This is a genomic window from Kitasatospora sp. A2-31 (assembly GCF_022288725.1).
Classification (GTDB): Bacteria; Actinomycetota; Actinomycetes; order Streptomycetales; family Streptomycetaceae; genus Kitasatospora.
Window position 1 is genome coordinate 328,871 of record NZ_JAKNTA010000001.1, and the last position, 43,628, is coordinate 372,498.

General features: G+C 73.5%; 42 protein-coding genes (1 of these 42 cut by a window edge). 20 read left to right on the forward strand and 22 right to left on the reverse strand.

Annotation, left to right across the window (positions count from 1 at the left end; genetic code table 11):
- The 3 genes in view from MCM47_RS01470 to MCM47_RS01480 are tightly spaced (at most 10 nt apart) and all read left to right on the forward strand, a layout consistent with a single transcriptional unit that may run on beyond the window.
- Window positions 1-268, forward strand: partial view of an ABC transporter ATP-binding protein gene (locus MCM47_RS01470; RefSeq protein ID WP_238740125.1) — the 3' end only. The gene continues 536 nt to the left of window position 1, outside the view; 268 of the gene's 804 nt are visible here — the last part of the coding sequence; its start codon lies beyond the left edge, outside the window; the stop codon is at window positions 266-268.
- On the forward strand, window positions 255-1,163 hold the full coding sequence (locus tag MCM47_RS01475) for an ABC transporter permease (protein ID WP_238740127.1): 909 nt from the start codon (window positions 255-257) through the stop codon (window positions 1,161-1,163). Before MCM47_RS01470 ends, MCM47_RS01475 begins: the two co-directional genes overlap by 14 nt.
- 10 nt (window positions 1,164-1,173) lie before the next feature.
- Window positions 1,174-1,971 carry a sirohydrochlorin chelatase gene (locus MCM47_RS01480; protein WP_238740129.1) on the forward strand — a complete coding sequence of 266 codons (798 nt, stop codon included), beginning with the start codon at window positions 1,174-1,176 and terminating at the stop codon, window positions 1,969-1,971.
- 111 nt (window positions 1,972-2,082) lie between these two features.
- On the opposite strand, the gene MCM47_RS01485 is transcribed toward MCM47_RS01480, so the two are convergent.
- From MCM47_RS01485 to MCM47_RS01515, 7 genes are all read right to left on the reverse strand, one after another.
- On the reverse strand, window positions 2,083-2,850 hold the full coding sequence (locus tag MCM47_RS01485) for a ricin-type beta-trefoil lectin domain protein (protein WP_238741452.1): 768 nt from the start codon (window positions 2,848-2,850) through the stop codon (window positions 2,083-2,085).
- Window positions 2,851-2,903: 53 nt separating this feature from the next.
- Window positions 2,904-3,659 carry an RICIN domain-containing protein gene (locus tag MCM47_RS43115; RefSeq protein ID WP_238740132.1) on the reverse strand — a complete coding sequence of 252 codons (756 nt, stop codon included), beginning with the start codon at window positions 3,657-3,659 and terminating at the stop codon, window positions 2,904-2,906.
- 41 nt (window positions 3,660-3,700) lie between these two features.
- Window positions 3,701-4,465, reverse strand: coding sequence for a ricin-type beta-trefoil lectin domain protein (locus MCM47_RS41540; RefSeq protein WP_255751566.1), 765 nt, complete (start codon window positions 4,463-4,465; stop codon window positions 3,701-3,703).
- A gap of 79 nt (window positions 4,466-4,544) precedes the next feature.
- Window positions 4,545-5,270 carry a ricin-type beta-trefoil lectin domain protein gene (locus MCM47_RS01500; RefSeq protein WP_238740134.1) on the reverse strand — a complete coding sequence of 242 codons (726 nt, stop codon included), beginning with the start codon at window positions 5,268-5,270 and terminating at the stop codon, window positions 4,545-4,547.
- A gap of 285 nt (window positions 5,271-5,555) precedes the next feature.
- Window positions 5,556-7,289 (reverse strand): DEAD/DEAH box helicase, encoded by a 1,734-nt coding sequence (locus MCM47_RS01505; protein WP_374209044.1) that lies wholly within the window; start codon window positions 7,287-7,289, stop codon window positions 5,556-5,558.
- A 62-nt stretch (window positions 7,290-7,351) separates the two neighbouring features.
- Complete coding sequence (locus MCM47_RS01510; protein ID WP_238740138.1) at window positions 7,352-7,558, reverse strand: cold-shock protein; 207 nt, start codon at window positions 7,556-7,558, stop codon at window positions 7,352-7,354.
- A 295-nt stretch (window positions 7,559-7,853) separates the two neighbouring features.
- Entirely contained in the window at window positions 7,854-10,028 is a 2,175-nt protein-coding gene (locus MCM47_RS01515; protein WP_238740140.1) for an MMPL family transporter, read from the reverse strand.
- Between the two features lie 564 nt (window positions 10,029-10,592).
- Between MCM47_RS01515 and MCM47_RS01520 the strand changes: the two genes are divergently transcribed.
- The 3 genes from MCM47_RS01520 to MCM47_RS01530 all read left to right on the forward strand — a co-directional run bounded on the left by MCM47_RS01520 (window position 10,593) and on the right by MCM47_RS01530 (window position 15,144).
- Complete coding sequence (locus MCM47_RS01520) at window positions 10,593-12,839, forward strand: MMPL family transporter (protein WP_238741456.1); 2,247 nt, start codon at window positions 10,593-10,595, stop codon at window positions 12,837-12,839.
- A 132-nt stretch (window positions 12,840-12,971) separates the two neighbouring features.
- Window positions 12,972-13,865 (forward strand): phosphotransferase enzyme family protein, encoded by an 894-nt coding sequence (locus MCM47_RS01525; RefSeq protein WP_238740142.1) that lies wholly within the window; start codon window positions 12,972-12,974, stop codon window positions 13,863-13,865.
- A gap of 208 nt (window positions 13,866-14,073) precedes the next feature.
- Complete coding sequence (locus MCM47_RS01530; RefSeq protein WP_238740144.1) at window positions 14,074-15,144, forward strand: polysaccharide deacetylase family protein; 1,071 nt, start codon at window positions 14,074-14,076, stop codon at window positions 15,142-15,144.
- A gap of 165 nt (window positions 15,145-15,309) precedes the next feature.
- Here the strand turns inward: MCM47_RS01530 and MCM47_RS01535 are convergent, their stop codons facing one another.
- Both MCM47_RS01535 and MCM47_RS01540 read right to left on the reverse strand, forming a co-directional pair.
- Window positions 15,310-16,011 carry an exonuclease domain-containing protein gene (locus MCM47_RS01535; protein ID WP_238740146.1) on the reverse strand — a complete coding sequence of 234 codons (702 nt, stop codon included), beginning with the start codon at window positions 16,009-16,011 and terminating at the stop codon, window positions 15,310-15,312.
- 114 nt (window positions 16,012-16,125) lie between these two features.
- Entirely contained in the window at window positions 16,126-17,403 is a 1,278-nt protein-coding gene (locus tag MCM47_RS01540; RefSeq protein WP_238740148.1) for an SAV2148 family HEPN domain-containing protein, read from the reverse strand.
- Between the two features lie 471 nt (window positions 17,404-17,874).
- Here MCM47_RS01540 and glgX point away from each other — a divergent pair, with 471 nt between their 5' ends.
- The 3 genes from glgX (at window position 17,875) to treZ (ending at window position 24,304) form a co-directional block, all read left to right on the forward strand.
- Entirely contained in the window at window positions 17,875-20,007 is a 2,133-nt protein-coding gene (glgX, locus tag MCM47_RS01545) for a glycogen debranching protein GlgX (RefSeq protein WP_238740150.1), read from the forward strand.
- Window positions 20,008-20,078: 71 nt separating this feature from the next.
- The gene (gene treY / locus MCM47_RS01550) at window positions 20,079-22,517 is read left to right on the forward strand and encodes a malto-oligosyltrehalose synthase (RefSeq protein WP_238740152.1); all 2,439 of its coding nucleotides are present in this window, start codon (window positions 20,079-20,081) and stop codon (window positions 22,515-22,517) included.
- On the forward strand, window positions 22,514-24,304 hold the full coding sequence (treZ, locus tag MCM47_RS01555; protein WP_238740154.1) for a malto-oligosyltrehalose trehalohydrolase: 1,791 nt from the start codon (window positions 22,514-22,516) through the stop codon (window positions 24,302-24,304). The genes treY and treZ overlap by 4 nt, the downstream gene beginning before the upstream one ends.
- Window positions 24,305-24,414: 110 nt before the next feature.
- On the opposite strand, the gene MCM47_RS01560 is transcribed toward treZ, so the two are convergent.
- Both MCM47_RS01560 and MCM47_RS01565 read right to left on the reverse strand, forming a co-directional pair.
- Window positions 24,415-25,308 carry a transketolase family protein gene (locus MCM47_RS01560; protein WP_238740156.1) on the reverse strand — a complete coding sequence of 298 codons (894 nt, stop codon included), beginning with the start codon at window positions 25,306-25,308 and terminating at the stop codon, window positions 24,415-24,417.
- A gap of 96 nt (window positions 25,309-25,404) precedes the next feature.
- Window positions 25,405-26,106, reverse strand: a complete 702-nt coding sequence (locus MCM47_RS01565) for a transketolase (RefSeq protein ID WP_238740158.1) — start codon at window positions 26,104-26,106, stop codon at window positions 25,405-25,407.
- A gap of 56 nt (window positions 26,107-26,162) precedes the next feature.
- Here MCM47_RS01565 and soxR point away from each other — a divergent pair, with 56 nt between their 5' ends.
- The 3 genes from soxR (at window position 26,163) to MCM47_RS01580 (ending at window position 28,196) form a co-directional block, all read left to right on the forward strand.
- A complete protein-coding gene (gene soxR, locus MCM47_RS01570; protein ID WP_238740160.1) occupies window positions 26,163-26,690 on the forward strand; it encodes a redox-sensitive transcriptional activator SoxR in 528 nt (175 codons plus the stop codon).
- Between the two features lie 201 nt (window positions 26,691-26,891).
- Complete coding sequence (locus tag MCM47_RS01575) at window positions 26,892-27,596, forward strand: SDR family NAD(P)-dependent oxidoreductase (RefSeq protein ID WP_238740162.1); 705 nt, start codon at window positions 26,892-26,894, stop codon at window positions 27,594-27,596.
- 117 nt (window positions 27,597-27,713) lie between these two features.
- Window positions 27,714-28,196, forward strand: coding sequence for a cupredoxin domain-containing protein (locus MCM47_RS01580; RefSeq protein ID WP_238740164.1), 483 nt, complete (start codon window positions 27,714-27,716; stop codon window positions 28,194-28,196).
- Window positions 28,197-28,229: 33 nt separating this feature from the next.
- Here MCM47_RS01580 and MCM47_RS01585 read toward each other — a convergent pair whose 3' ends face one another.
- The 4 genes from MCM47_RS01585 to MCM47_RS01600 all read right to left on the reverse strand — a co-directional run bounded on the left by MCM47_RS01585 (window position 28,230) and on the right by MCM47_RS01600 (window position 29,532).
- Complete coding sequence (locus tag MCM47_RS01585) at window positions 28,230-28,754, reverse strand: GNAT family N-acetyltransferase (protein WP_255751567.1); 525 nt, start codon at window positions 28,752-28,754, stop codon at window positions 28,230-28,232.
- Window positions 28,755-28,835: 81 nt separating this feature from the next.
- Window positions 28,836-28,991 carry a hypothetical protein gene (locus MCM47_RS01590; protein WP_238740168.1) on the reverse strand — a complete coding sequence of 52 codons (156 nt, stop codon included), beginning with the start codon at window positions 28,989-28,991 and terminating at the stop codon, window positions 28,836-28,838.
- Window positions 28,988-29,275, reverse strand: a complete 288-nt coding sequence (locus tag MCM47_RS01595; protein WP_238740170.1) for a hypothetical protein — start codon at window positions 29,273-29,275, stop codon at window positions 28,988-28,990. The genes MCM47_RS01590 and MCM47_RS01595 overlap by 4 nt, the downstream gene beginning before the upstream one ends.
- Entirely contained in the window at window positions 29,272-29,532 is a 261-nt protein-coding gene (locus tag MCM47_RS01600; protein WP_238740172.1) for an ATP-binding protein, read from the reverse strand. Before MCM47_RS01600 ends, MCM47_RS01595 begins: the two co-directional genes overlap by 4 nt.
- Window positions 29,533-29,980: 448 nt before the next feature.
- Between MCM47_RS01600 and MCM47_RS01605 the strand changes: the two genes are divergently transcribed.
- From MCM47_RS01605 to MCM47_RS01615, 3 genes are all read left to right on the forward strand, one after another.
- The gene (locus MCM47_RS01605) at window positions 29,981-30,835 is read left to right on the forward strand and encodes a helix-turn-helix transcriptional regulator (protein WP_238740174.1); all 855 of its coding nucleotides are present in this window, start codon (window positions 29,981-29,983) and stop codon (window positions 30,833-30,835) included.
- The gene (locus tag MCM47_RS01610) at window positions 30,832-31,035 is read left to right on the forward strand and encodes a DUF397 domain-containing protein (protein ID WP_238740176.1); all 204 of its coding nucleotides are present in this window, start codon (window positions 30,832-30,834) and stop codon (window positions 31,033-31,035) included. Before MCM47_RS01605 ends, MCM47_RS01610 begins: the two co-directional genes overlap by 4 nt.
- Before the next feature lie 345 nt (window positions 31,036-31,380).
- Entirely contained in the window at window positions 31,381-32,118 is a 738-nt protein-coding gene (locus MCM47_RS01615) for a class I SAM-dependent methyltransferase (protein WP_238740177.1), read from the forward strand.
- Window positions 32,119-32,285: 167 nt separating this feature from the next.
- Here MCM47_RS01615 and MCM47_RS01620 read toward each other — a convergent pair whose 3' ends face one another.
- Window positions 32,286-32,849: a DinB family protein gene (locus MCM47_RS01620; protein ID WP_238740179.1), complete on the reverse strand. Its 564-nt coding sequence runs from the start codon at window positions 32,847-32,849 to the stop codon at window positions 32,286-32,288.
- A 270-nt stretch (window positions 32,850-33,119) separates the two neighbouring features.
- Here MCM47_RS01620 and MCM47_RS01625 point away from each other — a divergent pair, with 270 nt between their 5' ends.
- A complete protein-coding gene (locus MCM47_RS01625) occupies window positions 33,120-33,536 on the forward strand; it encodes a hypothetical protein (RefSeq protein WP_238740181.1) in 417 nt (138 codons plus the stop codon).
- Between the two features lie 31 nt (window positions 33,537-33,567).
- Here MCM47_RS01625 and MCM47_RS01630 read toward each other — a convergent pair whose 3' ends face one another.
- Complete coding sequence (locus MCM47_RS01630) at window positions 33,568-34,449, reverse strand: LysR family transcriptional regulator (RefSeq protein WP_238740183.1); 882 nt, start codon at window positions 34,447-34,449, stop codon at window positions 33,568-33,570.
- A gap of 76 nt (window positions 34,450-34,525) precedes the next feature.
- Between MCM47_RS01630 and MCM47_RS01635 the strand changes: the two genes are divergently transcribed.
- Together MCM47_RS01635 and MCM47_RS01640 are read left to right on the forward strand one after the other, a co-directional pair.
- The gene (locus tag MCM47_RS01635) at window positions 34,526-35,296 is read left to right on the forward strand and encodes a hypothetical protein (RefSeq protein ID WP_238740185.1); all 771 of its coding nucleotides are present in this window, start codon (window positions 34,526-34,528) and stop codon (window positions 35,294-35,296) included.
- On the forward strand, window positions 35,293-35,931 hold the full coding sequence (locus tag MCM47_RS01640) for an HD domain-containing protein (protein WP_238740187.1): 639 nt from the start codon (window positions 35,293-35,295) through the stop codon (window positions 35,929-35,931). The genes MCM47_RS01635 and MCM47_RS01640 overlap by 4 nt, the downstream gene beginning before the upstream one ends.
- A 93-nt stretch (window positions 35,932-36,024) precedes the next feature.
- Here MCM47_RS01640 and MCM47_RS01645 read toward each other — a convergent pair whose 3' ends face one another.
- From MCM47_RS01645 to MCM47_RS01655, 3 genes are all read right to left on the reverse strand, one after another.
- Complete coding sequence (locus MCM47_RS01645) at window positions 36,025-36,564, reverse strand: GNAT family N-acetyltransferase (protein ID WP_238740189.1); 540 nt, start codon at window positions 36,562-36,564, stop codon at window positions 36,025-36,027.
- Window positions 36,565-36,601: 37 nt separating this feature from the next.
- Window positions 36,602-37,198, reverse strand: a complete 597-nt coding sequence (gene coaE, locus MCM47_RS01650) for a dephospho-CoA kinase (protein WP_238740191.1) — start codon at window positions 37,196-37,198, stop codon at window positions 36,602-36,604.
- Window positions 37,199-37,317: 119 nt separating this feature from the next.
- A complete protein-coding gene (locus MCM47_RS01655; RefSeq protein WP_238740193.1) occupies window positions 37,318-37,959 on the reverse strand; it encodes an MBL fold metallo-hydrolase in 642 nt (213 codons plus the stop codon).
- A 62-nt stretch (window positions 37,960-38,021) separates the two neighbouring features.
- Between MCM47_RS01655 and MCM47_RS01660 the strand changes: the two genes are divergently transcribed.
- Window positions 38,022-38,462 (forward strand): MarR family winged helix-turn-helix transcriptional regulator, encoded by a 441-nt coding sequence (locus MCM47_RS01660; protein WP_238740195.1) that lies wholly within the window; start codon window positions 38,022-38,024, stop codon window positions 38,460-38,462.
- 84 nt (window positions 38,463-38,546) lie between these two features.
- Here MCM47_RS01660 and MCM47_RS01665 read toward each other — a convergent pair whose 3' ends face one another.
- Window positions 38,547-40,769, reverse strand: a complete 2,223-nt coding sequence (locus MCM47_RS01665; RefSeq protein WP_238740197.1) for an MMPL family transporter — start codon at window positions 40,767-40,769, stop codon at window positions 38,547-38,549.
- 251 nt (window positions 40,770-41,020) lie between these two features.
- Window positions 41,021-42,511, reverse strand: coding sequence for a 30S ribosomal protein S1 (rpsA, locus tag MCM47_RS01670; RefSeq protein WP_238740199.1), 1,491 nt, complete (start codon window positions 42,509-42,511; stop codon window positions 41,021-41,023).
- Between the two features lie 416 nt (window positions 42,512-42,927).
- Here rpsA and MCM47_RS01675 point away from each other — a divergent pair.
- On the forward strand, window positions 42,928-43,628 hold a 701-nt coding region (locus MCM47_RS01675; RefSeq protein WP_238740201.1), incomplete at its 3' end, for a class I SAM-dependent methyltransferase.

Sequence of the window (43,628 nt, forward strand, 5' to 3'; positions counted from 1 at the left end):
CATCACCCGGGACGTCCTGCACGACGAGATCACCCGGATCTGGGCCGAGCGCAAGCTCTCCGTCCTGTTCGTCACCCACAACGTGCGGGAGGCCGTCCGGCTCGCCCAGCGCGTGGTGCTGCTCTCCTCCCGCCCCGGCCGGGTCGCCAAGGAGTGGCGGATCGACCTGCCGCAGCCGCGCCGGATCGAGTCCGCCGGCGTCGCCGACCTGTCCATCGAGATCACCGAAGAACTGCGTGGGGAGATCCGCCGCCATGGCCAGCACTGACACCGCCCCCGCCGCGAGGACGTCGGCGGCCGTCGGCGCGGACACCGCCGACGTCGGCGCCGGCCTGGACGCGCTGGACGCCGTCTCCGCACCGCGCCGCTCGCTCGCCGAGGCGCTGCGGCAGAAGGCACTGCCGCCGCTGCTCGGCGCCGTCCTGGTGCTCGCCCTCTGGCAGGGCGCCTACAGCCTGCACCTGACCAGCGAGTACAAGCTGCCCAGCCCGCTCGACGTCTGGCACGCCGCCGAGGACCTCTGGAGCGCGGGCACGCTGTTCTCGATCATCTGGACCAGCGTCTGGCGCGGCCTGTCCGGCTTCCTGGTCGCGCTCGCCATCGGCACCCCGATCGGTCTGCTGGTGGCCCGGGTCCGTCCGGTCCGGGCCGCGCTCGGGCCGGTGCTCTCCGGCCTCCAGTCGTTGCCCTCGGTCGCCTGGGTACCGGCCGCCGTCATCTGGCTCGGCATCAATGACTCGATGATGTACGCCGTGATCCTGCTCGGCGCCGTCCCGTCCATCGCCAACGGCCTGGTGGCCGGCATCGACCAGGTGCCGCCGCTGTTCCTGCGCGCCGGCCGCACCATCGGCGCCACCGGCCTGAACGGCGCCCGGCACGTCCTGCTGCCGGCCGCGCTGCCCGGCTACCTGGCCGGCCTCAAGCAGGGCTGGGCCTTCTCCTGGCGCTCGCTGATGGCCGCCGAGCTGGTCGCCTCCTCCCCCGACCTGGGCCTCGGCCTCGGCCGCTACCTGGAGAACCAGCGCGAGTTCTCCGACATGGCGGGGGTGCTGCTCGGCATCCTGCTCATCCTCTTCGTCGGCATCGCCATCGAGCTGCTGGTGTTCACCCCGGTCGAGCGCCGGGTCCTGCGCAACCGCGGCCTGCTGGCCGCCGTCAAGTGAGGCGGCTGCCGTGTCCGAAGGCCGCCGGCTGACCGCCGCCCCCGCCACCCCCGTGGCGGCGGGCGGCCCCGCCCTGCTGCTGATCGCCCACGGCAGCCGCGACCCCCGGCACGCCGCGACGGTGGCCGCCCTGGTCGAGCGGGTCCGCGCGCTGCGCCCGGGGCTGGAGGTGGCCACCGCCTACCTCGACCACTGCGCCCCGCGGATCCCCCGGGTGGCGGCCCGGCTCGCGGAGGCCGGCGCCGCGGCCGTCGCCGTGCCGCTCCTGCTCAACCGGGCCTTCCACGCCAAGCACGACATCCCCGCCGCGCTGCGGGCCTGCGGTGCGGCCCTCCCCGTCGCCGACGTGCTCGGACCCTCGCCGCTGCTGCTCGCCGCGCTGGACCGGCGGCTCGCCGAGGCCGGGCTCGACCTCGGCTCCCCCGCCGTCCGGGCGCGCACCGGCGTCGTCCTCGCCGCGGCCGGCTCCTCCGACCCGGCCGCCGACGCCGCCACCCGCGCGGTCGCCGCCGAGTGGCGCCGCACCCGCGGCTGGGCCGCCGTCGAGGTCGCCTACGCCTCCGCCGCCGGCCCCCGCGTCCCGGACGCCGCCGCCGCCCTGCGCCGCGCCGGCGCCGCCGAGGTGGCCGTCTCCCCCTACCTGCTCGCCCCGGGCCGCCTCCCCGACCGCATCGCCGAGGCCGCCGCCGGCTCCGCCGACCTCCTCGCCGACGTCCTCGGTGCCGCCCCCGAGGTCGCCGCCCTCCTCCTCACCCGCTACGACCGGACCCGGCGGGTGGTGGCGGCGGCCCCCGCCCTCACCGCCTGACCGTCCGGCGGCTCGTCCGGCGAACCGCCGGACGCAGCGGGCCCGGTCCCCCCTCGGGCGAGGGGAGACCGGGCTTCGCCGTGCTCTCAGGCTCGTACCGTCAGGTCCGCATCAGACCGGCAGGTGCCAGAGCTGGTTCGCGGTGCCGTTGCAGTCCCAGATCTGCACGGTGTTGCCGTTGGTGGTGTCGTAGCCCCGGATGTCCAGGCAGCGGCCGGACTTCGTGTTGACGATCGCGCCGTCGCCGCGGACCCACCACTGCTGGGCGATGTTGCCGTTGCAGGGGCCGGTGTGCACCTGGGTGCCGTTACCGGTCCGGCCGTCCCAGATGTCCAGACAGACGCCGACGGCGCGGATGGTGCCGTCGGCGCCGATCTTCCACCGCTGGTTGACGTTGCCGAGGCAGTCCCAGATCTGGGTGGGCGTCTTGTTGGCCATGCTGCCGCCGCGCACGTCCAGGCACTTGCCCGCGAGGCCGGTGACCTGCCCGACCGGGCCGGCCGGGACGGGGGATCCGAACGAGACGCCGCCGCCCCACCACATGCCCATGCCGAAGCAGGCCGCGGTGGCGGTGCCGTCACCCCTGACCGTGCCGCTCCACGCCTGCGAGAAGGTGTACATGTTGGTGTTGAAGTCCCAGGTCGCGCAGGTGCCCCCCACGCTCCAGGTCTGCATCGGGTCGAGGCCGGTACAGGTGGCGGACGGGCCCGACTCGGTGCAGCTCCCGACACCGCCCGGACCCGGGACGGCCGTGGCGGACTGCACGGACTGCACGGCCGCGGGGGCCGGCGTCTCGGCGGCACCGGCGGCCGGCGCGGTGGTGAGCGCGGCGGCCCCCACGAGCAGGGCGGTGGCGAACAACGTGGCGGTACGGCGCATTCGGGATGTCCTTGGGAGTGAGGGTGATCCGGTCGACGGGACTGCCGCGGTCATCACGCGGGCACGTGCCAGAGCTGGTTGGCGGTGCCGTTGAAGTCCCAGATCTGCACCAGGGCGCCGTTGGCGGTGTCCCAGCCCCGGACGTCCAGCACGCGGCCGGACTGCGGGTTGACGATCGCGCCGTCGGGACGGGCCCGCCACTGCTGTGCGCCGGTGCCGTTGCAGTCGTAGATCTGCACCGACGTGCCGTTGCCCGTGCGGCCGCCCTGGACGTCCAGGCACTTGCCGACGGCGCGGATGGTGCCGTCGGAGCCGATCCGCCAGTTCTGGTTGACGTTGCCGAGGCAGTCCCACATCTGGATGGGGGTGCCGTTGCTGCTGGAACCGCCGCGCACGTCCAGGCACTTGTTCACGTAGCCGGTGATCGGACCGGTCGGCCCGGACGGGGGCGTGGGGCCGAGCGCGATGCCCTGTGACCAGATCGTCTCCATCGAGCCGCACCACGCGGTGCTGGTGCCGTTGCCGGTCACCCACCCGCTGCTGTAGGCCCCGGTATAGGTGGGGATGCCGTTGGCGCTCCAGCTCTGGCACATGGCGCTGACCCGCCAGGTCTGCATCGGGTCCATGCTCGTGCAGGTACCGGTGGCGTCCCACATGGTGGAGGTGACGGTGCAGCCCGCCGGATCGGCGGCCTGCGCGCCGGTGGGAACGGACGGCGCGGTCTCGGCGGCACCGGCGGCCGGCGCGGTGGTGAGCGCGGCGGCCCCGGCCAGCAGGGCGGTGGCGAACGACGTGACGATACGACGCACGGGGGAAGCTCCTTGAGGAAGGGGTGAGGGGGGTGGTCCGGTCAGGCGGGGACGTGCCAGACCTGGTTCGCGGCGCCGTTGCAGTCCCAGATGCCCAGCTGGTTGCCGTTGGTGGTGGAGAAGCCCAGGTCGTCCAGGCAACGGCCGGACTGCGGGTTGAGGATCGAACCGTCCGCCCGGACCCGCCACTGCTGCGCGCCGGTCCCGTTGCAGTCGTAGACCTGCACCCGGGTGGCGTTGCCCGTGTGGCCGCCCTGGACGTCCAGGCACCTGCCGAGGGCGCGGATCGTGCCGTCGGTGCCGACCTTCCACCGCTGGTTGACGTTGCCGAGGCAGTCCCAGATCTGGACGGGCGTGCCGTTGGCCGCGCTACCGCCGCGCACGTCCACGCACTTGCTCGCGTAGCCGCTGATCTGGCCGACCGGGCCGGCCGGGACGGGAGACCCGAACGAGACGCCGCCACCCCACCACATGCCCATACCGAAGCAGGTCGCGGAGCCAGTGCCGTCACCGGTGTACCAGCCGGCGTACGCAGGCGAGAAGGTGTACATGTTGGTGTTGAAGTCCCAGGTCGCGCAGGTGCCCCCGATGGTCCAGGTCTGCATCGGGTCGAGGCCGGTACAGGTGGCGGACGGGCCCGACTGGGTGCAGCTCCCGACACCGCCCGGACCCGGGACGGCCGTGGCGGACTGCACGGCCGCCGGGGCGGGGGCGGGACTCTCGGCGGCGCCGGCGGCCGGCGCGGTGGTGAGCGCGGCGGCCCCCGCGAGCAGGGCGGTGGCGAACAGGGCGGCGGTTCTGCGCATGGGGAAGCTCCTGAGGAAGACGTGAGAGTGGTCCGGACGGCTCGACCGCCGGTCCGGTGGGACTCGACCGCGCGAGCGGTCAGGCGGGGACGTGCCAGACCTGGTTCGCGGCGCCGTTGCAGTCCCAGATGCCCAGCTGGTTGCCGTTGGTGGTGGAGAAGCCCAGGTCGTCCAGGCAACGGCCGGACTGCGGGTTGAGGATCGAACCGTCCGCCCGGACCTGCCACTGCTGCGCGCCGGTCCCGTTGCAGGAGTAGAGCTGGACCTTGGTGCCGTTGGCGGTGCTGCCGCCGGCGACGTCCAGGCACTTGTTGAGGGCGCGGATCGTGCCGTCCACGGCGATCTTCCACTGCTGGGCGCCGGTGCCGTTGCAGTCGTAGATCTGGACCGGCGTGCGGTCGGAGCTGCTGGCGCCCTTCACGTCGACGCACTTGTCCGCGTAGCCGGTGATCTGGCCGACCGGGCCGGCGGGCTGGGCGGGCAGCCGGCCGCCGTAGACGACGCGCGGGAAGAGCACGGTGTCGTTGATCCCGCAGGAGGCGACCGACGTGCCGTCACCGGCCACCGGGAAGCCGTTGACGGGCCGGGAGAACTGCACCGTGTGGTCGGCGTTCCAGTACTGGCAGGTGGCGGTGACGTACCAGGTCTGCAGCGGGTCGATGCCGGAGCAGACGCCGTAGGCGTTCCAGCCGCCGGTGTAGGCGTAGCACCCCCCGGCGGCCTGGGCGTTGACGGCCGGTACGGCGAAGGTGGCGGCCGCGCCGAGCAGAGCGGCGCCGGAGAGCAGTGCGGCGGTGCGACGCATCGGGAAGGTCCTTCCGGAGACGGTGAACCGGTCGACCCGCGTTCCCGTGAACCGTGATGACGGTGCGACAGTTGTGCAGGCCGCGTGAAAGTCTCGGGTGCGACGTGTTCACGGTCAACGGGGGAGGGTGGAGATCACGCCACCGGTACGTCCACGGACGGAAGGTGTACGGAGCGGGCCGGCGCACGGCCGAGCAGGCCGGAGGGGCCGCCGATCCGGCCGGAATGCGCACGGCCCGGCTCCCCCGCAGGAGGGGAGCCGGGCCGTGGTCGGACCTGGAAGGGCTCAGTCGGCCTTGCGGCGCTGGCGGCCGGTGCCGTAGTTGGAGCCGGACTTGGAGCCGCTGCCGGGCTTGGGGCGGCCCGAGGCGCGGCCGATGAAGCCGGCCGCCTGGTGCCGCTCGCCCTGGGCACCGCCGATGCGCTGCTTGGGGCGGGGGCGGCGCGGGTTGCCGTTCATGTCGACGTCGGCGGGCAGCCCGGAGCGCTTGCCGGGGCGGCGGCGCGGGGCGCCGGCCTTGCCCTCCGGCTTGGCCTCGGCCGGCGCGGCCTGCACCGGCACCGCCAGGGTGACGGGCACGCCGCTCGGGGTGCGGGCACCGGTGATCCGGGCGAGCTCGGCGTCGCCCGGGCGGATCTTGGTGGTGGTGGGGCGGATGCCGGCCACCGTCATCAGCCGGTTGACCTCGCGCCGCTGCTCCGGCAGGACCAGGGTGACCACGGTGCCGGACTCGCCGGCCCGGGCGGTGCGGCCGCCGCGGTGCAGGTAGTCCTTGTGGTCGATCGGCGGGTCGACGTTGACGACCAGGTCGAGGCCGTCGATGTGGATGCCGCGGGCGGCGACGTTGGTGGCGATCAGCGCGGTGACGTGGCCGTCGCGGAACTGGTCGAGCACGCGGTTGCGCTGCGGCTGGGACTTGCCGCCGTGCAGGGCGGCGGCCTTCACGCCGTTGGCGAGCAGCTGCTTGGCGAGGCGGTCGGCGCCGTGCTTGGTGTGCACGAACATGATCAGCCGGCCCTCGCGGGAGGCGATGTGCGCGGTGGCGGACGCCTTGTCGGCGGGCTCGAGCTGGAGCAGGTGGTGGTCCATGGTGGTCACCGCGCCGGCCGACGGGTCCACCGAGTGGGTGACGGGGTCGGTCAGGAAGCGCTTGACCAGACGGTCGACGTTGCGGTCCAGGGTGGCGGAGAAGAGCATCCGCTGCCCGCCCTCGGCGACCTGCTCCAGCAGCTTGGTGACCTGCGGCAGGAAGCCCATGTCGGCCATCTGGTCGGCCTCGTCCAGGACGGTGATCGCCACGTCGGAGAGCCGCACGTCGCCGCGGTTGATCAGGTCGTCCAGTCGGCCCGGGGTGGCCACCAGCACCTCGGCGCCGCGGCGCACCGCGTTGGCCTGCCGGGTGATGGACATGCCGCCGACGACGGTGGCGATCCGCAGGTTGACGGCGGTCGCGTACGGGGTGAGCGCCTCGGTGACCTGCTGGGCCAGCTCACGGGTCGGGGTGAGGACGAGCGCCAGCGGGTGCCGGGCGTCGGCGCGCCGGCCGGCCGTGCGGGCCAGCAGCGGCAGGCCGAAGGCGAGGGTCTTGCCGGAGCCGGTGCGGCCGCGGCCCAGCACGTCACGGCCGGCGATGGAGTCCGGCAGCGTGGCGGCCTGGATCGGGAACGGCTCGGTGACGCCCTCACGGGTCAGCGCGGCGAGGATGCCCTTGGGGAGGTCGAGCTCGGCGAAGCTCGCGGCCGGCGGGCGGGCCGGGGTGCCCTCGACGACGGTGAAGTCGGCGGGCGCCTGGACGGCGGCGCGCGGGGCGCTGCGCCGGGGGGTGCGGGGGCCGTCGGTGCGGGCGCCCCCGGTGGTGCGGGCGGCGCCGCCGCGGCTACGGGGCTTGCGGGTGCGGTCGCCGTCGCGCGAGGGGCGGGCAGGGGTGGTCACGGAGTCTCCGTCCGGTGGTGGGCCCAGCCCGGTGCGGGCTGGTCGGCCGTCGGAGTGGAGTGCGCCGCCCCGGCCGTTCGGCGGCATGGGCGAGGGCCCGCACCGTGCGGTGCGGGCCCTCGCCGCGCGAGTCAGCTGGGAGGCTGACGTCAGCCGATGATGGTGATGTTCTCGGCCTGCGGGCCCTTCTGGCCCTGGGTGACGTCGAACTCGACCTTCTGGCCCTCGACCAGCTCACGGAAGCCCTGAGCCTGGATGTTCGAGTAGTGGGCGAACACGTCGGCGCCGCCACCGTCCTGCTCGATGAAGCCGAAGCCCTTTTCGCTGTTGAACCACTTCACGGTGCCGGTAGCCATAACCGTCTCCTCTAAAACTGGGGCATCAGGGCCCACACCTCGTGGACCCCAAGTAGCCGCGATCCCCATCCGGAGACTGAAACACCGGACAAAACAAATGCGCCTGTTGGTTGGAACCAGCAGGCGCACACAAACGTTCATGGGAACCAAAACTGCAACTGCTTCGACTGTAGCACGCCACCACCCCGGTTGACCGGGGGATTTCCACCGGACACGTCACGTTTGCAAACTCGCGGAACGGGGCAGGCGGCGCCCGCCGAAGCGGACGCCGCCTGCCTGCCGTGCCCGGGGACGATCAGCGCCGTCCGGCCGGCTCCGGGACTCCGTGCGAGCCGGCCAGCGGCGCCGGGCCGCTGTCGTGGCCGCCGGTGTCACCGTGGCCGGGCCACCAGGCGGCGCGGCCGACCAGCGCGGTGAGCGCCGGGGTGAAGAACATCGCCATCACGAAGGCCGCCAGGAAGATGCCGAAGGCCATGGCGAAGCCGAACTCCAGCATGAAGATGTTGCCCGCGAGCATGAAGGTCGCGAACGACACCGCCAGGATGAAGCCGGCCGCCGCGACGGTCGGGCCGCCGTGGCGCACGGCCTCGCGGGCCGCCTCGCGCGGGTTGCGGCCCTCGCGGGCCTCCTCGCGCAGACGGGCGATGATCAGGATGTTGTAGTCGGTACCGATCGCCACCACGAAGAGGTAGATGAGGATCGGCAGCATGAACATCATGCCGTGCTCGCCCTTGATGTTCTGGAACAGCAGGGTCGAGGAGCCGAGGGTGGCGCTGAAGCCGAGGCCGACCGAGGCCATCAGGTACCACGGGGCGACCACGCTGCGCAGCTGGAGGCCCAGGATGAGCAGGATCAGCAGACCTGCGACCGGGAACACCAGCTTGTAGTCGTGGCTCATCGCCAGGTTGATGTCCTTGTAGATCGCGGTGATGCCGCCGACCTTGGCCTCGGTGCCGGCCGGAGCCTGCGCGTGGGCGACCTCGCGCAGCTCGGTGACGGTGTCGATCGCGTCGTTGCTGGACGGCTCGTTCTTGAGCAGGACGGTGAAGTCCGCGGTCGAGCCGTCCTGGCTGACCTGCGGCTTCGGCGCCGCGGTGGCCACGCCGGGGACGGCGCCGAGCTTGGCGACGTAGCCGTCGAACTTGCTCTCGTCGAGCTTCCCGCCACCGGTGGTGGAGAGGTAGATGTGCGTCGGGTCGGCGGCGCCCGCGGAGAAGCCGTTGACCAGCTTGTCCTGGACGACCATCGACTCCTTGTCCTTGGGCATGGAGCTGCCCGCGAGGTCGAAGGTGCCATTGTAGTTGATGGCGCCGGCGGTCAGGGCCACCAGCACGCCGCCGGAGGCGATGGCGACCATGGCGGGGCGCTTCTGGACCATGCGGCCGAGCGCGGCGAAGCGGGCGTCGCCGGGCTCGGTCATCCACTTCTTGCCGGGCCAGAAGACGCCGCGCGCCGGGATGACCGCGAGGACGGCCGGGGCCAGGGTGACCGAGGCGAACGCGGTGACGACGACCGCGATGGCGAGCGCCGGGCCGAGCGCCTTGAACATGCCGAGGCTGGAGAGGATGAGCGCCGCGAAGGCGACGGTGACCGCACCGGCGGCCGAGGCGATCGCCTCGCCGACCCGGCCGACCGCGTTGGCCACGGCCTCCTTGCGGTCGTCACCGGCCCGCAGCCGCTCGCGGTAGCGGAACGCCAGGAAGAGGAAGTAGTCCGTCCCGACACCGAGCACGACGACGATCAGAATGGCCGACAGGATCGGCGTGCTCTCCAGGTCGAAGGCCTTGGTGGCGTAGGCGATCAGGCCGTTGGACGTCGGCATGGCGACGGCCAGCGAGAGCAGGACCGGCAGGATGCCGGCGAGGATGCTCCGGAAGATGATGCCGACGATGATCGCGACCAGGAAGACGCTGCTGAGCGCGATGATGGCGTCCGCCGCGCCGGAGGCCTCCTTCTGGTCCAGCTGCTGGGCGGCGGCGCCGCCGAGCTGGAACTTCAGGTCGGTGCCCGAGGCGAGCGCCTTGCCCTCCTCGCGCAGCTTCTTGGCGGTCTCGCCGAAGGCCTCGGACTGCTGGGTCGTCTTGTCGATGGCGATCGGCGCCAGCGCGTACTTGCCGTCCTTGGACGTCGTCTGCTCGCCGACCGGGATGATCTTCTCGACGTGCTCGATGTTCTTGTCGGTGAGTCCCTGGACGATCTTGGCCATGGCGGCCTTGTCGGCATCACCCATGGGGGCGCCGTCGGTGCGCTCGAACAGGGCGAGCGCCGAGGGCGTGAAGCTGGCCGGGAAGGCCTTCTCCTGGACCTGCGCGGCCTGGATCGACTCGTAGTGCTTGGGAAGGAAGGCGGCCTCGTCGGTCTGCGCGGTGATCTTCGGCGCGCTCGCGGCGATCGCGATCATCGCGACCACCCACGCGGCGATCACCCACCAGGCGCGACGGACGACGAAGTGTCCTAGTCGGTGGAACATGCTCGTGATGCCTCCTGGGCATGGTTCACCGCAGCCCTCGGGGGACGGGGTCGGGCGACGGATGGACCGGCATGACGGCATGGCGACGGCGCCCCCGCCCCTAGCCGGTCGGCAGGTAAGTGTTGTGTGGGCATCATCCTACGAGAACTTGCTAGCCGCCCGGCAAGCCATTTCCCCCGCAGGCCGAATCCCCCCGGGGACGCCGAGCGGCGGCCCCGCACCATCTTCGCCTGCCGACCAGCCCACTCACCTCGTGCTGGGGGTGGAGACATCTCCCCCTCAGGGTGGAGCCAGATCCCGGACCGGGGGAGGAGAAAGTCAGGGTCGCCGGGTAGGGAAAACCCCACCCCATGCCCCTGGGAGGACCCCCGGGGTAACTCCCCCGCCAGCCGGATACCCCCTCAACTCCGGCTCTTCTACCGTCGATTGCGACGCCGGATCCTGCAACCGGCGCCCGCTTCCGGCGGCCGTCCGGCCCCGCGCACCCGCCGCCCTCCGCCGGCGGCGGCCGCCGCTCTCCCTGGGGGAACTCTCGTGAAGACCAGACTCGGCGTGGCCGCCGCCATGGGCGCCTGGAGCGCCCGGCACCGGAAGACCGCCGTCTTCGGCTGGCTGCTCTTCGTCGTCCTGGCCGCCGTCCTCGGCGGCCTGCACGGCAGCACACAGGTCAAGGAGGCCGAGTCCATGCCGGGCCAGGTCTCCCGCGCCGCCAGGATCCTCGACGACGCCGGGCTGAAGTCCCCGGCGAGCGAGACGGTCCTGGTCCGCAGCGACGCCCTGACCGCCGACGCCCCCGCCTTCCGGGCCGCCGTCGGCCAGGTGATCGCCGGCATCGACGCCACCGGCAAGGCCGCCGAGGTCCGCTCCCCCTACGACACCAGGGCGGTCTCGGCGGACGGCCACGCCGCCCTCGTCCAGCTGACCCTCAAGGGCGAGCACCAGGACGCCGTCGAGAACGTCCCGGCCGTCCTGGCCGCGGTCGCCGCCGTTCAGGAGCAGCACCCCGACCTCACCGTGGTCGAACTCGGCGACGCCAGCTCGGGCAAGTGGATCCGCGAGCAGTTCTCCGACGACTTCGCCCGCGCCGAGTGGACCGCCGTCCCGCTCGCCCTCGGCATCCTGCTGGTCGCCTTCGGCGCGCTGGTCGCCGCCGTCCTCCCGGTGGTGCTGGCCATCACCGCCTTCGTCGCGGCCGGCGGACTGGTCGCGCTGAGCAGCGGATTCCTGCACACCAGCGACAACGCGAGCTCGGTGATGCTGCTGGTCGGCCTCGCCGTCGGCGTCGACTACTGCCTCTTCTACCTGCGCCGCGAGCGCGAGGAGCGCGCCGCCGGGCGGGACGCGTCGACCGCGCTGGCCATCGCCGCCGCCACCAGCGGCCGGGCCGTCCTGGTCTCGGGGGTGACCGTCGTGGTCGCCATGGCCGGCATGTTCCTCACCGGCATCGCGGAGTTCCAGGCGATGTCCTACGCCACCATCGTGGTCGTGATCACCGCGGTGCTCGGCTCGCTCACCGTGCTGCCGGCGCTGCTCTCGCTGCTCGGCGACCGGGTCGAGAAGGGCCGCGTCCCGCTGCTGGCACGGCTGCGCCGGCCCGGCGCCGCCACCACCGGCGGCCGGGTCTGGAACGCCCTCCTCACCCCGGTGCTGCGCCGGCCGCTGGCCGCCGCCGTACTGGCCGGCGCCCTGCTGGTCGGCCTCGCCACGCCGATGCTCACCATGCACACCGCCAACCTCACCTTCCAGCAGCAGCTGCCGGAGGGCAACGAGCTGGTCGCCGTCTCGCAGAAGATCGAGGCCGCCTTCCCCGGCAGCCCCGCCCCGGCCACGGTGGTGGTCAAGGCCGCCGACATCGACTCCCCCGCGATGACCGCCGCGCTCGCCGACCTCAGGGCGAAGGCCCTGGCGAGCGGGAGGATGCACGGGCCGGTGGACGTCGCCGTCCACCCGGAGCAGAACGTCGCCACCGTCGACATCCCGCTCAACGGCACCGGCAACGACGCGGTCAGCAACGAAGCGCTGCGGACCCTGCGCGAGGAGATCGTGCCCGCCACCGTGCTGAAGGTGCCCGGCACGGAGGCCCCGGTCACCGGCCGCACCGCCGGCTCGTACGACTTCAACGCGAAGATGACCGGCTCCATGCCGCTGGTCTTCGGGTTCGTGGTGGCCTTCGCCTTCCTGCTGATGCTCGCCTCCTTCCGCTCGCTCGCCGTCGCCGCCACCGCCGTGGTGCTCAACCTGCTCTCGGTCGGCGCCGCCTACGGGGTGCTGACGCTGGTCTTCCAGCACGGGGTGGGCGCCTCGCTGCTCGGCACCGCCGGCGTCGGCGCGGTGGAGTCCTGGGTGCCGCTCTTCCTCTTCGTGATCCTCTTCGGGCTCTCGATGGACTACCACGTCTTCGTGGTCTCCCGGATCAAGGAGGGCCGCGACCGCGGCCTGCCGACCAGGGCCGCCGTCGCGCACGGCATCCGCTCCACGGCCGGGGTGGTCACCAGTGCCGCGGTGATCATGGTGGCGGTGTTCGCGGTCTTCGGCACCCTCTCCATGCAGGCGATGAAGCAGATGGGCGTCGGCCTGGCGGTGGCCGTGCTGATCGACGCGACCGTCATCCGCGCGGTGCTGCTGCCCTCGGTGATGACCCTGCTCGGCGAGCGCAACTGGTACCTGCCGGCCTGGCTGCGCTGGCTGCCCGACCTCTCGCACGGCGGTTCCGTCCCGCCGGTCGGCGCCGCCGCGGTCCTGCACGGCCCGGCTTCCACCGCCGGACCGGAGCCGGCCGGCGGCGCCCGGCACCGCCGGATCGGCGTCTGACGCCCCGACAGCTGCGCCCGCACACCCGGCCGGGCCCCGCTTCCCGCGGGGCCCGGCCGGCGTTTGCCACAATGATCGCCGGTCGACAGCCCCGGTCGACGCGTCGGCCGCCACCACGGAACGGACTCCCCCATGCTCCCCTTCGACGAGGGCCGCGCCCGGCTGCTGCTCGCCCACGCCTGCGAGTCCGCCGGCCTGCCCGGCCCCGGTGACGCCCGGCTGCTCGCGCTCGGCGAGAACGCCGTCTTCGACCTCGGAGACCCGGCCGTGGTGGCCAAGGTCGCCCGCGGACCGGAGCTGTACGACCGGGCCCACCACGAACTCACCGTCGCCCACTGGCTGGCCGGCCGGGGCATCCCGGTGGTCCGCCCGTACGAAGCCCTCGCGCCCGAGCCCCAGCTCGCCCACGGACACCCCGTCACCTTCTGGCACCGGCTCGCGCCGGCCGTCCGGCCCGCCCGCCCCGCCGACCTCGCGCCGCTGCTGCGCGCCCTGCATCGTTTGCCGCTGCCGCCCTTCCCGCTGGAGCGGCGCGACCTGCTCGCCCCGGTCGAGCGCTGGCTCGCCTCCGCCGAGGGCCACGTCGACCCCGCCGACGTCGCCTTCCTGCGCCACCGCCGGGACGCCTTCGCGGCCGCGCTGCCCGACCTCGTCCCGCAGCTGCCGGCCGGGGTGATCCACGGCGACGCGCTGCCGCGCAACGTCCACGTCGGCCCGGAGGGCCCCGTCCTCCTGGACCTGGAGAACGCGGCGCACGACCTGCGCGAGCACGACCTCGTGGTGCTGGCGCTCAGCCACGACCGGTACGGCGTCCCGGCCGAGGAGTACCGGGCGTTCACCGACGGCTACGGCTGGGACGTCCGCGAGTGGCCCGGCTTCGCGGTGCTGCGCGGCGCCCGCGAGACGGCGAGCGCCTCGTGGGTGGCGCAGCAGGCGCCGGGCAACCCGGCCGCGCTGGCCGAGTTCCGTCGCCGGGTGGAGTCGCTGCGGGCGGGCGCGACGGACGTGCGCTGGTACCCGTTCTGACGCCGGGGTGGGATCTCGGGCCGGGGACCCGAGGTGGCGGCGGGAGCGGCGGCGGTACCGGCGGGACCATACCGTGGGCCGCGCCGTGGGCCGCGCCCTTGTGGACCGCAACCGCGCGCGATCCGATCGGCGTCCTGTCTGACAGTCAGCCCGAAACCGGGCCTGACCGAGGGATCGGGACCCACCGCCGTATCCGGGAGCCGCCGCCATGCCGTCGCACGCCACCTCCCCCCGCACCTCACCACCCGCCCGGGGCCGCCGACGCGCCCTGACCGCGAGCTGCGCCGTCGTGGCCGCCGCCCTCGGCCTCGCCGCCTGCGGCACCGCCAACGGGGTGCTCCAGCCGAAGCCGAGCGTCACCGCCGTGTCGAGCCCGGCCGGCCCGACGCCCTCCGCGCCGTCCGCCGCGCCCACCGGCACGCCTTCGTCCCCGGGACCGTCCGGCTCCGGACCGGGCACCCCGGCACCGCCCACCGCCCCCGCCGCGCCCGCCCCTTCGGCCGCGACGGCCACGTCACCCGCCACGGTCGCGCCGAAGCCGACCCCGCCCGAGCCCGTGGCCCCGGCCCCGAGCACCACCCGGCCCCCGGCCCACTCACCGACCCCGACCACCCCGCCGGCCACCCGGCCGCCCACGGCGACCCCGGCTCCGCCACCGCCGCCGCCCGCGAACGACGGCGCCACCTCGGTGGTCCGCTCCACCGCCACCGGTGGCCGCACGGTCGCGCTCACCTTCGACGACGGCCCCGGCCCGGCCACCGGCCAGGTGCTGGACCTGCTCGCCCAGTACGGTGCCAGGGCGACCTTCTGCCAGATCGGCCAGCAGGCCGCCGCCAACCCCGCGCTGGTCAAGCGGATCGTCGCGGCGGGGCACCGGCTGTGCGACCACAGCGTGGACCACCCGCAGCCGTTCGCCGCGCTCCCGCACGACCGGGCCGACTACGAGATCGCCCACGCCGAGGAGCAGATCGTGCGGGCCGGCGGGCCGGGCACCCGGGTCTCCTGGTTCCGCGCCCCCGGCGGCGGGTTCACCGCCGACAACCAGCGGATCGCGGCCGGTCTCGGGCTGCGCCCGCTCGGCTGGTCGGTGGACCCGCGCGACTGGTCCCGCCCGGGCGTGGCGTCGATCGTCGCGTCCGTACAGAGCCAGCTGCGCCCCGGCGGGGTGGTCCTGCTCCACGACGGGGGCGGAGACCGGAGCCAGACCGTCGCCGCGCTGAAGCAGCTGCTCCCCTGGCTGGTCGCCCAGGGCTACCGGTTCGACTTCCCGGCCGGGTGACCCGCCCGGCGCCACCGGTCCCTCGACCCTTCCCCGCCCCTCCCGCGCCGCGGCGGCCGGTCCGCCTCCGGAGCCCCGCCGGGTTCCGGCCCGCGCGGCGGGTCAGCGCGGCGGCGCGGCGGGTCAGCGCAGCGGCGCGGCGGGTCAGCGCAGCGGCGCGGCGGGTCAGCGCAGCGGCCAGCGCGGGTCGACGACGGCCTGCGGGTCCTTGCCGCGGCGCAGCCAGGACTCCAGGCCCTGGGCCCAGTCCCGGTACCAGTCGATCTGGCGGGCGTGCAGCTCGGCGAGCGGGACGGCGCCGACCCGGTCGGGATAGCGCTCGGCGAGCGCGACGGCGACCCGGACGGCGGCGAGGGCGTCGCTGCCGGCCTCGTGGGCGTCGGTCAGTTCGACGCCGTAGACCTCGCAGACCCGCTGCAGGGTGCGCGAGCCCTTGCGGTACTTGTCGACGGCCCGGTCGATGACCAGGGCGTCGAGCACCGGCGCGACCGGCCCGCCGAGCCGCTCGGCGAGCGGGGCGAGCCCGTGGCGGTGCAGCTCGGCGTCGAGCAGCGAGAGGTCGAAGGGGGCGTTGAAGGCGACCACCGGGCGGCCGGCGGCGAGCCGCTCGCAGAGCGCGGCGGCTATCTCGTCCACCGCCTCCTTGGCCGGGCGGCCCTTGCTGCGGGCCGTGTCGTCATCGATGCCGTGGATCGCCGCGGCCTCGGCGGGGATCGGCACGCCCGGGTCGAGCAGCCATCCGGTGGCGCTCAGCCGGCGGGCTCCGAGGGTGTCCACGAGGGCGGCCGTGACGATGCGGTCCACGGCCGGGTCCGTGCCCGTGGTCTCCAGGTCGAAGCCGACCAGTGGCTGCTGCCACCAGCTCATAGGGGTGTGTCCTTCCGTCCTGCTGGTCGAAACAGCCCCTATCATCGCCCGACCCACCGACAATGCCGCCGCTGGGTCGGGCCGCGCCGGCCCCGGCCGAGCCGGCCGGCGGCGTCAGGACACCGGCCGGGAGTCCCCCCAGACCCCTTCGAACTCCTCCCGGTAGACCTCCAGCAGCCCCGCGTCGGTGCCGCCCGGCTCCTGGCCCGCGCCGCCGCGCAGGACGAGGGCGGGCGACTCCATGCCGCGGGCGCGGCGCAGGTAGGGCTGGACGACGCCGAGGTCGCGGCTCTGCCGGCGGGGACCGCCGGCGGAGCCGGCCGGGCGGGCCCCCTCGACCAGGTAGGCGGTGAAGCGCGGGGTCTCGTCGAAGACCCGGATCTCGAAGCCGCCCTGGTCCCGCAGCCGGGCCCGGACCCGGCGGACGTGCATGATGTTCATCTCGATCGAGCGGGCCAGTTCGCCGCGTCCGAGGCCGAGTTCGCGCTCCCGGCGGCGGACGGCGCTGCTGGCCGGGTTGAGGAAGAGCAGCCGGACCCGGCAGCCGTCGCCGGCCAGCCGGACCAGCCGCTTGCCGGTGTAGTTCTGGCAGAGCATGCCCAGGCCGATGCCGAGCGCGTCGAGCCGGCGCGCTCCGTCCAGCAGGTCCTCCACGGGGAGGTCGCGCTGGAGCCGGACCCGGTCGGGGTGCACCGCGACGACGTCCGCGTACCGGCCCGCGACCAGGGACTCGACCACGTCGGCGGGCACGCCGCCGGCGCCGCCGTCCAGGACGGCGAGCAGCCGGGCCGCGGCGCGCTCGGTCTGGGCGAGGACGGTCGGGGTGAGGACGCGGTTGCGGGAGACGACGTGCCGGGCGACCTCCAGCTCGTCGAGCGCCAGCTCGATCTCGCGGCGGTCGGCCAGGTAGGGCTCGAAGCACGGCCAGTGCTGGACCATCAGCTCGCGCAGCTGGGGCAGGGTGAGGAAGACCAGCGGGTCGTCGTCGGCCGGGTCGAGCAGGTAGCCCTTGCGGCGGCTGACCTCGCGGACGGCCCCCGCCCGGTGGGCCCACTCCTCGCCGGCGGGGCCGGCCGCGGCGGTGACCCAGTCCTCGCCGTGGGCGGGTGCGTAGATGGGGTACAGCACCTCGTCGACGAGCGAGCGCAGCCGCTGCTCGACCAGGTTGAGCCAGACGTAGGCGCGCCCGGAGAGGCGGACGCGCTGGTAGGCGTCCTCCCATTCGGCGCCGGACCAGGCCAGGGCGGGTATCTCGACCGGCCCGCCCTGGGCCGGCACCACGGCGCGGCCGGTCAGGGCGGGGCGCATGACGACGGTCGGCGCCTCGCTGCGGGCGTTGCCCCGGTCGGGGCCGCCCGGCCCACCGCCACGGCCGCCGGCGGGGTACACCATGCGCCACCTCACCTGGTTCCTGCTGGAGCTACTGCTGTCGGTCTTGAATCTCGTCTTCTGATGGTTCGCCACGAGCGCGGGGGCGGCCGGACGATCAAGGGTACTGCCCGCCGCGAGCCGCCCGCAGCCGGTTGGCCGAGGGACGCCCGTGGGCCCCGTCCGCCCCGCCGGCCCCGCGGGGCCCACGCGACCCGCCGGCCGTCGCGAACTGCCGCCGACCGGGCGCAGGACCGGGCGCGGGGCGCCACCGGACCGGGCGCCCGACCGCCGCCGGACACCCGTTCGGGCGAACACGCGCCAAATGGCCCCGCCGCCGGGGAAAGCGTCGGGGAGTATGCGGACTGTGCCGTGCGTCACGGCGCGCGACCGCCGCACATGTCCGGCCGCCCGGCCGGGAAGAGAGCGCAAGGGTCCGGGCTGATTGTCGGACTACATGTCAGTTGTCTTTCTACACAAGGAAGTTGGGGACAGATGCAGGTCTGGCCTGGGAAGCCCTATCCCCTCGGTGCCACCTACGACGGGGCCGGAACCAACTTCGCGGTGTTCTCGGAGAGCGCCGACCGGATCGAGCTCTGCCTGCTCGCCGAGGACGGCTCGGAGACGGCCGTCGAACTGCGCGAGACGGACGCCTTCGTCCGGCACGCCTACCTGCCCGGCGTCCAACCCGGGCAGCGCTACGGCTTCCGCGTCCACGGCCCCTACAACCCGGGCCTGGGCCAGCGGCACAACAGCGCCAAGCTGCTGCTGGACCCGTACGCCAAGGCGATGAGCGGCCACATCGACTGGGACGAGTCCGTCTACGGCTACCACTTCGGCGCCCCCGAGCGCCGCAACGACCTCGACTCCGCCCCGCACACCATGCACTCGGTGGTCATCAACCCCTACTTCGACTGGGGCACCGACCGGCCGCCGCGCACCGACTACCACCGCACGGTCGTCTACGAGGCGCACGTCAAGGGCCTCACCAGACTCCACCCGGGCATCCCCGAGGAGATCCGCGGCACCTACGCCGGCCTGGCCCACCCCGCGGTCATCGAGCACCTGGCCAAACTCGGCGTCACCGCGATCGAGCTGATGCCGGTGCACCAGTTCGTCCGCGACCACCGGCTGCGCGACCTCGGGCTGGCCAACTACTGGGGCTACAACACGATCGGCTTCTTCGCCCCGCACTCGTCCTACTCCTCGACCGGCGACCGGGGCCAGCAGGTCCAGGAGTTCAAGTCGATGGTCAAGGCGCTGCACGCGGCCGGCATCGAGGTGATCCTGGACGTCGTCTACAACCACACCGCCGAGGGCAACCACCTCGGACCCACGCTCTCGCTGCGCGGTCTGGACAACGTCTCCTACTACCGGCTCGCCCAGGACCAGCGGTTCTACGAGGACACCACCGGCACCGGCAACAGCCTGCTGATGCGCAGCCCGCACGTGCTCCAACTGATCATGGACTCGCTGCGCTACTGGGTCACCGAGATGCACGTCGACGGCTTCCGCTTCGACCTCGCCGCCACCCTGGCCCGGCAGTTCCACGAGGTCGACCGGCTCTCCTCGTTCTTCGACCTGGTCCAGCAGGACCCGGTGGTCTCCCAGGCCAAGCTGATCGCCGAGCCCTGGGACCTCGGCGAGGGCGGCTACCAGGTGGGCAACTTCCCGCCGCTGTGGACGGAGTGGAACGGCATGTACCGGGACACCGTCCGCGACCTGTGGCGCGGCGAGAACGCCACCCTGGCCGAGTTCGGCTCCCGGCTCACCGGCTCCTCCGACCTCTACCAGGACGACGGCCGCCGGCCGATCGCCTCGATCAACTTCGTCACCTGCCACGACGGCTTCACCCTGCGCGACCTGGTCTCGTACAACGAGAAGCACAACGCGGCCAACGGGGAGGACAACCGGGACGGCGAGTCCTTCAACCGCTCCTGGAACTGCGGCGTCGAGGGCCCGACCACCGACCCCGCCGTCGAGGAGCTGCGCGCCCGCCAGCAGCGGAACCTGATCGCCACCCTGATGCTCTCCCAGGGCGTGCCGATGCTCTCGCACGGCGACGAACTCGGCCGCACCCAGCTCGGCAACAACAACGCCTACTGCCAGGACAACGAACTCACCTGGGTGCACTGGCCGGAGGGCGACGGCCCGGAGGCCCGGCTGCTGGAGTTCACCCAGGGGATGATCTGGCTCCGCCGGGACCACCCGGTGTTCCGGCGCCGCCGCTTCTTCCACGGCCGCCCGGTCTCCGGCCGCCCCGCCGCCGGCGGCTCCGAGGACCTGACCGACATCGCCTGGTTCACCCCCGGCGGGGAGGAGATGACCAAGCGCAACTGGGGCGCCAGCTACGCCAAGTCGCTCACCGTCTTCCTCAACGGCTACGCCATCTCCGAGCCGGACCGGCGCGGCGGGCGGATCGTCGACGACTCCTTCCTGCTGATGTTCAACGCCCACTTCGAGCCGCTGGAGTTCACCGTCCCCGCCGACCACGGCCAGGAGTGGCAGGTGGTGGTCGACACCACCCTGCCCCGGCTGCCCGCCCCGGGGACCGGCGCCCGGGTGAAGGCCGGGGACACGCTCTGGCTCACCGACCGCTCGCTCATGGTGCTGCAGCGGCCCGCGTGACCGGGGCCCGGTCACCTGTTCGGATCAGCAGCGGGTCTTGGCCGCGGGCTCGCGCGGGTACTCATGGACACATGACCTCCGCCGCCGAGCCCGCGCAGCCCCGCCCGGCCGCTGTCCCCACCGCCACCTACCGCCTCCAGCTCCAGCCCGGCTTCACCCTCCGTGACGCCACCGCCGCCGTCCCCTACCTGGCCGCCCTCGGGGTCTCGCACCTGCACCTCTCCCCGCTGCTGGAGGCCGCCCCCGGCTCCACCCACGGCTACGACACCGTCGACCACGGCCGGATCAGCGAGCAGCTCGGCGGCGAGCCGGCGCTGCGCGAGCTGGCCGCCGCGGCCCACCGGCACGGCCTGCGGCTGATCGCCGACGTGGTGCCCAACCACATGGCCGTCCCCGTCCCCGAACAGCTCAACCGGCCGCTCTGGCACGTCCTACGGGACGGCCCGGACTCGCCGTACGCGCGCTGGTTCGACATCGACTGGGCCGCCCAGCCCGGACCGGCCGACGCCCCCGACCGCGGGCGGGTGCTGCTGCCGCTGCTCGGTGACCGGCTCGGCGCCGTCCTCGGCGACCTCACCGTCGACGGCGACCGGCTCCGCTACCACGACCACGTCCTCCCGCTGCGGCCCGGCACCCCCGGCCTGCCGCTCCCCGAGCTGCTCGCCCGCCAGTGGTACCGGCTCGCCTGGTGGCGACTGGCCCGCACCGAGCTGAACTACCGGCGGTTCTTCACCGTCAACGAGCTGATCGCCGTCCGGGTGGAGCTCCCCGAGGTCTTCGAGGCCACCCACGGCGTGCTGCTGCGCCTGCACGCGGACGGCGTCCTGGACGGGTTCCGGATCGACCACCCCGACGGCCTCGCCGATCCGCGCGGCTACCTCACCCGGCTCGCCGACGCCACCGGCGGCGCCTACACCGTCGTCGAGAAGATCCTCACCGGCGACGAGCGGCTGCCCACCGACTGGCCCTGCGCCGGCACCACCGGGTACGACGCGCTGCACCGGATCGACGGCGTCCTCACCGACCACGCGGGCGCCTGCCGGCTGGCCGGGCACTACGAGCACTTCGTCTCCGGCGCGGCCGCCGGCGAACCCTGCGCCGACCCGCACCCGGCCGTGGCCGCCGCCCGGCGCGGCCGCGCCGACATGACCGCCCCGCTCGGCGAGCTGGCCGCCGAGGTCGACCGGCTGGTCCGGCTCGCGGTGCGGATCGGCGCCGCCGACCCCGCGCACGCCGACCACGCACCCTGGCAGCTGCGCGCGGCCCTCCAGCGGGTGCTCACCGGCTACCCGGCCTACCGCCCCTACGTCCGGCCGGGCGAGCCCGCGCCCGCGGCCTCGCAGGAGCAGCTCCGGGCGGCCCTGGACGGCTCCGCCGACCCCACCGACCGGCTCGTCGCCGGACTCGCCCTCGGCCGGCTCGGGCGCGGCCCGGAGAAGGACGAGTTCTGCGTGCGGTTCGCCCAGACCGCCGCCGCCGTCGCCGCCAAGGGCGTCGAGGACACCGCCTTCTACCGCTGGAACGCCCTGATCGGCCTGAACGAGGTCGGCGGGGACCCGGCCCGCCCGGGCCTGCCCCCGGAGGACTTCCACGCCTGGTGCCACTACGTGGAGCGGCACTGGCCGGCCACCATGACCGTGCTCTCCACCCACGACACCAAGCGCAGCGCCGACGCCCGGGCCCGGCTGGCGGTGCTCGCCGAGCAGCCGGACCCCTGGGCCGCCGAGGCCGCCGCCTGGTCCACCGCCGCCGGCCCCGGCGGCGACCGGGAGGGCGACTGGCTGCTCTGGCAGACCCTCGTCGCGGCCTGGCCGATCACCCCGGACCGGTTGGTCCGGGCCATGCTCAAGGCCGCCCGCGAGGCCAAGCTGCGCACCTCCTGGACGACCCCCGACGAGCGCTACGAGCAGGCGCTCGCCGAGCGGGCCCGGGCGGTCTACGGGAACCCGGGGCTGCTGCCGCGGATCGAGGGGTTCGTCCGGGCGATCGCCCCGTACGCCCGTGCCAACACGCTGGCCGCCGCCCTGCTGCACCTCACCCTGCCGGGGGTGCCGGACCTCTACCAGGGCAGCGAGGAGCCGCTGCACACCCTGGTCGACCCGGACAACCGGGGCGTGGTGGACCTGGGCGCGCTCGCCGTCCGGCTGACCGACTCGGCGACGCCCCGGCCGGACGACCCGGCCCGGGAGAAGCTGCACCTCACCACCACCGCGCTGCACCTGCGCCGGTCCCGGCCGCTGGGCGCCTACCGCCCGCTCACCGCCACCGGCCCGGCCGCCGGCCACCTGCTCGCCTTCTCCCGCGGCCAGGACGTGGTCACCGCGGTCACCCGGCTCCCGTACGGCCTGGAGCGGGCCGGCGGCTGGCGGGACACCACCCTGGCGCTGCCGGCCGGCGGCGCCTGGACGGACGCGCTGACCCGGCGGCGCCACGCCGCCGGCGAGGTACCGGTGGCCGAGCTGCTGGCGGAGCAGCCGGTGGCACTGCTGACCAGGAGGGGCGGGGCATGACGGGCCACGAGGATGGGGCGGCCGCGCCGCGGCCGGCACGGCCCCGGACGGACACCGCGCGCCACTACGAGGTGTGGGCCCCGGCAGCCGCCGAGCGGGTCGAGGTGGAGGTCGACGGCGACCGGCACCCGCTGGCCCGCGACACCGCACGGGCCGGCTGGTGGCGCGGCGAGGCCCCGGCCGGGGACTACGCCTTCCGGCTCGACGGCGGCCCGCCCCTGCCCGACCCGCGCTCGCCCCGCCAGCCGCACGGGCCGGACGGGCCCAGCCGGCCCGTGGACCACGCCGCGTTCCGCTGGTCCCGCACCGGCTGGCGCGGCCGCCCGCTGCCCGGGGCCGTCCTCTACGAGCTGCACATCGGCACCTTCACCGCCGCGGGCACCTTCGACGCCGCCATCGAACACCTCGATCACCTGGTGGAGTTGGGGGTGGACCTGGTCGAGCTGATGCCGGTGTGCCCGTTCCCCGGCAAGCACGGCTGGGGGTACGACGGGGTCTCGATCTGGGCCGTGCACGAGCCGTACGGCGGGCCCGACGGCCTGAAGCGCTTCGTCGACGCCGCGCACCGCAAGGGCCTCGGCGTCGTCCTGGACGTGGTGCACAACCACCTCGGCCCGTCCGGCAACTACCTTCCCGCCTACGGGCCGTACTTCACCGACCGCCACCACACCCCGTGGGGCTCGGCGGTCAACCTGGACGCCCCCGGATCCGACGAGGTGCGCGCCTACCTGATCGGCAGCGCGCTCTCCTGGCTGCGCGACTACCGGATCGACGGCCTGCGCCTCGACGCCGTGCACGCCCTCGCCGACGACCGCGCCGTCCACTTCCTGGAGGAACTCTCCGCCGGGGTCGAGCGGTTGGCCGTCGCCACCAACCGGCCGCTGTTCCTGATCGCCGAGTCCGACCTCAACTCACCCCGCACCACCGCCCCGCGCCCGGCCGGCGGCCATGGGATCACCGCGCAGTGGAGCGACGACTTCCACCACGCGCTGCACACCGCCCTGACCGGCGAATCCCACGGCTACTACGGCGACTTCGCGCGCGCCCCGCTGGCGGCCGTGGCCAAGACGCTCACCCGCGGCTTCTTCCACGACGGGACCTGGTCCTCCTTCCGCGGCCGCAGCCACGGGCGGCCCTTCCCGCCGGGCGGCGGCCACCGGCTGCTGGGCTACCTGCAGACCCACGACCAGGTCGGCAACCGGGCGCTCGGGGACCGGATCTCCGCCGTGCTGTCGGCGGGCCGACTCGCCTGCGGCGCCGCCCTGGTGCTCACCTCGCCGTTCACCCCGATGCTCTTCATGGGCGAGGAGTGGGGCGCGGCCACTCCCTGGCAGTACTTCACCGACCACACCGACCCGGGCCTCGCGGAGGCCGTCCGCCGGGGCCGGCGACGGGAGTTCGCGGAGCACGGGTGGCAGGCGGAGGCGGTACCGGATCCGCAGGAGCCGGCCACCGTACTGCGCTCCGTCCTCGACTGGACCGAGCCGTGGCGTGCCCCGCACTCCGAACTGCTGGATTGGTACCGGAGGTTGATCCGGCTACGGCGCGAACGGGCGGCACTGGCCGATCCGGACCTGGCGGCCGTCCGGGTGGAGTTCGACGAGGCGGCGCGGTGGTTGGTGGTGCACCGGGGGCCGTACCGGGTGGCGGTGAACCTGGGCGACGGGCCGGCGGCGCTCCCGCTGGGGGCGCCGGGCCGGGAGGTGGCGGCCTCGTTCGGGGAGTGCGTACTGGACGGCTCGGCGGTGCGGCTGGCGGCGGAGTCGGTGGCGGTCGTCGCGGTGTGAGGCGGGCGTCGGCGGCGCCCGCGCCCCACCCGGGCCCGTGCCTCACCCGGGCCCGTGCCTCACCGGGCCCTGCCCTCGCCGGGGGCCATGGCCTCACCGGGGCCCTGGCCTCACCAGAAGAACGTGCCGATCCGCTCGCGCAGCGAGGCGGCGTCCAGCCCGTAGGCCGCCAGGTGCTCGGGGATCGAGCCGTAGTGCCGGTGCTCCTCGCGCGGCACACCGAGGGCGAGCACCCGGTGCGGCCGGTCGTTCAGCGCGGCGTGCGCCTCGTTGGCGGAGGTCCCGGCCAGGTAGGGCTCGACCAGCACCACGTCCGCCCGACCGCCGACGGCCGCACGCAGGCCGGCCCGGTCGAACGGCCGCACGCTGGCCGCGTACAGCACCGTCACGTTCAGCCCTTCGGTGGCCGCCAGCACGGCGTCCAGCATCGGGCCGACCGCGAGCACCACGCCGCCGACGCCCTCGCGCACGGCGGTGAACCGCCCGGGCTCCACCGGCACCGCGGCGGTGTTCTGGTGCGCGGAGAGCCGCACGTAGACGTTGCGGTCGCCGTCGGCCACGGCGTGGCGCAGCAACAGCTCCGCCTCGTCCGGGTGGCCGGGCACGTGGACCGTCCAGTCCGGCAGGGTGTCCAGCAGGGCGACGTCGCCCGGCGCCATGTGGGTCCGGCCGCCGGCCGGCCAGTCGTAGGAGCCGGCCGCGCTCACCAACACGGCGCCGACACCCTGGTGGACCAGGTCCAGCTTGATCTGCTCGAAGGGCCGTTCGACCAGGAAGCTGGCGAAGGTGTGGGCGAGCGGGCGCATCCCGCTGAGCGCCAGGCCGCCGGCCGCGCCGATCAGCAGCTGCTCGCGGATGCCGACGTTGACCACCCGGTCGGGGTGCCGCTCGGCGGCGCCGGCGAAGCCGGCCGCACTGATGTCGGCCAGCACCACGGCCAGCCGGGGGTCGTCGTCGAGCAGGCGGGTGGTGACGTCGAGGAAGCGCTCGCGCATGGTGTCCATCGGTGGGGTCCCGTGCCTTTCGGTGGTGTTCGGTGATCGTGGGGGCGGGCGTCGGCGGTGGGCGGCGGTGGGCGGCGGGGTCGGGACGGCCGGCGCTCAGGCGTTCTTGGGCTCGACGCGGGCCACCACGGCGTGCGGGCGGCCCGGGTGCGCGGCGGTGAACGCCGCGTGGAGCGCCTCGTGGTCGCGGCCGTCCACCGTCGCCGTCGACCAGCCCTCGGCGGCGAAGCGCGCCGCGATCCCGCCCCGCCAGCCGTGCGTGGCCGAGGAGTTGTCGATGACGACGACGTGCAGCCGCTCCAGGCCGGCGGCCCCGGCGAAGGCGACCGCCTCGTGGTTGGAGCCCTCGTCGAACTCCGCGTCCCCGAGCAGCACCCAGACCGCGGGCTCGCTCAGCCCCTGGGCCCGCAGCCCGAGCGCGGTACCGACCGCCAGCGGCAGCCCGTGCCCCAGCGAGCCGGAGCCGATCTCCACCCCGGGGACGAGCGTCCGGTCGGGGTGGTGGCCCAGCGGCGAGTCGTAGGCGCCGAAGCTGCTCAGCACCTCCCGGTCGACGAACCCCTTGGCGGCCAGGACGGCGTAGTACGCCATCGGGCCGTGGCCCTTGGAGAGCAGGAACCGGTCCCGGTCCTGGTCCTCGGCGGTGTCCGGGGTGACGCGGAGCACGCGGTCGTAGAGCACCCACAGGGCGTCCAGGGTGGAGGTGGCGGCTGGGCCGTGCTTCTCGTCGCCGGTCATCAGGCCCATCAGGGCGGGGAGGTCGCTGAACGCGGCTCCGCCCGGGATCGTCGTCGTCATGTCCTCGATGGTGCAACTTGAAGTCGACTTGAGGTCAAGCGGCTACAGTGGCCGTCATGACCGAGCCCATCGCCTCCGAGCAGCCAGCCGGCCCCAGCCGCCACGACCTGCTCACCATCGGCCAACTCGCCGACCGCAGCGGCCTCGCCGCCTCGGCCCTGCGCTACTACGAGAAGCTCGGCCTGATCCACGCCACCCGCACCACCGGCGGCCAGCGCCGCTACACCCGCGGCACCCTGCGCCGGGTCGCCTTCGTCCGGGCCGCCCAGCGCGTCGGCCTCTCGCTCGACGAGGCCAGGGTCGCCCTGGACCGGCTGCCCGAGCACCGCGCCCCCAGCGGGGCCGAGTGGGACGGCGTCGCCGCGTCCTGGCAGGACCGGATCGACGAGCAGATCGCCGAACTGGAGCGACTGAAGGCCAAGCTCACCGGATGCATCGGCTGCGGCTGCCTGTCGCTCAACCGCTGCGCCCTCTACAACGCCGGCGACCGCGCAGGCGAGGCCGGCCCCGGCGCCCGGTACCTGCTCACCCGCGATCCGGCCTCCGGCCCCGAGCCGGCCCCGGCGGAGGCCGACGGCCGCTGACGCAGCCGACCGTCGACCGCCGACCGCCGACCGCCGACCGCCGACCGCCGACGCCGCTGACGGGTACTCCGTTCGGCGGACTACGCCCAAGGTCGCACGGTCGCCTACCTCCCCGGACCGGTCCGCGGGCCTCGCCGGCGGCATAGCCTGCCGGGAACGGAACCGGAACCGCCGGCGCCGGGACGCCAGGAGGAGAGCACGTTGAGCACGGACGCACCGGTATCGCTGGTCACGGGCGCCAATCGGGGGATCGGCCGGGAGACGGCACGCCAGCTGGCCGGCCTCGGCCACACCGTGCTGCTCTGCGCCCGGCGGCAGGAGGACGCCGAGCGCGCCGCCGCCGAGCTGGCCGGGTCCGCGGGCGCGGTCCTGCCCCGCCGGCTGGACGTCACCGACGGCGACGGCCTCCACGCCCTGGCCCGCGCCGTGGAGGCGGAGTTCGGCCGGCTCGACGTCCTCGTCAACAACGCCGCGATCGACTACGACACCGCAGCCCGCGCCATCGACGTCGATCTCGACGACGTGCGCCGCACCTTGGACACCAACCTCTTCGGCGCCTGGCGCACCACCCAGGCGTTCCTCCCGCTGCTGCGCCGCTCCGCCCGGGCCCGGGTGGTCAACGTCTCCAGCGAGTCCGGTTCGCTGGCGAGCATGGGCGGCGGGACACCCGCGTACGGCGTCTCGAAGGCGGCCCTCAACGCGCTCACCCGGAAGCTCGCCGATGAACTGCGGGCGGAGCGGATCCTGGTCAACGCGGTCTGCCCGGGCTGGATCGCCACCGACATGGGCGGACCCGGCGGCGGACCGGTGGAGGAGGGCGGCGCCAGTGTCGTCTGGGCGGCCACGCTGCCCGACTCGGGCCCCACCGGCGGCTTCTTCCGCCACGGGCGGCCGCTGCCCTGGTAGCGGGCGGGGGCGGGCGGCGTTCCGACGTTCGGGTGACCCTCGGCTCCGGTTGCCCGGCGAACGGGCCGGGACGGTCTAGCGTGGGCGCGTCGCCGCAGGCAGCAAGGCTGGAGCAGCATGTCGACCGTCCGCCCCTCCCGTCACCGCCGGACCGTCCTCGCCGTCGGCGCGGCGGCCGCCCTCCTCCTGATCGGTGCCGCCGGCTGCTCTTCCGACGGGGGCGGCGAGCCGAAGACCCCGACCGGCACCGCGACCGCCAGCCCGTCGCCGACCTCCCCGGTGTCGCCGTCGCCGACCGCGGCGGCATCCCCGACGGCCACGGGGACGGCCACCGGCTCCCCCACCGCGGGGCAGGTCACCGTGACGATCAAGAACTTCCTCTTCAACCCCGCCACCTTCACGGTGGCGCCGGGAGCGAAGATCACCGTCACCAACCAGGACAGCACCGGACACACGCTCACGGCCATCGGCAAGGAGTTCGACACCGGGTTGCTGGAGCAGGGGCAGTCGGCGACGATCACCGCGCCGTCCGCCCCCGGCTCGTACGCCTACCACTGCGACGTCCACCCGAACATGACCGGAACGCTCGTCGTCCAGTAGGGCGGCGGACGCCGGCGCCCGGCCCGAGCCGGCTCAGGCCGGGCGCGGGTCCGAGCGGAGCAGGCTGTAGCGGACGACATCGCGCCACTCGCCGTCGCGGAAGACCAGGCTGCGCTGCACCCCCTCGCGGGCGAAGCCGCACTTCTCCAGGGCGCGCTGCTCGGCCAGATTGGTGGTCTCGGTGTCGGCCTCCAGGCGCACCGCCGGCGAGTGCGCGAACAGGTAGTCCACCAGCAGCCGCTGGGCGGCGGTGCCGATGCCCCGGCCGCGCGCGTCCGGGGCCAGCTGGATGCCGATACTCCAGTACGGCGCCACCGGAACGACGGCACGACGCCGCCAGGCGACGAAGCCGCGGAACACGCCGCCGTCGGCCACCGCCAGGTGGGACTGCTCCTCCCCCAGCAGCCCGTTCTCCGCCCACTTGCGCCGCAGGCGCCCGGGGTCCGACCAGCCGTACCACTGCAGCGGGCCGATGGCCTCCGGATCCTGGACGAGCGCTTCGAGGAGCGCCAAGTCGGCTTCCGAGATCGGGCGGAGAGATATCCGACGATCAGTCATTGAGTCACTTTAGCCAGCGGCGCGGAGCCTCGCGCAGGAAGTCGATCCGGCCGACTTCCTGCGCGCGAAGCTCTGCGCGGTTCAGCGGAGGTCGTCGGCCAGGGCGGACAGGACGCGGCGGCGGATGCGGGCCGACACCTCGGGGAGGAATGTCGCCAACTCGGCATCCAGGCAGCGGCGTTCGGCCCGCAGGAGGCGGACCACGACGGCCCACCGGGGGTGGTGGGGGCGCATCATCGGTCGACCTCCGGGGCGGTCCAGTGGAGGCGCAGGTGGTGAACGGCCTCGGGGAGGACGACGGGGAGGTCGAGCGGGCCGGTGCGGTCGAGGTACTCGGCGACGAACCGGTCGGCGGAGGGGCCGGTGAGGTAGCGCTCGAACCACTGCCACTGAGATCTGCCGATGGGGCGGAACTGCAGGGCGCTCCAGAGGGAGTCGAGCGCGGCGGGGAGGTGCGAGTAGATCGTCGGCGGCAGGATGCCGCCGGTGATCTCGGCGGCGACGAGGCGGTCCTCCCTCATGCGACACGCTCCGCGGGGGTGGCGCTGGAGCCGACTTCGGCCCAGACGATCTTCCCGATGCCCAGGCGAGGGCAGCAGCCCCAGCGGTGCGCGAGGGACTTGACGAGGACCAGCCCGCGGCCGGATTCGTCGTCCTTGCCGGCGGTTCGAAGGACGGGCTCCCGTTCACCCCGGGCGTCGTGCACCTCGATCCGGAGACGGGCGGGAGCGAGGTCGAGCACAAGGAGCACCTTGTTGCCGAGGGGCGTGCCGTGCACGACGGCGTTGGTGACGAGCGGAGACGAGCAGGAGTCCGATGTCGGCGAACTGCTGAGCGGCCGGGGCGCCCGCGAGGAGCGCTTGGAGGTGTCGGCGGCCCTCACCGGGCGATCGCCGGCTGCGCAAGAGCCAGTGTTCGGCCCGGGCGACGGGGATGGGGACGGGGGCCGAGTCGGCGATTTCGGGCATGAGGGAGCCACCTTCCAGGCGCAGTGAGGAGAAGGCGAGTTGCAGGGGACGAGAGCCGGCCGAAGGCATGGGAATGCCCGGCGAGCAGCCATTGTGATCACTCAGACGATCCGTCGAGCTACTGCGAGTAGCATGCCCTCATCGAGCAATTGCATGCAACCGCTTCCTTTGAGCAATTGCATGATCTCTAGCGGGGGTTGAGCCCCAGAGGGGGGTGGCACACTATGCAAGGAACCAACCAGCCAGGGGGTGTGACGCGTGGGCAGTCCGACCGTGCTGCGGCGTAGGCTCGGCGGCGAGCTCGGCAAGTTGCGCACCTCGCGCGAGATGAACGCCAAGGATGTGGCAGCAGCGCTTGGTTGGTCCGCTTCGAAGCTGAGCCGGATCGAGAGCGGGCAGGTCCCGCTCCAGGAGCGGGACGCGGCCAAGCTGCTGGCTCACTACGGTGTCAGTTCACCCGAAGAGGTGAAGCACTTCCTCAGCCTGACCAGGCAGAGCCGCCAGCAAGGCTGGTGGCACGCATATGGCGATGCGTTGCCGGAGTGGTTCCGCGCCTACGTGGGCTTCGAATCCGATGCCACGAAGATCGTCACATATCAGTGCGAGCTGGTCCCGGGGCTACTCCAGACCGAGAAGTACGCCCGAAGTGTGATCCGGGCAATGAAGCCGACAGAATCCTCCGAGGACGTCGAACGCCGCGTGGCGCTCCGAATGGCTCGTCAGCAGATCCTCGATCGACACGACCCACCTCAGCTCTGGGCCATCATCGGCGAGGCCGTCATACGGCGCCCGGTGGGCGATGGCGCCGCTATGGCCGAGCAACTGCATCACTTGGCCGACATGGCCAATGATCGACCTAACGTCACGATCCAGGTTCTCCCGTTCTCAGCAGGGGCCCACGCCGCCATGGGAGCGTCCTTCTCGGTGCTTTCATTCAGCGACATCCCGGGCAGCGTGGCCTACTCCGAGGTGACGACCAGCAGCATCTACACGGAGCGCCCATCTGAAGTCGCCCGCCATGAGGACGCGTTCCTGCGCCTCATGGCGGCTTCAGTCCAACCCGAGAAGTCCATCTCCTGGTTGAGGAAAGTCGCAGAGGAGTACAACGAATGACGCAGGACTTCCAAGACGCCAAGTGGCGCAAGAGCACATACAGCAACGGCGAAGGTGACTGCATCGAGGTGGCTGACGGGCTCCCGGGAATCCTGCCGGTCCGCGACAGCAAGGACCCTGACGGGCCTGCCCTCACCTTCACAACCAGTGCCTGGCAAGCCTTCATTGCTGCCATCCGCAACGGCGAGCTCAAGGGCTGACCTCTTGGCCCCGTCGGGCGATCGCCCGACGGGGCCAGCTCAGTCCACACCTCCGGCCGACGACGCTCGCGAAGCCCCACTCCCTTCGTAGTGGAAGCGTTATCCGGCACACCCGGAACCAGGACCTCGCCGCCGCCCGCAAAGGGCCCGAACCGGGCCACCACGGGGGCCATGCAGCTCCCCCGCATCCCCCTCGGAGGGGCAGCTCCCGCAGCCCGCACAGAGGCCTCCACGGCGCCTCACCGCCGCCCCTGACACCGCCTCCGACCAGCGACTTCACCGCGCCCGATCACTAGCATCGAGATCAGCGGACAACCCGACCGTCCGCCGTACAGGGGGCTGCGAATGCATCGCGACATCCGTACCACCGACGACGTCCTCGACCTCCTCGACCGGCTCTTCCCCCCCGAGGCCGACCGCTGGACGGAGAACGCCGCCGGCTGGTGGGACACCTTCTACGCCGACCGGTCCTCCGACCGCCCGTTCTTCGTCCCCAAGCCCGACGAAAACCTCGTCTCCTACCTCGACCGCGGCCTTCTCCCCTCCTCCGGCCGCGCCCTGGACCTCGGGGCCGGGCCCGGCCGCAACGCGATCCACCTCGCCTCGCGCGGCTTCGACGTCGACGCCGTCGACCTCTCCCCCACCGCCGTCGCCTGGGCCGAGGAGCGGGCCCGCGAGGCCGGCGCCGCCGTCCGCTTCCACTGCGGGAACATCTTCGACGTCGAACTCCCGCACGCCCGCTACGACCTGGTCTACGACTCGGGCTGCCTCCACCACCTCCCTCCCCACCGCCGGATCAGCTACCTCGCCCTGCTGGCCCGCGTCCTGGCGCCCGGCGGCCACCTCGTCGTCAACGCCTTCGCCGCCGGGGCGATGGGCAGCGAGCTCCCCGACGAGGAGCTGTACCGCAACGGCCGGCTCGACGGCGGCCTCGCCTACACCCCCGATGAACTGCGACACCTCTTCTCGGACTTCACCGAGATCGAGATCCGCCCGATGGAGCCGCAGCCGGCCGACTCGCCGCTCTTCGGCATCCCGGTCCTGCTCACCGCGCTCTTCCGGCGGCCGGCCGAGCGCCCGTAACACCCAACCGGCCGGGCACCCTCGTGGGCGCCCGGCCGGCCGTCGCGCGGCGTCAGGCGCGAACCGTGTACCAGGCGCCGATCCCCCGACAGAAGCCGGAAATGAACCAGCCGGTCGTGCGGAAGCCGGGCGGTGGGCGAGCCGGAGCAGGTCCACTCCACTGCTTGTCACATCGGGCGCAGTGCCGATCCGTCCCGCCAACGGTAGAGGTCGCGCAGCAAGGCGATCTCGGCGCCGTGATGGATGAGCTCCCTGTTGACGTGCAACACCCTGTTCTCCATGGGGAACTGCTCGGGACCCATCGCGGGCGGACTCTCCAGGTCGGCGTCCGAGAGCCCGCGGACACCCGCGTGCCATCGCCCGTACATCTCATCGAGCTGTCTCAACGCCTCGTCAGCGGTCCCTGCATAGTTGAACGTCTGGGAGTCGACGTCCCGGCCATCGAAGTACCATCCGACCCGATATCCCAGGCACGAGACGATGATGTGGGCCAGCCGCCAGGCGATCGTGGTCACCGGCGCCGGCACCGGATCAGGGTGGGCAGAATCCATCGTCCACCCTCCTGCGTCCGCCGACACCGGTACGGCGGACGTGTCGCGTGGGCGGATGTTCCAGCAGCCGTGCACCGGCTCCCAGAAGTACTCCTCGTCGGCAAGGCCGTCCAGCCGCGGCCGCAGGTTCTTGTGCCAGTACCAGTCCAACTGCTCTGCCAGCCGCTCGCTTCTAGTCATCTCTGCACACTACAAGTGAGCTTTCCCCAGGCCACCACGGCAGCCGGTTCGACCAGGACTCACAAGTCGACGCCCTTGCCCCACGGCACGGCTTGACGCTCGTACCCTCGCGAACGGCTCGACCATCGCACCTCATCCGCTTTCCGGAACGGCTCGTGATGGCCTGTCCGGCATCCGCCGAACGACCGTCGTCGACCCCCCGCCGAAGGGCGGGGCCGGTCGGGCCGCGGAGTCCGGCGTGGCCTACCGTGGGCGTGAAAGGGGACCGCTTTGACCGACGATCAGATCATCGACCTTGCGCTGGAGGACGGGAACTCCCTGCTCCTCGACCCCGCTCTCCCGTTCCCCGAGCGGGTCGGCGCGGCGGTCCGGAGCTGGGAGGCGGGCGGCCGCGGCTCCGCCGGGCTGGTGGACGGAAAGGCCTTCTTCGCCCTCCGCTGCTGGGAATCGGCCGCCGCCCGCCGGGGCGAGGAGCTGGACGGGCCGACCGCCGACTACGTCCGGCGGTCCTACGACGGCATCGGCGGCCGGGCCGGCTGGGACGCCCTGCTCCGCCGGCGGACCGCCTGCGCCTGCCACGGCGACACCTGGCGGCTGGAGAACGTCGAGCTCTGCCTCGGCTGCCTCCGCTACCTGTGCTACCAGCTCGACGGGCCCTGCTGCGAGGGCGCCGAGATCGTCGGCTGAGCGGCCGGACCCGTCGGACCGGCAAGGCCGGTCAGCCGCCCAACAACCGGGCCAGCAGCGCCGCCGGACCCTCCGGCAGGCTGCCGTGCACCAGCTCGGTGCGGTGCACCAGCCGCGGCGCCCGCACCGGCGCGGCCGCGACGCCCGGAGCGCCGTCCAGCGCCGCCGCCGGCAGTACGGCCAGCCCGTGCCCGGCCGCGACCAACGCGAGCAGGCCGCGGACGTCCCCGCCCAGGTAGCGGGCGGCCGGCCGGAAGCCGTCCACCGCGGTGGCGGCGCGCAGCCGGTCGGCCGTCGGCGCGATCCCGGGGGCGTCGAGCCAGCGGGCCGCCGAGAGGTCGGCGAGGGCCACGCCCCGGCGGCCGGCCAGCGGGTGCCCGGCGGGCAGGGCGACGGCGAGCGGCCGCTCGTCCACCGCGACGGTGCTCAGCGGGCCGACGTCCGGGAGCGGCAGCGGGTCGCTCGGGGCGGCCAGGCCGTCGACCAGGGCGAGGTCCACCTCGCCGGTGGCCACCAGGGTGGGCAGGGCCTCCCGGGCCACCACCCGGACGGTGAGGTCCACCCGGGGGTACGCCCGGCGCACCTCGGCGAGCGCACTCCCCAGCGCCGCGCCGACCGCCAGCGGCGCGGTGCCGAGCACCAGACGGGCGCTCGGTGCTCCCACCAGGCGGGCGACGTCGGCGCGCGCCGCGTCCAGCCGCAGCAGCAGGGGCCCGGCGTGCTCCAGCAGCCGCGCGCCGGCCTCGGTCGGGCCGACCGGGCGCCGGGTGAGCAGGCTCGTGCCGACGTCCGACTCCAGCGCGGCGATCTGCTGGGAGACGGCGGACTGGGTGTAGCCGAGCTCCCGGGCCGCCTCGGAGAAGGAGCCGAGCCGGGCCACGGTGACGAAGGTGCGCAGCTGGTGCGGGTCCACCGCTATCAGTTCTCCTGATCCACGGGTCAGAAATCATCGTTGGCGCTGATCCACGACGCGGGGTCAGGATAGCCGCATGACCTACCTGACCCCGCGCATCGCCCTGGTCGCCGACCGCTCCCCCGCCGTCCGCTCGCACGCCCGCGTCCCCGGGCTGCTCGACGCGCTCGCCACCCGCGACCAGCTCGTCCTGGACGCCTACTGGATCCCCAGCGAGGACGCCGCGGTGCCGGGCGCACTCGACGGCTTCGACGCCGTCTGGCTGCTGCCCGGCGGACCGTACCGCAGCGAGGCGGGCGCGCTGGCGGCGGTCCGCACGGCCCGCGAGCGCGGCATCCCCTTCCTCGGCACCTGCGCCGGCTTCCAGCACGCCGTGCTGGAGTACGCGCGCAACGTCTGCGGCATCGGCGGCGCCGCGCACGGCGAGTCCCACCCGGACGGGGAGGACCTGGTGATCGTGCCGCTCACCTGTTCGCTGGTCGGGCACGAGGGCGCCGTGCGGATCACCCCCGGCACGCTGGCCGAGCGCATCCTCGGCACCACCCGCACGCTGGAGCGCTACCACTGCGCGTACGGGCTGAACGACGCCTACCTGGACCGGCTGCGCGAGCACGGGCTCCGGTTCAGCGGCACGGACGACGACGGGGACCTGCGGATCCTCGAACTGCCCGACCACCCGTTCTTCCTGGCCTCCCTCTTCCAGCCCGAGCTGGCCGGGGACGGCACCCGCGCCCACCCGATCGTCCGCGCACTCGCCGCGGCCGCCGTGGAGCACGCGGCGGCCGACGGCGGGCTCGCGGCGGCCGACGGGCCCACGGGCGCCACCGCCGCAGGAGCGGCCGCATGACGACCGGGATCGCCGGCGTGAGGATCCCCGACAGTCGCCTCGCCACCGAGGCCACCGAACTGGTCCGGGACGCCTCGACCGACCTGCTCTACCACCACTCGCGCCGGGTCTACCTCTTCGGCGCCCTCCAGGGTCGGCGTCGCGGCCTGGCCTTCGACGCCGAACTGCTCTACCTCGCCGCGATGTTCCACGACCTCGGCCTCGCGCCCGCACACCGCGCCTCCGGGCGGCGGTTCGAGGTCGACGGCGCCGAGGCGGCCGCCGCGTTCCTCCGCGGCCACCAGGTCGACGAGCGGCGGATCCGCCTGGTCTGGCAGGCGATCGCCCTGCACACCACGCCCGGCATCCCGGAGTTCCTGGAGCCCGAGATCGCGCTCACCACGGCCGGCGTCGAGCTGGACGTGCTCGGTATCGGCTACCACGACCTGGCCCCCGGGGACCGGGACGCCGTCACCGACGCGCACCCGCGGCCGGACTTCAAGCGGGGCATCCTGCGCGCCTTCCACGAAGGCGTCGCACCGAAGCCGGAGACCGCCTTCGGCAACGTCAAGGCGGACGTGCTGGCCCGGTTCAGCCCCGGCTTCGAGCGGACCGACTTCACCGCGGTGATCGAGGGCTCCGCCTGGCCGGAGTGACCGGCGCCCACGGACCACCGCCCCGGCCCGGGCACCACGGGGTTGCGCCCGGGCCGGGGCGGGACCTCACCGTCACCCGGGCCCTCGCGCACGTCACATCGGGAGCGACCGCAGCCGCACCGGCCCCTCGGGCCACCGTGCACCCTCGTGCAACGGCAGCCACATCGTCCGCAGCGGCATCACGACCACCCGCCCGCCGGGCTGCTCCACGTGGACGTCCTCCAGCAACTCGCGCCAGCCGAGCCGGCGGTAGAGCGCGACGAGCGGCGGCCGGCAGAACAGCAGCGCGTACCGCGGGCCGAGCGTACGGGCGTGCGCCACGGCCGCACCGACCACCGTCCGGGCCAGGCCGCGCCCCCGGATGTCGGGGGCGACGGCCACCCCGCCGACGCCGACGGCCGCCAGGTCCACCCCGCCGACCGTCAGCGGCAGCGACAGCAGACCGGCGTGCGCCGCCAGGCGGCCGTCCGGCCGGCGGACACCGAAGTGGATCTCCTTGGGCAGCCAGGTCAGACCGGTGTGCGCGACGCCGAACGGGTCGTCGCCGGAGCCCAGGATCTCCTGCAGGCCGGCCCCGTCGTACTCGGCCAGACGGACCGCCTCGGGCGGCTCGGGGGCAGCGTGTTCGCTCATCCCTCCATGATCTACACCGGAGCGGCCGGGCACCAGATCACTTCTGACGGGACTTCAGTCCGTTCCAGACCTCGGCGACCCTGGGCGCCAGCGCCGCCAGCGGGCCGCTGTTGTCGATCACCACGTCCGCGATGGCCAGCCGCTCGGCCCGGGTGGCCTGCGCGGCCATCCGGGCCCGGGCCTCCTCCTCGGCCATCCCGCGCAGCCGCACCAGCCGGTCGATCCGGACGTCGTCCTCGGCGTCGACCACCACGACCAGGTCGTACAGGGGTGCCAGGCCGTTCTCGGCGAGCAGCGGCACGTCGTGCACCACCACCGCGTCCGCGGACGCGGCGGCCTCCAGCTCGGCCGAGCGGGCCCGGACCAGCGGGTGGACGATCGCGTTCAGCGCCCGGAGCCTCTCCGGGTCGGCGAAGACGACAGCGCCGAGCGCGGGACGGTCCAGCGAGCCGTCCGCCGCGAGCACGCCGGGGCCGAACTCCTCGGCCACGGCCTTGAGGCCCTCCGTCCCGGGGGCGACCACCTCGCGGGCGATCACGTCCGAGTCCACGAGCACCGCGCCGTGGGCGGCGAGCAGCCGCGACACCTCGCTCTTGCCCGCACCGATCCCGCCGGTCAGTCCGATCTTCAGCATGGCGCCAGGCTACCGGCGGACCCCGGTCCCGGTCAGCCCGGCCGGGGAGCCGTGCGGGCCCGCCAGGGAGCCCGGTCGGCCCACCGGCCCGGGCGCTCGACCCGTCCGGACCTGCACGGTCAGCCCAGGTCGAGGCTCTCGCCGTCGGCCAGCGCCCGCAGCTCCGCGCCGGTCCCCGGGCCGCCGGAGCCGACCAGCCGGGTGTGCACGGCCAGCCCGACCGGGCTCAGCACCGCGTCGTGGACCGGCACCGCCTGCCGCGGAGCGGCCTCCCGGACGTAGTCGATCAGCTCGGCGACCTTGGTCCACGGCCCGGCGATCGGCAGCAGCAGGGTGTCGACGGGGTGCGGCGGCACGGTCAGCGCGTCGCCGGGGTGGAAGAGCCTGCCGTCGACGAGGAAGCCGACGTTGCGCACCTGCGGGATCCCGGGGTGGATCACCGCATGCCACTCGCCGTGCACCGAGACGCCGATCCCGCCCACCTCGAAGGCGTCGCCCTCGCCGACCGCGGTCACCCGCCGCCCGGGGCCGTCGAGCTTCGCGGCCACCGCGCTGTTGGTCCACACCCGCAGGGCCGGGTCGGCCGCCAGCGCCTCGCGCAGCCGCGCCTCCTCGAAGTGGTCGACGTGCTCGTGGGTGATCAGCACCGCGTCCGCCCCGGCGAGGGCGGCGGGGTCGGTGAACGCCCCCGGGTCGATGACGACGGTGGTGCCGCCGTGTTCCAGGCGGACGCAGGCGTGGCCGGACTTGGTGATTCGCATGCCCCAGAACATACAGCAAGGCTGTACAGTTTTGCTGTACAGAATCGCGGTACGCTTCTCCCGTGAACGACCCGGCCCCCGAGACCCCGGCCCCCGAGACCCTCGACCTCGCCGCCGACCTGCGCTCCGCCGTCGGCGAGCTCGTCCGGGCCCTGCGCCCCGACGACGAGCTGCCACAGAACCAGGCCGCCGTACTCGGCCTGCTGGTCCGCGACGGTCGCGCCCGCACCGTCGCCGACCTGGCCGCCCACCAGCGCGTCCGGCACCAGTCGATGGCCCGCACGGTCGCGCTGCTGGTCGAGGCCGGGCTGGTCGTCCAGCAGCCGCACGCCACCGACGGCCGCAAGCTGCTGGTCACCCCGACCGAGGCCGGCCGCACCGCGCTGTACGAGCAGCGCGCCCGCCGCGAGGCGCGGATCGCCGCCGCCATCGAGGCCCGCCTCGACACCGGGGAACGGGAGACCCTGCGCGCCGCCGTCGCGCTGCTCCGCCGCCTGGCCTGACACGACCCGGCACACCTGCGCCGACCGGACGCGTGTCGCCCCGGCGGCTTCCCGCCGGGGCGACACGCGACGCCCGATCGGGCCCTAAGGCGTGGTGGGGACCAGTGTCTCCGCGGCCGGGCGCGGGATGGGCAGCACGGCGGGCGCGATGTCCGGCAGCTCGACGTGCTCGCTCAGCCCGATGCGGTCGTGCAGCCGGCGCAGCGGCGCCGGGGCCCACCAGTTGAAGTCGCCGAAGAAGCTCATCGTGGCCGGCACCAGCAGGCAGCGGACCAGCGTCGCGTCCACCGCCACGGCGACGGCGAGGGCGATACCCATCTGCTTGACCATCAACATGTCGCCGAGTGCGAACCCGGCGAAGACGATCACCATCAGCAGGGCCGCGGAGGTGATGATCCGGCCGCTGCGCTGCACGCCCAGCTCCACCGATTCGGCGTTGCTGTGGCCGCGGTCGCGCAGCTCCTTGATCCGGGCGAGCAGGAAGACCTCGTAGTCCATCGACAACCCGAAGGCGAAGGCGAAGACCAGGACCGGGATGAAGGTCTCCAGCCCGCCGGTGGAGCCGACACCGAGCAGGCCGCTGAACCAGCCGTCCTGGAAGACCAGGGTGAGCGCGCCGAGCGAGGCGCCCAGCGAGAGCAGGTTCATCAACAGGGCCTTGACCGGCATCACCACCGACCCGGTCATCAGGAAGAGCAGGACCAGGGTGCCGAGCGCCACCAGGCCGAGGGCGATCGGGCCGCGGGTGAGCAGCTCGTGCTGGAAGTCGACCACCGAGGCCGCTCCGCCGGTGACCTGGGTGGTCAGCCCGCCGCGGTCGGCACGCAGCTCCTTGACCACCTGCTTGGCCTGGCCGCCCTGCGGGTCGCCGTGCACCAGCACGTCGATGGTGGAGACGGTGTCGCTCACCGGGGTGACCGCCCGGACGCCGCTGACGCCGGGCAGCTTGCCCACCACGTCGTCCGCGTAGGCCTGGGCGACCGTCGCGCTGCTCTCGACCACGACGGTGATCGGGGCCGCCGAGGCGCCCGGGAAGCGCTGGTCGATGGTCTCGGCGACCTGCCGGCCGGCCGAGGAGGAGGGCAGGACGGCGGCGCCGGTGTTGCGCATGTCGGCGTGGAGGAACGGTGCTCCGGCGGCCATCAGCAGGGCGGTGCAGGCGAGGGCGACGGGCACCGCCCGCTTGCGCACCCGGCGGACGGTGCGGCTGAAGAAGCCCTCGTCGGGTACCGGGGCGGTGGGCGTCCTGATCCGGCTGCCGGCGAACCCGAGCAGGGCCGGGACGAGGGTGATCGCGGCGGCGACCGCGATCACCACCACGCTGACGCCGGCGGCGGCGACCGCGCCGAGGACGGGGCTGGTGAAGACGAACAGGCCGGCGAGGGCAACGGCGACGGTGAGCCCGGAGAAGGCGACGGTCCGGCCGGCGGTGGCGGCGGTCCGCTCGACGGCGGCGGCGATACCCGCGCCGTGGCCGCGTTCCTCGCGGAAACGATTCACCATGAGCAGCGCGTAGTCGATCGAGAGGCCCAGCCCCAGCACGGTGGCGATCGGCAGCACGCTGGTGTCGATGTCCATGATCTTGCTGAACCCGAACATGGCCAGCAGCGCCCCGCCCACCGAGGCGACGGCGCCGATCACCGGCAGGCTGGCGGCGGACAGGCCTCCGAAGACCAGCACCATGACGATCAGGGTGAGCGGCAGGGTGACGATCTCGCCGAAGCGGGTGTCCTTCTCGGTCTGCTTCTTGACCTCGTCCTGGAGCACGAGGTCCCCGCCGACGGTGACCTTCGCACCGTCGGCCGTGATGTCGGCCAGGCGGTGGGTGACGGCGTCGGTCTGCGCGGTGGTGCTGCCGTCGGCCATCCGGACCGAGACCAGGCTCGCGTTGCCGTCCGCGGAGCGCAGCGCGGCCGCGGACGGGTCGGAGCCGTAGGCGTCGGTGGCCGAGGAGACCCCGGGCATCGCGGTGATCTCGGCGGTGGCCCGGGTGACGGCGTCCCTGACGGCCTGGTCGTCGACCGGGCGGCCGTCCACGACGGCGGTGAGGGTGCCCTTGGCCGGGTCGGCCGCGGTGACGACCGCGCTGCCGCGGTCGGCTTCGGAGGCGGTGGAGGAGGCGCCGGCCACCGAGCCCTCGAAGACCCGTCCGCCGATCAGCACGCCTATGACCAGGATGACCGCCCAGAAGCCGAGCACCCAGCGGCGGTGCCGGAAGCAGAACCGGCCGATGGCGGCGAGGCGTCCGTCGACCTCGGGGCCGGCGGACGTACGGGAGGAGGGGGTCACAGCGGTGCTACGGCGCATGTGCAGGGGGTGCCTAGCGTTTGGGGCCGGGTGAGCGACCCATCGGGCAACTCCCCCCAAGGTAGGCGCTCGGGGTGGAATCGCCCATAGAAATCCAATGAGCCCCTAGTCACATAAATCCTTCACACCTTTACATAAAGGACGGATATGCCAAGGGAAACAACAATGGACCCCACCCGGAAACCGGGTGGGGTCCATCGGTGACGCTAGGCGCCTATCGCCAGGTGCTGGGCACCAGCGGGGTCAGAGCCTCAGCTCTGGCCGCCGGCCAGCTTCTCGCGCAGGGCGGCCAGGGCCTCGTCCGAAGCGAGAGCGCCGGAGCCCTCGTCGCTGCTGGAGGAGTACGAACCGCCGGCGGCGGCGGCAACCGCGTCGCCACCCTCGGCAGCGGCCTCGGCGTCGGCCTCGCGGCTCTTGATGACCTGGGCCTGGTGCTGCTCGAAGCGGGCCTGGGCCTCGGCGTACTGCCGCTCCCACTCCTCGCGCTGCTTCTCGAAGCCGGGCAGCCAGTCGTTCGCCTCGGGGTCGAAGCCCTCCGGGTAGATGTAGTTGCCCTGGTCGTCGTACGAGGCGGCCATGCCGTACAGGGTCGGGTCGAACTCGACCTCGGCCGGGTTGGCACCCAGGGCCTCGTTGGCCTGCTTCAGCGAGAGGCTGATGCGACGACGCTCGAGGTCGATGTCGATGACCTTGACGAAGATCTCGTCGCCGACCTGGACGACCTGCTCCGGGATCTCGACGTGGCGCTCGGCCAGCTCGGAGATGTGGACCAGACCCTCGATGCCCTCGTCCACGCGGACGAACGCACCGAACGGAACCAGCTTGGTGACCTTACCCGGAACGACCTGGCCGATCTGGTGGGTACGGGCGAACTGCTGCCACGGGTCCTCCTGGGTCGCCTTCAGCGACAGGGAGACGCGCTCGCGGTCCATGTCGACGTCGAGGACCTCGACGGTGACCTCCTGGCCGACCTCGACGACCTCGGACGGGTGGTCGATGTGCTTCCAGGACAGCTCGGAGACGTGAACCAGACCGTCGACGCCGCCGAGGTCGACGAACGCACCGAAGTTGACGATCGAGGAGACGACGCCGGAGCGCACCTGACCCTTCTGCAGGGTGGTGAGGAAGGTCTGGCGGACCTCGCTCTGGGTCTGCTCCAGCCAGGCACGGCGGGACAGGACCACGTTGTTGCGGTTCTTGTCCAGCTCGATGATCTTGGCCTCGAGCTCCTTGCCCACGTAGGGCTGGAGGTCGCGGACGCGACGCATCTCGACGAGCGAGGCCGGCAGGAAGCCACGGAGGCCGATGTCGAGGATGAGACCACCCTTGACGACCTCGATGACGGTACCGGTGACGATGCCGTCCTCTTCCTTGATCTTCTCGATCGTGCCCCAGGCACGCTCGTACTGAGCGCGCTTCTTGGACAGGATGAGACGACCCTCCTTGTCCTCCTTCTGGAGAACCAGGGCCTCGATGTTGTCACCGACGGCGACGACCTCGTGCGGGTCAACGTCGTGCTTGATCGAGAGCTCACGGGAGGGGATGACGCCCTCGGTCTTGTAACCGATGTCGAGGAGCACCTCGTCACGGTCGACCTTCACGATGACGCCCTCGACGATGTCGCCATCGTTGAAGTACTTGATGGTCTCGTCGATCGCGGCGAGGAACGCGTCCGCGTCGCCGATGTCGTTGACCGCGACCTGCGGGGTGGTGCTGAGGGAGGAGTCGGTGGGGCTCGTCATTAGGAAAAGGGCTCCGGTACGGACATGAAGTCGTAGGTAATGCCACGCGGAGGGCCCGTATTCGCTCCCACCGAAAGCCGGACAGCCAAGAACACGGCGCACCGAATCCTCCCGGGTACCGGGAAACGGTGTCCGTCTTGCGACCGTGGGGTCTTCGACAGATGCGAGCGCGACCTGCTCCGTCCGAGGCGCGCAGGCCCGCAGCGCAACTTGTAGCATACGGGGACGGCCAGGCACGGTCAACGCCAAGGGCGGCAAGACGGTGGAGGCCGGTATGGATCAGGCCATATCCTCCGATTGCGCACCTCACGGGTGGCGGCCGCAGGGAGCCCTTCCCCGGATGCCACCGCCAGGATCCGGCCCCTTGATGGGACCGGTTCGCGGCAGCGGCGCTTCCGCAGACCACACCCTACGCGATGGGCATTATCACCGTGGCCACCACCCCCCCACCGGATCTGCACGATCTTGACGACGACGGCGACGACGCGGTACGGCGGCACGCCGAGGTCGACGAGAGCAGCCGCGCCAGCCGGCACTGGTGGGACCGGAACGCGGACGAGTACCAGGACGAGCACGGCGAGTTCCTCGGCGACGACCGGTTCACCTGGTGCCCCGAGGGCCTGGACGAGGCGGACGCCCGCCTGCTCGGCGAGGTCGCGGGCCGGACCGTGCTGGAGATCGGCGCCGGCGCCGCCCAGTGCTCCCGCTGGCTGCTCCACCGCGGCGCCCGCCCGGTGGCCATGGACATCTCGTACCGGCAGCTCCAGCACTCCCGGCGGATCGACCTGGCGCGCGGCACCCCGCCCGTCCCGGTGGTCCAGGCGGACGCGGCGGTGCTGCCGTTCGCCGACGGCGCCTTCGACCTGGCCTGCTCCGCCTACGGCGCGGTGCCGTTCAGCGCCGACACCGCCGGGCTGATGCGCGAGGTGCACCGGGTGCTGCGGCCGGGCGGACGCTGGGTGTTCTCGGTGACCCACCCGATCCGCTGGGCCTTCCCGGACGAGCCGGGCGTCGAGGGGCTGACGGCGGTGGCGTCGTACTTCGACCGCACCCCGTACGTCGAGCAGGACGAGCAGGGGCAGGCCACGTACGTCGAGCACCACCGCACCCTCGGGGA

Coding starts and splice junctions, on each gene's coding strand:
- MCM47_RS01645 (WP_238740189.1), bottom strand. CDS start 36,564: ATGAGCGAACACGCTGCCCCCGAGCCGCCCGAGGCGGTCCGTCTGGCC.
- MCM47_RS01510 (WP_238740138.1), bottom strand. CDS start 7,558: ATGGCTACCGGCACCGTGAAGTGGTTCAACAGCGAAAAGGGCTTCGGC.
- MCM47_RS01505 (WP_374209044.1), bottom strand. CDS start 7,289: ATGCCGCCGAACGGCCGGGGCGGCGCACTCCACTCCGACGGCCGACCA.
- MCM47_RS01635 (WP_238740185.1), top strand. CDS start 34,526: ATGACCTACCTGACCCCGCGCATCGCCCTGGTCGCCGACCGCTCCCCC.
- coaE (WP_238740191.1), bottom strand. CDS start 37,198: ATGCTGAAGATCGGACTGACCGGCGGGATCGGTGCGGGCAAGAGCGAG.
- MCM47_RS01615 (WP_238740177.1), top strand. CDS start 31,381: ATGCATCGCGACATCCGTACCACCGACGACGTCCTCGACCTCCTCGAC.
- MCM47_RS01595 (WP_238740170.1), bottom strand. CDS start 29,275: ATGAGGGAGGACCGCCTCGTCGCCGCCGAGATCACCGGCGGCATCCTG.
- MCM47_RS01565 (WP_238740158.1), bottom strand. CDS start 26,106: ATGACGACGACGATCCCGGGCGGAGCCGCGTTCAGCGACCTCCCCGCC.
- glgX (WP_238740150.1), top strand. CDS start 17,875: ATGCAGGTCTGGCCTGGGAAGCCCTATCCCCTCGGTGCCACCTACGAC.
- MCM47_RS01475 (WP_238740127.1), top strand. CDS start 255: ATGGCCAGCACTGACACCGCCCCCGCCGCGAGGACGTCGGCGGCCGTC.
- treY (WP_238740152.1), top strand. CDS start 20,079: ATGACCTCCGCCGCCGAGCCCGCGCAGCCCCGCCCGGCCGCTGTCCCC.
- soxR (WP_238740160.1), top strand. CDS start 26,163: ATGACCGAGCCCATCGCCTCCGAGCAGCCAGCCGGCCCCAGCCGCCAC.
- MCM47_RS01530 (WP_238740144.1), top strand. CDS start 14,074: ATGCCGTCGCACGCCACCTCCCCCCGCACCTCACCACCCGCCCGGGGC.
- MCM47_RS01640 (WP_238740187.1), top strand. CDS start 35,293: ATGACGACCGGGATCGCCGGCGTGAGGATCCCCGACAGTCGCCTCGCC.
- MCM47_RS01535 (WP_238740146.1), bottom strand. CDS start 16,011: ATGAGCTGGTGGCAGCAGCCACTGGTCGGCTTCGACCTGGAGACCACG.
- MCM47_RS01590 (WP_238740168.1), bottom strand. CDS start 28,991: ATGATGCGCCCCCACCACCCCCGGTGGGCCGTCGTGGTCCGCCTCCTG.
- MCM47_RS01560 (WP_238740156.1), bottom strand. CDS start 25,308: ATGGACACCATGCGCGAGCGCTTCCTCGACGTCACCACCCGCCTGCTC.
- MCM47_RS01515 (WP_238740140.1), bottom strand. CDS start 10,028: ATGTTCCACCGACTAGGACACTTCGTCGTCCGTCGCGCCTGGTGGGTG.
- MCM47_RS41540 (WP_255751566.1), bottom strand. CDS start 4,465: ATGCGCAGAACCGCCGCCCTGTTCGCCACCGCCCTGCTCGCGGGGGCC.
- rpsA (WP_238740199.1), bottom strand. CDS start 42,511: ATGACGAGCCCCACCGACTCCTCCCTCAGCACCACCCCGCAGGTCGCG.
- MCM47_RS01520 (WP_238741456.1), top strand. CDS start 10,593: ATGGGCGCCTGGAGCGCCCGGCACCGGAAGACCGCCGTCTTCGGCTGG.
- MCM47_RS01665 (WP_238740197.1), bottom strand. CDS start 40,769: ATGCGCCGTAGCACCGCTGTGACCCCCTCCTCCCGTACGTCCGCCGGC.
- MCM47_RS01585 (WP_255751567.1), bottom strand. CDS start 28,754: ATGACTGATCGTCGGATATCTCTCCGCCCGATCTCGGAAGCCGACTTG.
- MCM47_RS01610 (WP_238740176.1), top strand. CDS start 30,832: ATGACGCAGGACTTCCAAGACGCCAAGTGGCGCAAGAGCACATACAGC.
- MCM47_RS01620 (WP_238740179.1), bottom strand. CDS start 32,849: ATGACTAGAAGCGAGCGGCTGGCAGAGCAGTTGGACTGGTACTGGCAC.
- MCM47_RS01655 (WP_238740193.1), bottom strand. CDS start 37,959: ATGCGAATCACCAAGTCCGGCCACGCCTGCGTCCGCCTGGAACACGGC.
- MCM47_RS01525 (WP_238740142.1), top strand. CDS start 12,972: ATGCTCCCCTTCGACGAGGGCCGCGCCCGGCTGCTGCTCGCCCACGCC.
- MCM47_RS01500 (WP_238740134.1), bottom strand. CDS start 5,270: ATGCGTCGCACCGCCGCACTGCTCTCCGGCGCCGCTCTGCTCGGCGCG.
- MCM47_RS01540 (WP_238740148.1), bottom strand. CDS start 17,403: ATGGTGTACCCCGCCGGCGGCCGTGGCGGTGGGCCGGGCGGCCCCGAC.
- MCM47_RS01485 (WP_238741452.1), bottom strand. CDS start 2,850: ATGCGCCGTACCGCCACGTTGTTCGCCACCGCCCTGCTCGTGGGGGCC.
- treZ (WP_238740154.1), top strand. CDS start 22,514: ATGACGGGCCACGAGGATGGGGCGGCCGCGCCGCGGCCGGCACGGCCC.
- MCM47_RS01580 (WP_238740164.1), top strand. CDS start 27,714: ATGTCGACCGTCCGCCCCTCCCGTCACCGCCGGACCGTCCTCGCCGTC.